Origin of the sequence: Niabella pedocola (assembly GCF_021044425.1) — a bacterium.
Lineage (GTDB): Bacteria > Bacteroidota > Bacteroidia > Chitinophagales > Chitinophagaceae > Niabella > Niabella pedocola.
On the sequence record NZ_JAJNEC010000008.1, the window covers coordinates 288,358 to 336,860 of the forward strand.

Below are 48,503 nucleotides of genomic sequence, written 5' to 3' on the forward strand. Positions count from 1 at the left end.
AAACATGAAGCCCCGAACCTCAAACATCAAACTTTATCTATCTTTGCGGCCTATGAGTAAAAAAGGAGAAATCGTTTTAAGTGGAGTACGGCCAACCGGGCAACTCCATTTGGGGAATTATTTTGGCGCATTGCGGAATTACGTAAAAATGCAGGACGAGTACAATTGTTATTTTTTTATAGCCGATCTGCATTCATTAACCACCCATCCCGATACCAGGGAATTAAGAGAGCATATACTTTCTGTTACCTCGTACTACCTGGCCAGCGGTCTGGACCCGGACAAATGCGTATTGTATTGCCAGAGCGACCTGCCGCAAACAACGGAACTGTATCTTTATTTAAATATGCTGGCCTATAAAGGAGAACTGGAAAAAACTACCACGTTTAAGGACAAGGTAAAACTGCAACCGGAAAATGTAAACGCAGGACTGCTCACCTATCCCGTGCTGATGGCTTCAGATATTCTCATTCATCGTGCCATGTATGTTCCTGTAGGCAAGGACCAGGAGCAACACCTGGAAATGACCCGTACGTTCGGCAATCGTTTTAACCATCGCTATGGCGAGGTATTTCCCGAGCCAAAGGCGTTCAACTATGGCGCGCAATTGCTGAAAGTACCCAGCCTGGATGGAGCGGGAAAAATGAGCAAGAGCGAAAACCAGTATGCTACGATCTATTTGTCGGACGACGACGACCTCATCCGCAAGAAAGTAATGAAAGCCAAAACAGATGCCGGTCCTACCGGGCCGAACTCTGAAAAACCGGACTATATCGTGAATATCTTTGACCTTATGAAACTGGTATGCGCTCCGGAGGTCATTGAAAAATATGATGCCGACTTTAATGCCTGCACCATCCGCTACGGCGACCTGAAAAAACAACTGGCCGAAGACATGGTACGCTTTATCAGCCCCATCCGGGAAAAAGCAAAAGCGATCCGGGAAGATGAACGGGCATTGAGCATTATTTTAAAAGTAGGCGCTCAAAAAGCAGCGGAGAATGCGGAAAAAACCATGGATATGGTACGCAAAGCAATGGGCTTAAAATACTTCTAAGAAAAATAAAACCATTTAAAAAAGAATGGTTACTTTTCACTACAAAACCATTCCTGTATCACATCCGTAATATGGCTAAATCAAAATCCAAACCCAAACACATTGCCATAGCCGGCAATATTGGCGCCGGTAAGACCACCTTAACAGAAATGTTGAGCAAACACTATAAGTGGATCCCCAATTTTGAGGATGTGGATCACAATCCCTACCTGATGGATTTCTATGATGATATGCCCCGTTGGAGCTTTAACCTGCAGATCTATTTCCTGAACAGCCGGTTAAAACAACTGATCGATATCCAGAATGGCACGGAAACCGTTATACAGGACCGTACCATTTATGAAGACGCTAATATTTTTGCGCCCAACCTGCACGAGATGGGGTTGATGAGTAAGCGGGATTTTGACAATTACTATCAGTTTTTTCAAACCCTTAAATCGATGGTACGCCCACCGGACCTGATGATTTACCTCAACGCTTCCGTACCTACACTGGTAGGGCAGATTCAGAAGCGCGGCCGCGAATACGAAGAGAATATCCGGCTTGATTATTTAAAGCGGTTGAATGAGTATTATAATAAGTGGATCGGTTCATATAAGGAAGGCAAATTGCTGATCATTGATGTAGATAAAAACAATTTTGCCGACAATGTGGAGGATTTCGGCAAGATCATTTCCAAGATCGATTCCCAGTTATACGGGTTATTTTAACAGCGGGGCGGCTGCCCTTTAACACCGCCGATATACTTTTTAAAATCATCAAATAAGGAAGCCGTATCAAAAGTTGATTCAGGAGTCTTGTGGTCCCGATGATCGGAACGGCCAGACAAATGAAGACTTTTGATACAGCTTCTTTTGGTTTATAATGCCCTGCATGCCGTCTGGCACGCAGGGCATTTATGTTGTCAGAAAAACATTACCACCCGGGTGTTTGCTTATATACACCACCACTCAGATTGATCTCGTCCGGCGCAATGGGCCAGGCCATTTTTGCCTGGGTATAATTGCGGGCCGGCCAAACCTGCTGAATCGTGTAGGGTGAAGCGGGGTTGGATTTATCTGCATGATTCCGTCCGTGTAACGGAGCATTGATCTTGGCTACATCGTTCCAGCGTTTCAGGTCCATCAACCGGTCTGTCCACTCACAGCCCAGTTCGCAACGGCGTTCGTGTTTTAAGTCATTGAGTGTAGGGTTCGCGATCGGCAGCAGGCCCACCCTCGCCCGTACTTCGTTCAGCGGTGCGGCGGCTTCCCCGTTCTTTCCCTGCTGAATGAGCGCCTCAGCCTTAAACAACAGGATCTCGGCATAACGCATCAACGGCAGGTTTAATGAAGTGGTGGGATAATCACCGTTCTGGTTGATCTTATCATTGGTCTTTGGATCGCTGTTAGAGCCATAGCTATAGGGCTCCATATATTTATTGATCTGGAAACCGGAGAGGCTATTGGTTGAAGAATAGCTCCGCTGCACCCCAAAAAACGTAAACTTATCGCCAAATTTCAAAATGGTTGCTTCCCTGCGGGGATCATTCAGCTCATATTCGTCGTATAATTCCTCGGTTGGCTGAAAGTAGCCCCAGCCATTGTATACACCCCAGCCTTTATTTTCCAGCACAACACCCATAAATTCAGACCCGCCCAGAGGTCCGGATGTTACAGACCATATATACTCACTGCTCCAGTTATTGGCAATGGTAAATACCGCTTTATAATTGTCTTTAGGCGTAGCCTTCCCGGTAATCAATGCCCGGCCGCATTCATTCTTGATGCGGTCACAAAGGGCGGGGATCAACGTCCATTTGCTGGGATCGAATTGTGCCCAGTAGGCATAGGTTTTTACCAGGTAGCCCAGCGCCGCCGCTTTATGAGCCCGTCCTTTATTGGCATCATCATAGGTACTGAACAACGGCAGGAGGTCGGCGGCCTTTTGCAGGTCGGCCGCAATGGCCGCATAATTATCCGTAACCGATTTTAGCTGCGGTAACATCCGCTTGCCAAATTCCGGATTCTCTACAGCATCATAGGGCACGCCCTGGTCCTTATGCCCCCAGAGATAGGCCAGCCAGAAGTGGGCAAAAGCGCGCATAAAATACGCTTCCCCAAGCACCCGGCTCTTTAATGCATCGGAAACATTGGTGGCGTTTGCAGCACCGCTGATCGCAAGATTGGCCTTATTCAGCATCCAGTAAAGATCGTTCCAGCCATCCTTCATATAGCCCTCGTTACCAGAGCAGATAAAGTTCTTAATGTTCTCCCCATCGGCCTTGGAGCGCCCTACGATCAGATCATCGCTGGCATTCTGCATCCAGAACAGGTTCCGGCCCCAGGTACCTTCATTGCGCATGGGTACATATAATGCTCCAATAGCCGAATTCACGTTATTTTCACCATCCCATTGATACGCGGTGGAAGCCCTGCCCTGTGGTTTGGAGTCTACCCAATTTTTGCTGCAGGAAGCCAGTGTTAATATGCCTACGAGCAATATGGAAGTCAATTTATAGTTCATATACTGATTTTTAATTTGCTGTTTAACCATTTTTAAAACGTCAGGCGTACACCCGCTGCATAGATTCTTGATACGGGGAACTGACCGCCGTCAAAACCATAACCACCCACTTCGGGGTCCATTCCGGAATATTTGGTAATGGTCAGCAGGTTATCCCCGCTGATATACACCCGCAGTTTCATATTCCGGTATAGCTTGTTGAAGTTATAGCCCAGTACCACGCTTTTCAATCGCAGGTAATCGCCGTTTTCCAGGTACCAGTCGGAGGGGGTCTGGAAGTTTTTATTCGGGTCATTAGCGGAAATGCGGGGGATATTCGATCCCGTGTTGGCGGGCGACCAGGCGTCCAGAATCTTGTCCCAGCGGTTGTATCCCTGCTCGGATGCATTAAGTGTAGACTCTTTAAATATATGGAACAGCTTTACGCCGCCAACACCCTGCCAGAACATACTGAAATCAAAATTTTTCCAGCTGGCATTTGCGGTAAAGCCATAGGTCACTTTTGGAAAGGCATTGCCCATAAATACGCGGTCGTTCAGATCATCTAATTTACCATCACCGTTCTGATCAATAAACTTCAGATCACCGGCCTTGGCATTCGGCTGTATCCGTTTGCCATCCGGACCTACATAAGCAGCCGCTTCTGCATCGGTTTGAAAAATGCCGCCGGTTTTGTACAGCCAGAATGAATTAAACGGCTGTCCTACCACCGAGCGATAGGGATTCATCGTACCCCGCCAGGTAATGCCGTCGTTGGTCCAGGCCGACTTGGGATTTTCATCAATATAAGCCACCCGGTTCTTCAGGGTTGCAAAGTTTCCGTTCAGGTCATAGTTCAGCTCATTGATCCGGCCCCGCCAGGTAGCGCTGAATTCAAAGCCGGTATTTTTGATCTTCCCCTGGTTGATGATGGGCGCGCCAAATCCCATGGCAACCGGCCAGTTGGTGGTTTGTTTAGCGATCAAATCAATGGTCATTTTATCAAAATAATCGGCAGTGATGGTCAGCCGGTCATTTAAAAGGCCGATGTCGATACCAATATCTTTTTGTTCCGAGCTTTCCCAGTTCAGTTTTGGATTGTTCAATTCATTCAGGTAATACACAAAGGTTTGCTGGCCTCCGTTACCCACCTGGAAAATATTATCTCTTGTAAGACTGGGATATCCGTAATAATAGCCGTCAGCGGAATTCCTGTAGTAACTCAGGATCGAATTAATATTTCCGATACGCCCCCAGCTGGCACGGATCTTCAGCAGATCTACGGCATCGGCCTTAAAGAAAGGTTCGGAGCTGATTTTCCAGGCGGCTGTTAGCCCCGGGAAATATTTGGAGCGGTTGTTTACCGGCAGCCGCTGGGCTATATCATTCCGCAGGCTGGCGGTCATGAAATAGCGGTCGGCCCAGCTATAGGAAAAACGTCCTACGTACGACAGGTTACGGTCTCTCCAATCCCAGTCGCTGGGCAGGATGTCAGTAAAATTACCGGCAAAGGCAAAGAACTGTGCCCAGGTGGCTTCATTGTCAAATGTTTTTGCGGAAGCACTGAATCCTTTTGCGCTATTCTGCTGCGCCGTGGTGGAAAGCATCAGTCCCAGGCTATGTTGGTTAAACACCCGCGCATAATTCAGCGTATTCTCCCAGATCCAGTTATTCGACTTATCCGTCCGGTAATCCAGCTGGTTGGCATTATTGGGTTTGCCGGGCTCCGTACGGCGGGGTATAAAACTTTTATACAGCGATTGCCCCTGGCGGTAGGAGAAACGGGTAATGAATGAAAGTCCGCGCGTGAACAGGTTGTTAATCGTCAGTTCCGAAACCGACTGAATATCTATATTCTTATTATCGGGTTTATTCCGCAACAGGGTGGCCACCGGGTTTACTACATCCCCATGAATACCCAGGTAGGCCGATTCCCGCGGACCTACGCCGCCAAAACTGCCGTCCGGGTAATACACCGTGGCCGAGCGCGGCATATAAATCGCCGACAGGATGGTACCATCGTAACCACTTTCGGTTAACGTACCGCGGCTATCGCTATTGTTATAAAACAGTTCCTGTCTGAATTTTACATTGGGTGCAATTTGATAGCCTGCGTTGAATCGCAGTGACATATTTTTTGCATAAGTATTGAGGAGGGTTCCCTGGTTTTCTTCGTAACGCCCCTGGAACAACGTGCTGAATTTTTCAGTACCGGCATTCAGGGTTACCGTATGGCGCTGAATCAACCCGGTACGGAAAATGGAACCAACCCAGTCTGTACGGGTTTCCTGCGCGTACGGATTTTTAGTCGCATTCCATCCATCCAACGGCTGGGAGCCGGCATTGGCTGCAGCCAAATTGGCCACCTCTGCTTCCTTCTCCGCGGTTAACGACTGCGGTAAGCGCCAGGCTTTTTTTGCACCCGCAAAGCCGGCGTATTCTACCGTAGGTTCTCCTTTTTTAGCCTGCCGGGTAGTTACCAGAATGACGCCGGCTGCACCGGAGAAAGCACCATAAATAGCCGCAGATGCAGCATCCTTTAATACAGTAATGGATTCTACATCCGCCGGGTTATAGGGCGCATTGGGCACCCCGTCTACCACATATAGCGGGCTTTCCCCGCTCCGGTTACCAATACCCCGGATCACCACTTTTGCACCCCGGTCCGGATGCCCTCCGTCGTTGGTTACGGTGATACCCGGTACCTTTCCCTGCATCATATTTTCTACGTTCAGCACCGGTCTGCTTTTGGCCTGCTCCAGGTCCGGAACCGTTGCCACGGCCGCCGAAAGATCCTTCTTGCGCATAGAGCCATAACCGATAACCACCACCTTATCCAAGGCACTTCCGCTGGGCTGCAGCTCCACACTGATGGAAATGCGGCTGCTTTCATTCACCTCATAACCCTCCAGGGTATCCGACTGATACCCTACATAACTCACAATAAAACGGTACCCGGTTCCCAGCGGGATATTGCTGAACTGAAAGATCCCGTTCTGATTGGTGGCCGTGCTTAGTGCCTTTGAGGCATTGCCTCCCTCGTTTGTTTTCTGAAGAAGTACGGAGGCACCGGCCATCGGCTCTCCCTTCTCATTTTTTACCACTCCCGTTGCGGAGTTGGTTCCGCCGCCCTGCCCAAATGCAATACAAGGGGCACAGACAAGCCATAGCAGTACGATGCGTAATTGCTTCATAACAGATTTTGATTTAGTTTTTCTTAAAAATCCGGATTCCTCCCGGGTGTGAACATGCTTATTTATCTGGATACAGGCATTCTGGTTTAATCGCTGGTACGGATCAGGAACCCTGTTGTTGTTTTCTCCATTTTAAGATGATTTAACAATACAAGTGTATTCAGAAACTGCTCGATGGTTTCTGAAGATGGCCGGTAGGTACCGGTAAAACGCATATCCTTTACTGCGGCTTCGTTGAACCCGATCTTTATATGATATGCCCGTTCTATTTTTTTAAACACCGTGTTCATGGGTTCATTATCAAATTCCAAAACCGTTGTAATGGGTTCTGAAAGTTGCTCTGGTACCGGCCTTTCCGGCAACGGCCGGTCGCCGAACCGCCGCACCTTGTTAGAGAAATCGAGGTTATTGAACAACAGTTCCTGCCCGGGTTTAAGGAACACCGCTTCCATCTTCTTGGTTACATGTGCTTCTTTCTTTACCACCACTTTTCCTTCCAGCAACCGGATACTGGTCATCAGCGCATCTTTATCCTCCACGCTAAAAACGGTTCCCAGGGCCGTTACATTAATGTTCCGGGTATGTACACAAAAGGGCTTTGAATGGTCTTTTGCAACGGAAAAGGAAGCATTCCCGGATAACTGCACATCCCTGCGCGCTCCAAATACGGAATCATATTCCAGCATACTGCCCGGCGCCAGTGCCACCTGCGAGCCGTCCGGAAGCTTTATATTCTTTACGATAAAAGAAGCATTGTTCACCTGCACACAAGCCATCGCCGCCGGTTCCTGCACAAATGCCGGCGCCTTTTGCTGCATTTGAAAATATGCCAGGCCCGCCAGCAGTACCAGTATTGCAGCAGCGGCACTCCATCGCAGGTAATAGGTACGCCTGCGCATGCTTCTAAGCAAATACCGCTGCATTCGCTCGGACGCACCCGGAGGTATGGTACCGGTGGCTTGAAATTGCTCCCAGCCCTGGTCGGTCATATAGGGTTCCAGTATTTCCGGATGCTTTGCCAGCCATGCCCTTATCCCGGCCTCCTGTTCTTTTGAACAGCGTCCTGCAAAAAAGCGTTGCAATAATTCCGGAGACATTTCCATATTGTATTGTTCGTACAAACAAAAAAAATCCCCTACACGGGTACACACTTTTTTTAAAAAAATACTGAAAGGGTTTTCTTCAGCCTGCGAACGGCTCTTGTAACGTGCGTTTCAACGGTTTTGGCAGAAATGGAAAGCAGGGCTGCGGTTTCTTTATGAGAAAGGTCGTTGATACGGGTTTGGGTAAGCACCTGTTGCTGCATCACCGGCAGGTTGTGAATGGTCTTCATTACCCGCTTCAGGTCATCCTTCATTTCAATGGCGGTTATCACCGAACCTTCTTCGGTAAGCACTTCGGGGTGCGGAAGCTGCACCACTTCCCGGATCTTATTTTTACGCAGCAGATCGATCAGGGTACTTTTGGCTACCCGGAATAACTGGGTAGACAGGCTGTATTCTGTAGATAATTTTTTCCGTTGCTCCCATATCTTTATAAAACTCAGCTGCACCGTTTCTTCGGCCAGCCATTCGGAACGGGTATACATATAAATGTACTGATACAGGCGTGCATGAAACAAGTTGTAAAACTCGTGAAATGACTCCTGATCTCCCTCCCTGATTTTTTGAAGCATTGCAAGCATATACCGGCTGGTAGTCAACTTTAAAGTTACATCAATATTTACACAAAACAATACACACCCGGCGGCCGCGAAATCAGATCGTTGCGCCTGTAACGAGGCGCTCCTTCGGGTCTCATGTTGCTCCGGAAGTTTTATGAAGATAGTACTTTTGGAAATACCCGGCCCTTTCCCGTAGCCTTCGGTTCCAAATATAACAATCTGGTAATCCACCTGCGGTTTCGGGTATTGGGCCCGCTGTATATTATTTTTATCCTTCCTTTCTGGAAATCAACAACAAAATCCTAACTTGGCACCCACACGATTGTAATTAAATACGATACGATTATGATGCGATACTTACTGGCGATGACGCTTATATGCGGAACCCTTTATCATGCTGCGGCGCAACAGCTCAAGGTGGCCACGTTCAATATCCGGATGGAAACCAATGCCGATCAGGGCAATCTTTGGAAAGACCGGGCCACGCCTGTAGCCAACCTGATCCGTTACCACGATTTTGATGTGTTTGGAACCCAGGAAGGTTTTAAAAACCAGCTGGATGATATCAGCGAGCGCCTGCCTGCTTATGCACGCTATGGTAAAGGGCGCGACGATGGAGCGGATAAAGGCGAGCATTCTGCCATTTTTTATAAAAAGGATCAATTCACGCTGTTACAATCCGGCGATTTCTGGTTGTCGGAAACGCCGGATAAACCGGGAAAAGGCTGGGATGCCCGTTGCTGCAACCGCATTTGTTCCTGGGTAGCCCTGAAAGATAAAAAGACCGGCAAAAAATTCTATTTTTTCAGCGTGCATTTTGATCATGAGGGAAAAGTAGCCCGTGTGGAAAGTGCCAAACTGATGCTTAAAAAAATCGCGGTCATCGCCGGCAAGAGCAATGCAGTGCTGGTGGGAGACCTGAACGGCGACCGGAATTCGGAGTGGTACCGTATCCTCGAAAATTCAACACTGCTGAGAGATAGTTACCAGGATGTAAAGGAACCCTACGCAAACAACGGATCCTTTAATGCCTTTGGCAAATCGGTAAACCGTACCGAAGTGATCGATCATATTTTCATCACCCGGAATGGCAATGCCCGGAGTTGGGGTATCTTAACGGATACCTACCAAGGCAAATATCCTTCAGACCACTTCCCCGTAGAAGCCGTTATCCGTTTTAAATAGCAGCTCCGGACCGGTATGCATCCAAAACGTTACCGGCATCCGGCAGGCAGGGTTGAAAAATTTTCCGGCGGCGCCCCGGTGGAGGTCCGGGTATACCAAACTGTACGCTTATTGACCAAGGTATCAAATGCGTTAAAAAATACCCCAAATAGGGTATTTTTAACGTATTAATAAAAAATACCTTTGATATACAAATCATAACCGCTTAAATATGAGTGATCCTGCCGAGGTTCATAACAGAAGACAGACTTCCGTATCCTACCGGGTTCAGGAGAAACAGAATGGTACTGCAAATTTATCAGAGGTTGTTAAAGCCGAAGCAGCGTTAACAGGCAATGATAATCTCCTTGGCATCACGATGGAAATCATCCGGCAAAACGCCACTCCCAAAAAAAAGAAGATCACATTATCTATAAAATTAGACCGGGATGAGGTTTTTGAATACGTTAAAACGATCGATTTCTACCTGAAAAACAAGCCCATGCTCTCTAAATACAAAAAGAGTATCGAACAGCTGAGCACCCGGGAAAAACAGATCTGCGGCCTGCTCTCAAAGGGGCATTCCAGCACTGAAATCGGTAGCCTGCTTTTTATTTCCACGGATACCGTAAGAACCCACCGGAAAAATATTTTCAGGAAGCTGGGATGCAACAGCGTAAAAGAACTCATTTTTTACTCGATGCTGCTGTAACTGCCCGTCATTCCTGATGGATCTTTATGGCGCTGCGGCTAGTGGTCAAAAATACCCCAATTGGGGTATTGCCGGGGATAACAAAGTAGGTGATATTTGTAGCCAGAATTACAACCAGATAGATTAACAGGATGCATGCAGCCTAAATCTGCTTATGACAGCTTCAGACCGATCATTGTCCGTCATATCAGTTTAGCCTACCAGATTGGTAGCGCCAAAATCGGCAGGTTTTTGTGTAAAACGCTTACCACGCATGTTTTGTTTTTTTATAGCGGAGCTTGATTTTTTCGAATTGGCAGGTATTGCCGTATTTGAAAATTCAGGCCATAAAGCGGGTGATGCCGGGTATCATTTAAGAGCGGCATTTCTGAAAAAAAAGTAGATGTCCTTACCCTCGTTTTTCAGTCCGGAAACGATCAGGTAACATAAATAAGATATTTTATGAATGTGCTTTATGCACTTAATAAAAAAGGATCGAGGTTTACATTGAAAGCAAAAAAACGTCCATCTTAACTTTGTATAAGTGGTGTTTATTTTGAAGGCTGTCCTATTCTTAGGGCAGCTCTTTTTTTTACGCATTGTTATTGCAGCAGCATCGTCAGGCCATATCCCCATCGATACTTCAACGGAGTTCTGCTATTTTGAAAACAACCTTGCCTTCGTCATCCGGACCATTTCAAGCTGAACTTATTCCAGCTTTTGCTCAGTATCTGCTTTATTCACATAGTTTCTGAAACAGGAATAGCCGCCGAAATAAATTGGCCGTGATAGGTTATTTATGTATTGGAAATCAATCAAGCTTCAGTCATGCCGTCCCGATGGCAATCGGGATTGCTCGCATCTATGTATGCTCCACGTGGATCCTCAAACGGAAAAGATCCCGGAAAAAGTCCGGATGACATTTTCAATAACGGTACGCATGTTTTGTCACCACCGCCCCTCTCCGCCCTGTACACAATGCTACCGGTTGATAGTTTTACGTATATTTGAAACCCATAAACAATTGGTTTTGCACGGCAAACGGTTGTTTCGATTAAATACAGACACATGAAATATTTACCACTGAATCCGCAGATCTTTATTAAAAACCGCAAACGGTTTACGGACAAAATGGAGCGGAACTCCATTGCTGTTTTTTTAGCCAATGATGAAATGCCGGAAAACGGCGATGCGCTTTACAAATACAAACCCAACAGCAGCCTGTTCTGGCTTTCTGGGATTCAGCAGGAAGACAGCATGGTAATCCTTTATCCCGATAATCCGGATCCCAAGTACCGCGAGGTGCTGGTACTGGTACGTCCGAACGAGCTGAAAGAAAAATGGGACGGCAAGCGTCTGCGGGCCGGTGAGGCGGCGGCCATCAGCGGCATTAAAACCATTGTATGGCTGGATACATTGCCGGCCCTGCTTACCTCCTGGATCCACGCATCTGAAACGATTTACCTGGACACCAATGAAAATGACCGCAAGAGCTCCTGGCTTGAAACCCGCCAATACCGTTATATAAAGGAACTGAAGGAAAAATTTCCGTTACACCAGTATAAACGGGCGGCACCCGTGTTAAAAGAACTACGCGCTATTAAAACGCCGGAGGAAGTGGAAGTGATCCAAAAAGCGATCGGCATTACCGAAAAAACATTCCGGCGCTTATTGCAATTTATCAAACCCGGTGTATGGGAATTTGAAATTGAGGCCGAGATCCTGCATTCCTTCCTCAGCAATCGCGCTACCCGGGAAGGATATGGCAGCATCATCGCCAGCGGCGACCGGGCCCGCACCCTGCACTATGTAAGCAATAACCAGCAATGCCTGAGCGGCGAACTGATCCTGATGGATTTTGGAGCAGAATATGGGGGCTATAATGCCGATCTTACCCGCACCATTCCTGTAAACGGGCGGTTTACCAAGCGCCAGAAGGACGTATACAATGCCTGCTTACAACTGCACCGCTACGCGGCTTCCATATTGAAACCCGGTATTACCATCGTTAATTATCATGAAAAAGTGGGCGACGAAGCCACGAAGCAGTTTATCAAACTGGGGTTACTCAGCAAGGCTGATATCAAAAACGAAGACCCGGAAAACAGGGCTTATCGCAAATACCTTTATCACGGCATCAGCCATCACCTGGGCATCGATGTGCACGACCTGGGCCCCTTCCGCGCACCGTTAAAGGCGGGTATGGTATTAACTATTGAGCCGGGTATTTATATTGAGGAGGAGCAACTCGGTGTGCGCATAGAAAATAATTTCCTGCTTACCCGCAGCGGCAATATCGACCTGATGAAGACCATGCCGATTGAAGCAGATGATATTGAAACATTGATGAACAGTTAAGCATTTAGCAACGGCAGCATATAAGAACAGCGGTCCGGTAACTCCGGCCGCTGTTTTTGTTTGCTATAAAGGCGATCCTTGGGACAACGGGGATCAATGAAACATGCTGTTCTAAACAGTCAACGATAAACAGCCTGAGAAACTCCAAGATCTGATGTATCCTTTCACAAAGCTTGATCACCCCTATACTCGATGTTGTTTAAAATGAATACTGGATTGTTAGTATACCGGACTTGCGTCAACCAATAGCTTCCAGCTGCTTTATAAAGTTCTGATTCCCGTTGCGCCGGTCAAACAATACTGCAATATCACGGGCAACCTGTTCAAAGTACGCCAGCAGTTCATCGCGGGTATAAACCGTTTTCCCGGCCTGCAGCAAAGCATGGTCTTCCTTCAGCAGCAGGTTAAAAAGAGTGGGCTCCGGAAACTGGCGCAGGCCTTCTATCAGATAAAGGGCCATCTGGAACACCTTGCGGCCCTGGTTACCGGCCACCCTGGGTATCAATTGCTCTAGCTGTTCCTTTGCAACCGCAGGGCTTGCGAACGCCTTAAATACCAGCAGCTTTATTTCTGATAACAAAGCAGAGGCATCATGTGTTAATGCTTCCAGTTCTACATCGGCTTTTTCACAAAATTCCCTTGCCAGCTCCGGCTGGTTATTTTTAAAGGCTTCATAGCTCAGATTTGCCAGGGTGCGCATCGGTACATGTACACAGGTATATTGCTTTTCCAGCAGTGGCAGTGCCTGTTCATGCCCCTGTTCAAACCCCTGCAATTCAAACGTGGCACTTACTTCGGCATCCATTTCACAGGCTTCACAATCGCTCATCTGGTCGCGGGTAACCGTTTTCAGTTTCGCGCCGTATTCCTGTATCAGCGCTGCATCCTTCTGTACCAGCGCATCACTGTACAATTCATTATAATAGGCCCGCAATCCATAGCCGTTCCGTTGCAATCGCAGTTTAAAATCTTCCAGGGCTGCATGTACCTGCTCCCGTGACACCTGGGGGTTATCATACAGATCCGCCATCATCCATTTATATTGCCATAAAAAATCCGTTTCTGAAAACAGGTCCGGGTGTTCATCACAAACGTTCAGTATCCACGCAAAAGCAGGAATGGATTCTTTGGTAAAAGCCACATCCCGTTCCGTTTCAATCAGCATCAGCCGCAGATCATACCCCCATTCGACATCCTCGTTCTCGTCCGCAATTTTTATTGCCTGCAACAGCAGCTTTATTTTCTCCTCCGGCAGGGAAAGTTCTTCGCCCTGGTTTAATAACTTCTGAATTTTTAAGGTGTATAACATATTACATGTTTTAAATCTGAATAAAGTTTTTCATTCCCATTACCAGCAGCGAATGCAGCGCGCTGTTAAAAAGCTGCATCTGCTTTTCACTAACCGGGTATTTGCCCATCAGCAATGCCTGCACATACAACACTTCCGTAATGGCCTGTAACATATAGTCATCATCCAGTGTAAGCATATTTTGTACCAGCTCGTTATGCATGTTCAGGCAAAACTGGTTCAGCAACGCGGGTTGCTGCTGCAAACTGCCCAGGGCATTGGCAAAAGGATTATTACTGGCCTTCAGTTTTTTTATAGTAGCCTCTGCAAAATCTTCATCTGCCCGTGTAAAAATGGCCGGTGTATCTTTCGGTTCAAAATACTTCAGGCTCACCGTGCAATGCAACGGCCGGGTAAAACCAGCCAGCTTATCCATAAAGGACCGGTAACGGGTAGCCTCCTCCGCGCTGATATTTACAAACGTGTCCAGCAGTTTGGCCGAAGACATTTCCTGGATGTTCAACTCTTTCCGGATGCCTTTTATTTTTTTCAACAGTTCTTCTTCAAATGTATAAGCCACGTTCAAAACCAGTACCCCCTGAAATTCGGCGATCCGTTGTACCTGTTTGAATTCTTCGTAGTCGGCGCAGTAATAGATCACCGGAAACTGTTCACGGATATTCTTAAAACTCCGCAGTCCCTTATTGGTTTCAAACGGAAGGTCATCCAGTATCAGCCGGAGAAATTCATCATCCTCTGCAGCCATAGCCTTTAAGTGCAGGAAATGGGTTTGTATGATCTTCAGATATACCTGCAGGTCTATATCCCGGATGCTTTTAAGATAGGACTTCAGCGTTTCACCGATCGCTTTGCGCGTGCCCCGCAGCAGGTCATTCTGCATCAGGGATTCGCGGGAAGCAGTAGCGCTGAGGGCATTACTGTTTACGATCATCTTTACAAAAAACGCCCAGGAGGGCAACAGCCCGTTATCTGTTTCCGACAAAAACATCCGCTTTAAATAAATCCGATGATGCTGTTTTACGGAAAACTGGGTTTTATAAGGTAATATATACAGTACACCCGCACATTCACCCGACTCCGTTTGAAAGGGTACCGCATCCAGGAACGTAAGTTGAAAAATGTCTCTGCCTGCCTGTAACAAAGCATCCCGGTCTGCTTCCGGATTCAGCCACACCGGGGGGTCGGGATTGATCCTTTTTTCCTCGCCATTGGCCACCACGGTGATGGATTCGGGCAATGCATCACCATAAAACCGGATCTGCGGAATAAAGTTTTCCGGGCGAAACAGGTGTACGTAATTTTTTTTGGGCGTAAGGTATACCTTGGTTCCAATGGGCAGCGCCTCTACAGGATCAATGTGGTAACGCCCGTCGTTAAATGCCGACCAGCGAAAACCCTTCTGATCGAAAGCCGAGCGTGTTTCGATGGTAATGGCCTCGCTGACCACAAAGCAGGACAATAACCCGATACCAAACTTCCCGATGAATAACCGCGCATCTTCCGCATTTTTCCGTTTGGAACTTTCGCCGATCACCGAAAGGAACTCGTGGATCTCATGTTCCCTTAAGCCGATACCATTATCCTGGAAACTGAAAACGGGATGTGCTTCAGCCGGATCCGGCAACGCAATGCGCACCTCTCCTTCAAGGCCCTCATCCAGCTGGCGCAACGCCGCGATAGCATCCACGGCATTTTGCAGCAGCTCTCTTATAAATGTATTCGGATTGCTGTACAGGTGCTCCGACAAAAGGCTGATCATCCCTTGCAGGTTTACCTGAAAGGAGTAGTATTCTTTGTTTGATGTTTCCATGTTATTTCCGTCTTCTTCCTGTTAATTTTTTTGCTCCTTCGTGCCCGTTCTCTGCAGCCTGTTCAAACCAGTAAAGGGCCTTTTGTTCATCTTCGTCTACCCCCTCTCCCATAAGGTAACAGTTAGCGAGTTCATATTGTGCGTTGGCCGAATCATTTTCCGCCGCTTCCGTAAAGAGTGTTACGGCCTTTTCCGGTTGACGCGGAATGCCCTCACCTTTTAAGTATTGCCGGCCCAGGTATACTTTTGCATGGTCGTTGCCTTCATGGGCACTTTCACCAAACCAGCGAAAAGCCGCTTCCAGGTTTTTATCGGTACCAAATCCCTCATAATAACAACGACCCAGGCGGTACTTGGCATTACTGTTGCCATATTCTGCGGCAAGTGTATATTCATTAAAAGCCGCTACAGGAGCAGTTTCCGTTCCGATACCATACTCATAACACAATCCCAATCCGTCCGAGTACACTTGCTGATCCTTGGCCCGAAGGTAATACCCCAGGGCCTTTTCATACTGCTCCACCCGGTCGTAGTCAAACATATAATAGTCGCCCAGCTCCAGCAACGCATAAGGATATTCACTTGCCGCCGCCTTTTCCAGCCATTCCAAACCCTTTGCACTGTCTGCTTGCACATAACCATGCAGGTAATACCGGCCGGTTGCATATTGCGCATATACATACTGCAGGGCTGCGGCGCGCTCCATATATTCCAGGGCTTTATCCCGGTCTTCCGTTACGCCTTCCGCACGTTCATAGCTCAGGGCCAGTTCCGTAAGCGCTTTGGGATTGTTGACCTCCGCCGCCTTTTTCAGGTATTCGATCGCTTTATCCGGATCCTGTGCGGTTCCTGTTCCAAATTTATAACAACGCCCCAGTTCATAGGTGGCATTCATTTCATTATAGCCGGCCGCATATTCATAACACTGCACCGCCGTGGCCGGATCCTGCGTACCGGACTGATGATAGTCATATTCCAGGTACAATCCTTTTATATAGTTGGCATACGGATACCCCAGTTCTGCAGCCTTATTAAAATGTTCAAATGCCCGGGCATAGTCGGGTTGTTCGGCCGCCTCTGCAATCAGCCCCAGCTCCGTGCAGGCCTGGGCATTATTGGCCTCCGCAGCTTTTGTAAAATAGGGAATAGATGCCGCCACATCCGGCGCCTGGCCGTCAAAACCATATTTAAGAAACCGGCCAACATTATATCCGGCGATGGGCAGGTGCTGCTCCGCCGCTTCTTTATAATAACGGAAGGCCTGGGTAAGATCGGCCGTAATGTTCAGATCCGGATCACCATACTCATAAAAGTTACCCAGGCGGTAAGTGGCGTAGGGTACCTGTTTGGCGTGCAGCGCTTCAAATGTTTCCAGCGTAACCTGTTTATCAATTTCGGTAAGCTTTCCCTCAATATGCACCTCAGCCCATTCAATAGCCGCATCTATATTTCCGGCGTCTTTCGCCTCTTTTAGCAACTGAAGCCCTGCCGGCACATCCGTTACCCATTCGTTATACAGGTACAGATACGCCAGCCGGTAGGCCGCATACGCATTATCATACTCCCAGCTTTTTTTTAACCAAAACAGCGCAGGTTCATAATCCTGTGCTGTTTGGGGCTGCTGCGGCAGCAGCTTCAAACCCAAACTGGTAGCGGCATCCATCGATCCGTCCTCATAGGCTTTTTCCAGTTCCTTAAGCAAGGCCGTTTTTTCTTCTGCTGTTTGCGCATCGGGCCAGGATATTTCGGCCAGTACATAGCGGGAATAGGCCGCATCAAATTTGCGGATCGTCTCTTTCAAAAGTTCGGTCTGTTTTTCCCGGTCGCCCTTTTTACTATAATACCCCTGCATTATGTCGTAATAATGCCGCTGCAATTTTTTATCCGGATGTTGGAGCAGCTGTTCCAGGGCCGGGCCGGGCTCAAACCCGGAGCCGTACCAAACCTGGTAATACGCTTCATATACCACGGCCCAGGGATTGCCCGCAGCAACCAATGCTTTCAATTGTTCCAATGCAGCCGTTTTATCTGCCCCCGGCAACAGCCCTACATATTGGTAATAATAATATACAGGTCCCGCGGCCGCTACCCCGGCAGCCATGGCCTGCTGAAAGGCCTGTGCCGCAGCTTCCTGGTTTTTATATCCCCTGCGTGCCAGTACCAGCGCCATGGCCTTTTCCAGCAACGCCTCGGGATACACCGCTCCCACACGCGTTAACACCCCGGTCATTTTTTCAAAAAACCAGGCATATACATCATCAGGGAAATATACACTGATGGTGTGATCGGCACTGGATTTAAACAGCAGGTCAAACAGCAGGTCTAACTCGGCCCCGGAAGCCCCGGCCGCAGCCCGCTGTTCCAGAAGCGCAAGTGCCCGGAACCAGGTATCTTTATTTCGGATGGTGGTGGTATTCAGGCCGCTTATAAAATCCGCCGGTACAGAAAGCGGATCTTCAAAGTACTTTTCATAAACCGCGATGTTGCTCATACATTATTTTGCGTTTGGTGAGGGTACTAAAATAGCGTTTTATTAAATAAATCCTTTACCCGTTCCCGGAAAGATTCCCATACGGCGGTGTCCCCCTCTGCCTTGTCATTTTTTTGTCACCAAATTAACCATGATGCGTTAACTTTGCCAGCAATTTATTCACCTTCTATAAGAAAATATGAACTGGTCTCAATTTTTCACTTCTTCTGTTGGCAAGAAAATTACCATGGCGCTGTCGGGCATTTTTTTAATTCTTTTCCTGATCATTCATGCCGGCTTAAATGCCTGTATCTGGGCAAATGACGGCGGAGTAATGTTTAATGTAGCAGCGCATTTCATGGGTTCAATGATCGTGCCCCGGGTATTGGAGATTGGCCTGTTTCTGTTTCTCCTGCTGCATATCATCCAGGGATTGGTGCTGGAGGTACAAAACCGCAGCAAACGCCGTACCGGTTATGCCGTAAAAATGGGCAACCGGGGCAGTACCTGGAATAGCCGGGCCATGGGTATCCTGGGCACATTGATCCTGATCTTTTTAGTGATCCATATCAGCGACTTCTGGGTTCCCAGCCGTTTTGGCGGCCTGCAGCCCATGTTTATTGATGTTGCTACCGGTCAGATTGTGCCCGAAGGCACTCCCGGAGCTAAAGAATACCATGACCTGTATGGCGAAATGAAACACCAGTTTACCACCTATCCCTGGATCATTATTATTTATGAGCTGGGGGTGATTGCGCTTTTCTGGCACCTGGTGCACGGGTTTCAGAGCTCGTTCCGCACACTGGGTCTTACCAATCATAAGTATATCGGCCTTATTAAAGGTACGGGTGTTGTTTATTCGATCATCATCTGCCTGGCATTTGTGTTGATGCCGTTAAGCTTTTACTTCGGGTGGATACAATAACAATTTAGTGCATCGTCAATACTGAATGGTGCTTACAACACCAGATCAGAAGACACAACTTCAAATAAGAAACTATAAACGAGAAACGTTTTACATATGCTTGATTCAAAAATACCCGCCGGAAAATTAGAAGATAAGTGGACCGATTACAAAGGCCATTGCAAGTTGGTGAACCCGGCCAATAAACGGAAACTGGAAGTGATCGTGATCGGCACCGGGCTTGCCGGAGCCTCTGCTGCTGCGGCTTTGGGCGAACAGGGCTACCAGGTAAAGGCATTCTGTTTCCAGGATTCTCCGCGCCGGGCGCACTCCATTGCCGCACAGGGTGGAATCAACGCTGCTAAGAACTATCAGAATGACGGAGACTCGGTCTTCCGTCTTTTTTATGATACCATCAAAGGAGGCGACTACCGTGCACGCGAAGCCAATGTGCACCGGCTGGCCGAGGTAAGTGTAAATATCATCGACCAATGTGTGGCCCAGGGTGTGCCTTTTGCGCGTGAATATGGCGGTTTGCTCAACAACCGTTCCTTTGGCGGGGTGCAGGTAAAACGTACGTTTTATGCTGCCGGACAAACCGGTCAGCAGTTGCTGATTGGTGCCTACCAGGCCCTGGAACGCCAGGTAGCCCTGGGTAATGTAAAAATGTACAACCGCCACGAAATGCAGGATGTGGTGATGATCGACGGCAAGGCCCGCGGTATCATTGCCCGAAACCTGATCAACGGTCAGCTGGAGCGCTTTTTTGGTCATGCCGTAATACTGGCATCCGGTGGCTACGGAAACGTATTTTATCTTTCCACCAATGCAATGGGCAGCAATGTTACCGCCGCCTGGAGGGCCCATAAAAAAGGTGCTCATTTTGCAAACCCCTGCTTTACGCAGATCCACCCTACCTGTATCCCGGTTTCCGGCGACCATCAGAGCAAGCTGACACTGATGTCGGAATCCCTGCGGAACGACGGGCGGATCTGGGTACCCAAAAAACAAAATGATTCCCGTAAGGCCAACGAAATACCGGAAGAGGAACGCGATTATTACCTGGAAAGAAGGTATCCCGCTTTCGGAAACCTGGTGCCCCGCGATGTGGCTTCGCGCGCTGCAAAAGAACGCTGCGATGCCGGTTATGGTGTAGGTACCACCAAACAGGCCGTATATCTTGATTTTAAATATAACCTCATTAATAAATACGGAAAGGCAGAAGCCAATAAACACGGCATTCAGAATCCGGACACAGAAACACTGATACGTTTGGGTAAAGAAGTAGTGAAAGAAGAGTATGGTAACCTGTTCGACATGTATGAGAAGATCACCGGGGAGAATCCCTACGAGGTTCCCATGCGGATCTACCCTGCCGTGCACTATACCATGGGCGGACTTTGGGTAGATTATGACCTGATGACCTCCGTAAAAGGATTGTTCTGTTTGGGTGAAGCCAACTTCAGCGATCACGGAGCCAACCGCCTGGGTGCTTCTGCACTGATGCAGGGCCTGGCAGACGGCTATTTTGTGATCCCTTATACGCTGGGTAACTACCTGGCAGATGAGATCTCTGTAAAACCCATTCCTACCACCGACCGCGCCTTTGTTGAAACCGAAGCCAAGGTAAACGAACGCATCAACCGGCTGATGAGCATCCAGGGCACACAAACCGTGGAAAGCTTTCACAAGCGTCTGGGTAAGATCATGTGGGATAAATGCGGCATGGCCCGTAATGAGCAGGGCTTAAAAGAAGCCATCCAGGAAATAAGAGACCTGCGTGCCGATTTCTGGAAAAATGTACGGATCCCCGGAGGTATTCATGAAATGAACCCCGAACTGGATAAGGCCAGCCGGGTAGCGGATTTCCTGGAGCTGGGCGAACTGATGTGTATGGATGCACTGGAGCGTAACGAAAGTTGTGGTGGTCACTTCAGGGAAGAGAGCCAGACCCCGGATGGAGAGGCCCTGCGTCATGATGACCAGTATATGTATGTATCTGCTTGGAAGCTCAATGGTGAACATTCCTGGGAACTGGAAAAAGAACCGCTGAACTACGAGGTAATCAAACCCACGCAGCGGAACTATAAATAATTGGGAAGTGGGAAAATTTGAAAATTTGAAAATGTCAATTATTTCAGTATCCCCGGATTGAATCGTACATAACCGGGAAATGGCGTATTTTAGAGGTGCAAACCTATTAAAAGCCCCGGTTATGAGAAATGATAAAGAGAATGTGATTGTTGACAAAACAATCAGTTTTTCACTTGCAATAATTAAATATTGCGAAGTTCTTGAACAAAACAGGAAGTATGTGATAGCAAAGCAGGTATTACGATCAGCGACCTCAATAGGTGCAAATGTATTTGAAGCACAGACCGCAGAAAGTAAGGCCGACTTCATTCACAAAATGAAAATTGCTGCAAAAGAAGCCAGCGAATCCATGTATTGGTTGATTTTATGCGAAAAAAGTGATGGTTATCATTTTGACGTGGCATTAAGATCAGCGATTGAAGAAATTATAAGAATTCTGTCAAAGATCATTTCTTCATCCAAAGGGAAAATACCTGGTTTTATCTGATCTCTGTTGTACGCATTTTCAAATCTTCAAATTATCAAATTGACTAATTAATACGCATATATGGAGCATTATAATATGAACCTGACGTTGAAGGTTTGGAAACAAAAGAACGCCGAAACCGGCGGGAAGTTTGAGACCTACAAAGTATCCAATATCTCATCGGAAATGTCCTTCCTGGAGATGTTTGATGTATTGAACGAGCAACTGATCCGTGAAGGAAAAGAGCCCATCGCTTTTGATCATGACTGTCGCGAAGGTATTTGCGGGATGTGCTCCATGTACATCAATGGCCGTCCCCACGGCCCCTGGCATGGTACCACCACCTGTCAGCTGCATATGCGTGCCTTTAAAGACGGCGATACCATTGTGGTGGAACCCTGGAGGGCAAATGCATTCCCCGTGGTAAAAGATCTGATTGTGGACCGGAGCGCTTTTGACCGCATCATCCAGGCCGGTGGTTATGTTTCCGTAAATACCGGTAATGCCCAGGATGGAAATTCCATCCCGATTCCAAAGGAAAATGCAGACAAGGCTTTTGCTGCGGCTGCCTGCATTGGTTGCGGAGCCTGTGTGGCCGCCTGCAAAAACTCTTCAGCGCTGCTATTCCTTTCTGCCAAAGTATCACACCTGGCATTGTTGCCGCAGGGTGAGGCCGAAAGAAAAGAGCGTGCGTTGAACATGATTGCCCAGATGGATAAAGAAGGCTTTGGTTCCTGTACCAACACCGGTGCCTGCGAAGCTGTTTGTCCGAAGGAGATCGAGATCACCAATATCGCCCGCCTGAACCGGGAGTATGTAGCAGCCGGATGGGCATCCGATACCAAGAAACATTAATGACCGTATATTCCAATATTTTCAAGCCCCGTTAATGCGGGGCTTTTTTTATGTTTCGTCTTAAGGCAAATGCTACGAGGCGTAAACCGGCAAAAGCAAATAACACATTATCTATTTTCAGGAGACGGGGTGACCAGGGATACCAACTAGAATGAAGTACAGGTCGCACCAGTCGCAGTGTCCCCTATTAATACACTAATACCGCATCCGGGGAAAAGAGAGTTGCTTTTGTACCACAATGATCCGGGTTGCAACAATAATGGCAATGACCATAAATTTACTGATATCCGTATTTACCTGAAAGCGCAGCAGCAGCAGGTAAACGGCGCCGCCGAAAATGCAAACCGTAGCATAGATCTCCCTTCTGAAGATCAGCGGGATCGTGTTTAAAAGGATATCGCGGATGATGCCGCCAAAACAGCCGGTAATGGTGCCCAGCGCAATGCAGATGCCAGGGTTCAATCCAACGTTGATCCCCTTCTGCAAGCCCACTACTGTAAACAACCCCAACCCCAGGCTATCGAATAAAAAAAGCGTAACCTTCAGTTTCCGGATATAAGTTTTAAAGATTATAGCGGCAACAGACGTAACCAGGATCACCAGGCATACCTGCACATCGCGCATCCAGGCTACGGGCGTATCCCCAATCAGCATGTCGCGGATCGTACCGCCACCCACCGAGGTTACAAAGGCAATGATCAATACGCCAAATACATCCAGCTTCCGCTGCATGGCAGAAAAGGTACCGGAGATGGCAAAGGCGATCGTTCCCAGTATTTCAATTATTTCAGAGGTATTGGAAAACATATTTTCTGAATCTCATTTCTAAACCCCATATCTGAAGTCTGATGTCTGGTATCTGATATCTCATATCTGGTATCTGGTATCTGATGCCTGATTGCTCACCAGTTATTCCCCTGTTCTTCATTCATACGCTCCGAAACATCATCCGGTTTGGTATGCCGCCAGTCGGGGTCGTATTTAACAAACCAGGACAGCCATAAACTGCGGGAAAAACGCATCAGCCAGGGTTGCAGGCAAATCAGTCCAACAGAATTAACAATCAGCCAGTAAATAAACCGGTTATCGTCGGTCGAAAATCCAATGATCAGCCACCAGAGCAGCGCGCTGACGACGGTAAGAAAAACGGCCAGGAAATAACTCACATAACCGGTTCCGTAATAAAACCCCACTTCAATTTCGGTGGGTTGCCCGCATACAGGACAATACGGGTTCATTTTCAGCACACCCTTTAACCGGAGGGCAAATGATTTTTCAAACAACTTTCCTTCGCGGCAACGCGGACAATAACAGCCCAACACGGTAGCCAGGTATCCCCTGCTGCTTTTTTCCGGTTCCATCATCAACGATTTAATATGTATACAAAGGTACCCTGCGAAATCAGAAATTCAAATACCTAAAATCAAATCACAACGCATCCAGAACCCGCTCCATCTGCGAGCTGCGGCTTCCCTTTACCAGCAGCAGGGTATTTTCCGGTCGATGCGCCCCGAGCCATTCGGCGGCCTGGCCGGAGTTTTCAAAATAACGGAACCGGTCCTTATAGGATTCAAAGGGTTTTCCTACCAGGATCACATCTTTCCAGGCATGTTGTTCAATCAGTTGAACGATCTGTTGATGCTCCGCCTCCGTTTCCGCGCCCATTTCTGCCATAGCGCCCAATATCAGTATTTTTCCTGCCCCCTCCATCTTTGCCAGGTTTTCGATCGCCAGTTTCATACTGCTGGGGTTGGCATTGTAAGCATCCAGGATGATCTTATTAGATCCTTTTTCCATCAGCTGGCTGCGGCTGTTCGAGGGGGTATACCCTTCTATAGCCGCAACGATCTGTTCCGGTGCCACCTTAAAATGCCGCCCCACGGCAACTGCGGCCAGTACATTCGGCAAATTGTAATCCCCTACCAGCTGGGTTTTGATAACAGCGGTAAAAGGCTGCTCCAGTTCAACGGTAAGAAAGCCGGTTTGCCCTGCAGCATCTCCGGTCACCTCCGCATCTGCGGTACCATACCGTACAATATGCGCAATACCCGCGCTCATATTCCGGAGATAATCATAATCCCACATAACGAAAGCCGTTCCGTCGCCGCGTTCTCTTAAAAAATCATACAACTCTCCTTTTCCCTTTTTTACGCCTTCAATACTGCCAAACCCCTCCAGGTGCGCCTTGCCCGCATTGGTAATAAGGCCATGTGTGGGCCGGGCAACGGCACAATACCCCTTAATTTCTTCCAGGTGATTGGCCCCCATTTCGATCACCGCCAGCTGGGCATCATCTTTTATCTTCAGCAGGGTAAGCGGTACGCCGATGTGATTGTTGAGGTTACCGGTAGTTGTATAGGTTTTATACGTCGTACTCAGCACTGCATGGATCAGTTCTTTTGTAGTGGTTTTTCCATTGCTGCCGGTGATGGCCATCACCGGAAAGGCAAACTGAGCACGGTGCCAGGCGGCCAGTTGCTGCAAGGCCTGTAATACATCCGGCACCAGTATGGTTTTACCGGCAATTTCATAGGCAGCTTCGTCGATGATGACCTTTGCGGCACCTGCATCCACTGCCTGCCGGGCAAACTGGTTGCCGTTAAAATTCGGTCCCTTCAATGCAAAAAACAATTCACCTTCCCGGATCTTTCGGGTATCGGTTTGCACATGGGGATGATTCAGATATACCTGGTATAAAGCTTCCGTATTCATCAAACAAAAATAGGCGTTGTGCCGGTTTAATATTTTAAACCCCGGCGGAATTTTAACGCCCGGCAGGATTATCATCATATTTTAGCTATCTTACCCGCGTTAACTATACGAATATGAGTTTCAGAATCGGATCGGGAATCGATTTTCATCAGTTTGCAGAAGGCCGCGATCTCTGGATCGGCGGTATCAGGGTCCCTCACCACAAGGGCGCGCTGGGGCACAGCGATGCTGATGTATTGCTGCACGCCATCTGTGATGCGTTGCTGGGTGCACTGAGCCTGGGAGATATCGGGGTACACTTTCCTAATAACGATCCCCGGTATAAGGATATCGACAGTAAGATCCTCTTAAAAGAAACCGTTGGGCTTATTGCCGAACGGGGATACAGCGTGGTGAATGTAGACAGTACCCTTTGCCTCCAGGAACCAAAGATCAAAAAATTTGTTCCAGCCATGCAGGAAACCATCGCCGCTATACTGGAAGTAACCAGTGCAGACGTTTCGATAAAAGCCACCACTACCGAAGAAATGGGAGCCATCGGCCGCGAAGAAGGATTGATGGCCATGGCAACCGTGCTGTTACAGAAAAAATAAGAACCGGAATATCGCGGTTCGCTTTGCCAGGATCAAGCGGCCGGAAGCGTTGCAAGACAGCGGCATCCCGGCAAAAAAAACGGTTTTTTTTTGCCACAGGGCTCCCGTTACAGGCAGCTGGCATTGTATATACCTTGGCCCGCAAACCTCTTCTTTATAAATGTTAAAGTAATATAATTTTCGTACGAAGCCTTTATCTTTGTTGCAATGGCAGTTGAAATAAAAATCATCAATCAATCATCCAATCCATTGCCGGGTTATGCTACAACAGGCGCCTCTGGTATGGATGTAAGAGCGCATCTGGAGGCGCCCGTTACTTTAAAATCCCTGGAACGTGCATTGATCCCTACCGGGATTTTTATGGAAATACCGGAAGGATATGAAGTACAGGTGCGGCCCCGGAGCGGTTTGGCCATCAAGCAGGGGTTAACCTGCCTCAACACTCCCGGTACCATTGATGCCGATTACCGCGGAGAAGTAAAAGTAATTTTGATCAATCTTTCCAATGAAGAACAGGTCATTCAGCATGGCGACCGCATTGCACAGCTTGTAGTACAAAAAGTAGAACAGGCCGAGTGGATCGAAACTGTATCGCTGAGCGAAACAGTACGGGCGGCGGGAGGATTTGGCCACACCGGCAAACAATAGCAGTACCGTATTCAAAATTATATCTGCCAGTCGGCTATTTTAACAAATAGTTGCCGGGCAGTTTTTCTTTTCAAAACACATAAGAAACCGTAACACATGAAATATATTACCTCCTTTGCTGCAGCGGTCCTCATCCTGGCCTCCTGCAACTCTGCAAAAAGGGCGCAGCGGACGCCGCCGCCGGTTCCCGCCGATTCATCCGTAAAAGTGGAAACGGCCTCTACAGACGATACCGGTAATAAAAAAGATACGGGCGCATTGGAAAGCATTTCCATAGTTCTGGGCAAACTCAACCATATTGATTATACAACCTTTTCGGGCAGGGCCGGTGTTACCTATAAAGCAAAAGGCGACACAAAAAACTTCGACATAAAACTTCAGATCCATAAAGACAGCCTGATCTGGGCATCGGTGATCGGCCCCCTGGGCATTGAAGTAGCAAGGGGCGTAATTACCCAGGACTCCGTGCGCATAATTAATAAGCTGAATAAACAATATATTTCCTCCAGTTACGTTTATCTACAGGAGCAACTGGGACTGCCGCTTGATTTGGGTACCCTTCAGGATCTTCTGGTAGGGAATCCGGTCTTTATCGACAAAACCAACAGCAGTTATACCAAACAGGACGATACCCTCCAGGTAACCAGCCGCACACGGTTTTTCAGTAACCTGCTCAGCGCTATGCTGCCTGACTATTTGCCGGCTGTAAGTAAGCTGGAAGATGTGGATGCAGGAAGAAACCGCTCAGCTGAGCTGACGTACGGCAGTTATGAGAAGGTGAACAATGCCCAGTTTCCAAAAGCAAGGACCATTCATGTAAAATATAAAACAGATATAGAAATTCAACTGGACTATAAGTCCTATACCTTTAATGAAGCGTTAAATACGCCATTCTCGGTACCGAAAGGTTACAAGACCAAAAAGTAACCTGTTAAAAAACTTTGAGTGCTTTATGTTTAGAGTAAAAAATTGGCTATGGGTTGGCTTTGTACTTTTGAGCGGAACCGGATTTGCCCAGGATGATGTGAAAACCACTTTAAGAAAAGAACGGGCACAGATCCTGAACGAGGTAAATGAGATACAACGGGCTTATAACAGTACAAAAACCGTTTCCCGCGAGGCGATGGTGCAGCTAACGACGCTGAACCGGAAGATTGAAGGACAGGAGCGTTTTGTGGTTAGCATGTCGCGCCAGCCCGGTTTCTTTAACCTTGAAGAAGTACAGGATAATAACCGCGAGATCGGCCGTATTAAAAAGTCTATCGAAACGCTCCGCGATCATTATTACCATCCCGAAACCAATACGCCCCCGGTTGCAAAAGCTCCGGAACAAGAACCGGCCCCGGAACCGGTTCCCCAGCGGCAGTACCCGGTATTGCCTCCCCAGCATCATACCATCTACCCGGCAAGCAACGCCGCTTTAACCGGTGATTTCGGGCTTTACCGTGGACAGATTCCTTATCCCCTGGATAAAGGTACCATCACACAGGGCTTTGGCCGGTTTAAAATTGAAGGCGCCGGTCCGGATATCGTAGGCGACAATCCGGGCTGTACCTTTTCAGCACCGGTGAATACGCCCGTTAAGGCCGTGTTCGAGGGCGATGTGATCAGTGTTTCCAAACTCAGCGGCCTATTTTACGTGGTGATCCGCCATGGAAGATATGTAACCGCCTACAGCAACCTGGCCAGCTCCTCCGTTGTAAAGGGCTCAAAAGTAAAAGCGGGACAGGTGATCGGCTCTGTTGGTCGTGATGAAGAAACCGGCTATGGCAAACTGGACTTTATCCTGATGCTCGATGATAAGAACCTCGATCCAAAGGCCTGGTTCCTTCCCATACCACAACAATAAACGATTCAACGATCCTTTATATATTATATATACGAAAAAAGCAGGTCGCGCGACCTGCTTTTTTATTGCTGTAATCCTGCCAAAACAGGAGTTAAATAATCAGTAATGCATCGCCATAGCTGAAGAACCGGTATTTATCTTTTATCGCTTTTTTATATGCTTCGATGGTCAGTTCATAACCTGCAAAAGCGCTGGTCATGATCATCAGGCTCGTCTTGGGCAGGTGAAAATTGGTCACCAATGCATTGGCTATATTAAAGTCATAAGGAGGGTGAATAAACATATTCGTCCATCCCTCAGAAGGCTTTAACAGCTTTTGCGCGGTAAAAGACGATTCCATCGCCCGCATGGTAGTGGTTCCGATGGAGCAGATACGGCGGTTTCCCTCCTTGGCCTTATTTACGATACGGCAGGCGGTATTATCAATATGATAATATTCAGCGTCCATTTTATGCTTGCTCAGATCTTCCACTTCAATGGGACGGAAGGTACCCAGCCCCGTATGCAGTGTTACTTCCGCAAAGCGGATTCCTTTTATTTCCAGCCGTTTGATCAGCTCGCGGCTGAAATGCAGCCCTGCAGTGGGCGCCGCAACGGCACCTTCGTGCTTGGCATATACGGTCTGGTAGCGCTCTTTATCTTCATCATCCGGCTTCCGTTTGATGTACTTAGGCAGCGGGGTTTCACCCAGGGCCTCCAGCTGTGCTTTAAACGCCTCTTCGGATCCTTCCCACAGGAAGCGGATGGTACGCCCACGGCTGGTGGTATTGTCGATCACTTCGGCAACTAATTCCTCATTTTCCCCAAAATACAGCTTATTGCCTACGCGGATCTTACGCGCCGGATCCACGATAACGTCCCAGAGCCGGTTCTGTTTGTTCAACTCCCTTAAAAGAAATACTTCAATTTTGGCACCGGTTTTTTCCTTGCGGCCATACATACGGGCCGGAAATACCTTGGTATTGTTTACCACAAAAACATCCTTATCATCAAAATAATCCAGGATATCGCGGAAATTTTTGTTCTCCATTTGCCCCGTCTGACGGTGCACCACCATCATGCGGGCATCTTCTCTTTTCTTTGTGGGATGTTGCGCAATAAGGTTAAGGGGTAGGTCAAATTGAAATTGTGAAAGCTTCATTCTACTGTTTAACGGTTTTAAATATCAATACCAAAAACAAGCGAAGCCGGGGGAGGAAGTTTTGAACAAACTGGGAACCAGTATGTTTTATCCTTTCGATCCCCGGTCTTACGGCACCGGTTTTCGATTTGTGCGTGCAAAGGTACTATATATCCGGGATATTAAAATATTTTTCTGAGAATCCCAAACTTACCTTTTTTTATTTCAAACGGCCGGTATACCTGCTTTTATTAAAAATATCCATCAAAAATCAGCCCATTTGCGGCCCGTGCAATTGACCTTTGTTAAGTACCAGAGGTTCTGCCGTCACTGGTTGAGTTTATTCTTCATATTTTACGATATTTGTTTCCTGCACGTTGTGCTCCTGGAATCGATCTATGGCTAAACAAATAAAAGCAATCAAATGTCCGCAATGCGGCAGTGTAAAAGCAACCGAACTAAAACCCGATTTTTACCGTTGCAACAGCTGTGGCACTGAATTTTTCCTGGATAACGATGATATCAACATCAATCATCATTATTACCGGAATACCACTCCCCAACCGGCGGTGAGCCCCGAACGGGTAAAAAAAACTGCGCTCACGGTTATTTTTGTCTTCACCGGGTTGATGTTGCTGCTCATGCTGCCCCGCATGTGCAGCCGGCATAAAAACGGTTATTCCGCACAAACCGCCTCCGGATCAAAGCAGCAATGGACGGATGCCGAGGTCTTTTATCTTGAAAAACCAGACGGGAAGCCCGTTTATGTGATCGCCGGCCTGAGGGAACGGAACTATAATGAAAAAGAACACTCCCTGTACATCGGCTTTTATGATGCGCTCACCAAAAAAGAAATCAAGCTTACCGAGTTGCCGTTAAAAGTAGACCGCTTCGATGGAAAGTTTAAGTATTTCAGTAATGGCACCCTGTACTTTATTATCAACAGCAAAAAGTTATTTACCATCGACCGGCAATTGCTTACGGCCGCCGAGGTTCAGCCAGATACCTATAAAGACCTGCCGGATCTGCAGCCGGGATTTGCCAAAATAGAGTATGGGTACCATTTAGAGGACGATTTTTTTAAAATCGTCAGCAATGCCGGGAAAGAGCTGTACTACTACCCCATTATTTCAAAAACCTATGAAGGGTACCACGAACATGTAGAAGCCGAGCGCGCTGAAAACCTGATGCCACCCAATTCCCCCGTGATTACCCGGTTTGCATTTTCTTCCCAGAATACCGATTTTAAAGAAGAAAAAATACAACTGGTAAAATACCAGCAGCAGATGACCCCGGGTTATCCGGTAGAGCGGGCGCTCTTTGGCTGGCAAAAAGATTACCAGGTGGGATCGGGTATTTATGTAGGCGACATCCCCTATAAAAAAACATTTATCGACCGGAGCTGGAAAAAATGGGCCCGCGTGCAGGATTACCAGGACTTTACGCCTGGGCGCCTGTATTTTAGCCCGGATGTACTGGGCTATAACACCCGTGCCGTACTCATCAGCTTTAAAGCCACACCTGCCGAGGATGAAAAAGAATCGCTGCAGGCAATGGACGCGCAAAACGGTAAGATCCTTTGGACCGTACAAACCACCGAATCCTACGCCCAGGACAATGCGCTGATTCTTAAGGACGGCTACTTTATTAAACTGGGCAGCAAGGCTGTGCTGTACGGCGCCGACGGCAAACAGGTATCGGAAATGAATTACCGCGATTAACATGAACGATGATCTATAAAACCTAAACAACATGAACACTAAAAAAATCGAATCAAAGGAAACCGCTCCCGGGGAATACGGAGATCTTTTTGAATTGCTGATGAAAGAACTAAAGCTTTTCAAACGGAAATTTATCCTGTCACTGCGTTCTGTTTCCACCAACGAGCCACAGCGCTATGGCCTCCGGTATTTTGAAAAACAATACCAGGCCGAAGTGTTGCGTCTCTTTAATGAGGAACGGTTTGAGGAAATACTCCGTATACCCGTTGGTGAAGTAGGGCGGTGTGCCACACAGCTCGAATGCCGGTATATCGACTCGGGTAAAATAGTGGGACTTCAGGTAAACGAAGCGCGGCCGCACGAGGGCGGAAGGTATGTAGGCCTTACCCCTGCAAAAGTATTCCTGGACGAAGAAGGCGAGAAACTGGTACGGATTGCAGCGCAGATCAGCCAAAAATCATAAATCCCATCCGAACCTCTTTCGTTAAGCACCGGCAACGTCTGTGATCCGTGCCCGTATCAATGGTAAAAAATCAACCGTATGAGTCTTTTCAACCTCTTTAACAATCAGCTTTCAAAAGTGATCCAGTGGGAAAACCAGTCCCCGCAATTGCTCTGGTACCGGTTCCCTTCCAAACAAAACGAAATCAAAAATGCCAGCAAGCTGATCGTGGCACCGGGCCAGGGCTGTATCCTGGTATATGAAGGCACCATTGCCGATATCATCGATACCGAAGGGATCTACAATCTGAAAACAGATAACCATCCCTTTATTACCACGCTGCTAAAGCTCCGTCAGAACTTTGAAAGCGAACACAAACTGTATATCTATTTTTTCCGGAAGGCCCAGGTAGTAAACCAGGCCTGGGGTACCGCCCTGCCGGTTAAGTATGTAGACGCTGTGTACCATATCCCCATTGAAATGGGTGCCAACGGCAGTTTTTCCTATGCCATAGCCAACCCGAAGTTCTTTTATACGGAGATCATCGGCAGTAAAGCGACCTATACCACGGATGAAATGCGCGCGGTAATCGCCGACCGTATTCCGCAGCTGATAGCCACCGCCCTTTCCGAACAGCGATACTCCTACCAGGAAATAGACGCCCAGCTCCATTACATTGCGCAACAGTTGCTGCGCGTCCTGAACGAATCCTTTACGGCACTGGGATTACAATTGACCGATTTCCGGATCACGGGTACACAGTTTGATGAAAAAACGCAGGAACGGATCGGCCGGGTAGCAGATATCACCACCGATGTAAAGGCCGCGGGGCAGGCGGGACTGGATTATGCCGACCTGGAAAAACTGCGCGCATTACGCGATGCGGCGCGCAATGAAGGCGGACTGGCCGGGGCCGGTATCCAATTTGGCGCCGGTATGGAGCTCGGGAAAAAATTCAATCAGCAAACCGATGAACTGCTGAACAAGAGCAATACCGATGCCCTGGAAAAACTACGGAAGCTGAAATTGCTTTTAGACGAAAACATTATCACTCCCGCAGAGTTTGAAGAAAAGAAAAAAGCATTGCTGGGGCAGCTGTAACAGGTTATCATGGCTATAAAGCGATGAAATGCTATCCGGCTATTAAAAATGACTAAAAAAAACAAACAGATGAGATACATTACCGGCATCCTTGCAACGGCTGTTATATTATGCATCACCGCCTATTTAACCCTCAGCGTTTGGGGCATCAACCCGGTAGATCCGGCCCATCTGCGCAAAGCATTGATCACATTGGGGATCCTGTTGGCGGCTGCTTTTTTACTGATAATACTCGTACCGTTCTTTTTCAAAAATCATTCAAAAGGGTACCAGCAAAATGGAGGTAATGTAGCCCAACCCAGGCAACGCTGAAAAGCCCGAGCAATCCCTGCCTGCATCTTAGCATTGCTCATCATCCGGCGCTAACACGCCATAGCTGCAGACCCACGGATAACGCCTTCAGCTTCAATAAAACTTCAAACCAAGTGTGGCGATTTTTCTACGTTTGGAAACCAAAAAATTTGTGTATTTGTGGTTATATCATTTTAACGCCAAAAACAAAACGCCTTTCCCTTAAATCATTCGCTCTAAACATAAGCAGCGAACCCCGGTACCGGCTTATAAAATTCCCCGGGGAATGGAATCGATCAGTTTTTTTGTATACGCGCTTTGCGGGTTTTCATATACGGTTTCTGCAGGTCCGCTTTCTTCGATCTGTCCCTTATTCATTACAATAATACGGTCGCTGAAATAACGCACTACCGAAAGATCATGACTGATGAAGACGATCGTAAAACCGAATTCCTTTTTCAGATCATTCAGCAGGTTCAATACCTGGGCCTGTACGCTTACATCCAGGGCGGAGACCGATTCATCACAAATAATAAAAGAAGGTTGCAGCGCCAGTGCCCGGGCAATCACAATCCGTTGCCGTTGTCCGCCGCTGAACTCGTGCGGGTACCGGTGATAATGTTCCGGAAGCAATCCTACCTTCTGCAGGAGGGTTTCCACCCTTTTTTTTCTTGCTGTTGCGTCCGGCTCTATCCGGTGTACTTTCAGCGGTTCTTCAATGGCCAGTCCGATCTTTTTCCTGGGGTTTAATGACGAATATGGATCCTGGAAAATAATCTGCAATTGTTTCCGCAATCCGCGCAGTTCCGCTTTTCCAAACAGCACCATATCTTTTCCCCGGTAAATGATTTTGCCGGAGGTGGAAGGTACCAACTGCAGCAGCGTGCGGCCCAATGTTGTTTTTCCGCAGCCACTCTCTCCTACCAGTCCCAGTGTTTCATTCTCAAAGATCTCAAAACTCACCTCATTTACCGCTTTTGTATAGCGGAGGGGCTTCCCCAGCCAGTTGCGTTCACGGGGAAACCACACAGAGAGCTGTTCTACTTTTATCAGACAGTTTACCGCGGATGCAACCTCCGGGTTTGAGATGGGAGCAGGCACCTGTGTGGAAGATTCCTTTGCCGGCGTTCCCATAAAATCGCTGACCACGGGAAGCCGGGTGCCCCGCTGATGATTGACCGGCCTGCAGGCCAGCAGTGCCCGGGTATACGGATGCTGCGGGTTCCGGAAAAGCCGTTCCACCGTGCCCTCCTCCATGATCTCTCCTTTATACAATACAATGGCCCGGTCAGCAATTTCAGCCACCACACCCAGGTCATGTGTAATAAAGATCACCCCCATACCGGTTTCCTGCTGCAATTCCTTAATCAGGTGCAACACCGTTTTCTGTACCGTTACGTCCAGGGCCGTTGTGGGCTCATCGCAAATCAACAGCCGGGGTTTACAGCACATCGCCATGGCGATCATTACCCGTTGCTTTTGCCCGCCACTGAGCTGATGCGGATAGCGGTTATAAATAGCCGCCGGCTCCGGCAACTGCACCCGTTGAAACCATTGTATCGCCCGTAACCGGGCTTCCTCCTTTGTTACCCGGGTATGGATGCGGATGGCCTCGGCTACCTGATCACCGCAGGTGTAAACCGGATTCAGGGAGGTCATCGGTTCCTGGAAGATCATGGAAATGGCATTGCCCCTTATCGCCTGCAGCGACTCCCTGCTTTGCTGCAGCAGGTTCACGGCGCTACCGTCCGCTGCATAATACAGGATGGAGCCCTCCACATATTTAACCGGCGGAGCAGGAATCAGTTGCAACACGGAAAGCGAAGTAACCGATTTCCCGGATCCCGATTCACCCACCAGTGCCACAATCTCATTTGAATGTACCGTTACCGAAACCTTTTTCAGCGCATGATTTACGGCCTCGCCCGAAACAAAATCCACACTCAGATCCCGGATCTCCAATAAAGGCTGCTGCATTACTGGATCACTTTAATATTCAGCTTCTTGCCGGGAGTTGGATAAAAAGCCATGCATACGGCACACTTAGAATCTTTTTCTGCAGGAACAATCTCAAAATAAAAGGTGTCTCCTTCTTTTATATTCGAAGGAAAATTACAGGGATTGCTGATGCCAAAGGCTTTCCAGTAGGTTTTGTTGGTTTGAGGATTGGTCCAGGTAGCCTCTACCAGCCCCGGGTTTACCCTTCCTTCAATAACGGAGAAGGTATAATTGGAACACATGCCGGCTACTTCAAACCGCGCTTTCAGCTTGGCACTTCCCCCTTTTGAAGCTTTGGAAGAACAGGCCGTAAATGCCTGGAGCACCACTACCAGCATCATCAATCCGGATAACGTTTTTTTCATATATTTTTTTTTAATTAAAACCGCAGATGCCGTACCGTTTGACCGTTATTGATCAGCTGTTTCAGCGAATCGATGCCGATCCGGAGATGGTTCTCCACATATTTTGCCGTTACTTTTTTGTCGCTTTCTGCCGTCTTTACGCCATCCGGGATCATGGGCTGATCACTAACCAGCAAGAGCGCCCCCGTCGGAATCTTATTGTAAAAACCGACAGTAAAAATAGTGGCCGTTTCCATATCCACTGCATAGGCCCGGATCCGCTGCAGGTAGGTTTTAAATTCCTCGTCGTGCTCCCAAACGCGGCGGTTGGTGGTATAAACGGTACCGGTCCAGTAATCGGTTTTGGCCTCACGGATGGTGGTACTTACGGCTTTCTGTAACGCAAACGCCGGCAGTGCCGGTACTTCCCGGGGAAAATAATCATCTGAAGTACCCTCTCCCCGGATGGCGGCAATCGGCAATATAAGATCTCCAACATTATTCCGTTTTTTCAAACCGCCACATTTACCCAGGAACAATACAGCCTTGGGGGATATGGCCGTCAGCAGATCCATCACAGTGGCTGCTGTAGGACTGCCCATCCCAAAATTAATGATGGTAATATCTCCGGCAGTAGCACACTGCATGGGCTTATCGAGCCCCACCACTTCCACATTGTTCCATTCCGCAAACAGCTTTACATAGTTGCCGAAATTCGTCAACAAAATATATTCTCCAAAATTCTTCAAACTCTCTCCCGTATACCGGGGCAGCCAGTTTTTTACGATTTCAGCTTTTGTTTTCATCCGCTTTCTTTTATTTGAAGGAGCTATTTATTGCAGCTGCTCCTGCGCAACATAATCTAAATTTACATTTGCATAGCTAATTTAACCATTATTTTTGGATCCATGATACGCATTCAATACCCGCAGCCTGAGTTCAGGATCGAAACCCGCAACGGCCAGCCGCATATTTTTGATGCCTTGCGAAAGAAATGGCTCGTGCTCCAGGATGAGGAGTGGATCCGTCAAAACTTCATCCATTACTTATTGCAGGGGATGCGTTATCCTAAAACATTGATCGCACAGGAAAAGGAGATCCGGCTGGGCGAACTGAAAAAGCGGTTCGATATCCTTGTTTATGATCCGGAACACCGCCCCTGGATGCTGATCGAGTGTAAGGCGGGGCAGGTACTGTTAAACGATGCGGTGCTCAACCAGGTATTGCGGTATCATATTGCATTACCGGCACAATACCTGGTTATTACCAATGGGAATATTACCTACGGCTGGAAAAAAGAAGCCGGTGGCTTAACGTCCATCGACAGACTACCGGAATTTTTCGCTCACCACTAGGTCCTTGGCTCCCGGGCTATAGGTATAGAATCCCTCACCGGTTTTAACGCCTAACCGGCCGGAAGCAACCATATTTACAAGCAAGGGACAGGGTGCATATTTAGGATTTCCAAATCCTTTATACAATACATTTAAAATAGACAGGCACACATCTAACCCGATAAAATCTGCCAGCTGCAGCGGCCCCATCGGATGTGCCATGCCCAGCTTCATAATGGTATCGATGGCTTCCACACCGGCAACCCCTTCATACAAACTATACACCGCTTCATTGATCATCGGCATCAGGATGCGATTGGCAACAAAACCGGGATAATCATTGGCCAGGGCCGGCACTTTGCCCAGCTCCTTACTAAGCGCTACGATAAGTGCTGTTACCACTGCACTGGTTGCATATCCGTTAATGACTTCAACCAGCTTCATAACCGGAACGGGGTTCATAAAATGCATCCCGATCACCTGTGCCGGCCGGCTGGTAACGGATGCGATCTTTGTAACCGAAATGGAAGACGTATTGGTAGCCAGGATACAGTCCTGCGGGGCGGCCGCATCGATCTTTTTGAATAGCTCCAGCTTTATTGTTTCATTTTCGGTGGCTGCCTCCACTACCAGGTGGGCTTCTGCCACGCCTTTTTGCAGATCAGTTTCCAGGGCGATCCGCTGTAATGTTTCCTGTTTTTGCTGTGCTGTAATGACCCCTTTTGCCAACTGCCGGTCCAGGTTCTTTTCAATGGTCTGCCATGCTTTATTCAACGGCTCCATGGCAACATCAATCAATACCACCTTATACCCGGTTTGCGCAAATACATGTGCAATTCCATTCCCCATGGTGCCGGCGCCGATAACAGAAACATTTTTGATCATATACAGCAAGATAATCAAAAATGGGGAACGGAACCATACACGGTATCTTATTATAATTACCCGCAGACCGGGCACGGCCCGCACGCCTTCATTACCAGGTGCGCCACATATTTTTCGCACCGATTTTACAAACGTGTGCAAACATAAAAATGCTCCATGCAAATGCGCGTAATCCGTAAGAAAAGTGGCACCCGGATTTTACGTTATAAATACAAACTAAAAAATGTTATGCACCTCCATTACCTGCTCCCATTGCGCATCGCAATTTTTACTGTAGGTTTGCCCTGCAGATCAAAGCAATAAACATGCAAAAACAAAACAGGTGGCTGGTGCTGCTTTTGGCGGGTATAGTGGTACTGGGTTATTTCTGGTGCCAGCACCGCAGTACACCAACCTCCACATCGCCTCCGGTGGTATCACCTGCCCCTGCTGCAACCCGGGCTCAACCGCAGGCCTCCATCGAAACGCTGACCAGCGAAGCGGTTGTTGTACCCTATATAAAAAGAACAGGACAGCTTCCTGATTATTATATTACCAAACAGGAAGCCCGGAAAAAAGGATGGGTTGCCGCAGAAGGCAATCTTTGCGAAGTGCTTCCGGAACATGCCATTGGTGGGGATATTTTTACCAACCGGCAAAAAGCGCTGCCCTCAAAAAGCGGCAGAACCTGGTACGAGGCCGATTTAAACTATACCTGTGGCCGGCGCAATGCAGACCGGGTGTTGTTTTCGAACGACCGCCTGGTTTTTATAACAACAGATCATTACCAAACATTTGAGGAAAAATAAATGCTATGAAAGAAATCATTTTTGATTTTGACCGGATCGGAACAGAAGAAGACTTTTACAAAACGGCGGTAAAGCAACTGGCACTTCCGGAATTTTTTGGTAATAACCTGGATGCCCTTTATGATATGCTCACAGGTAATATTGAGCTCCCGGTTACCATCCGGTTTGTAAACTTATCGCTGGGTCAGCTGGAAAAATTTGATGCCATCATTGCGGTATTTGAAGACGCAGCTGCTTCGTTGGAGGATGAACTCATCTTTGAGTACTATCTTCAAAAACCTTAAACCGTTTATTTATTCTTAAAATCGCCCCGCTTCCAGGATTTAATAAATTCGGACCAGGCGGCAGGATTAAAGATATTCATCGGTGGTATTTGTCCCTGGTAACGGGCTTTCTGAGAAATCATATTCAGCTGCATATTGGTTACCTCCCGCCCGTCATAAGGGGTTTTCTTTAACATAGCGCGCTGCATTTCCTTCGTATTATTTTTCCGGATAATCTCCATTTCGTCATCCGCTACCCGCACATTTACAAAATCACGGGCAAACTGTTCCGGCGTAGGCCGGGGCCGGATAATAGCTGCAGGCAGGTACACCGTGTCCTCTGTCATTAATACGACCATATTATACTGATTGCCCTCCAGGTCGCGCGGAATGGGCTTTATGATGGGCTTGTAAGTGACGTGTGAAAATTCAATCTGATCGCCTTTCAGTACTGCAATCGAAAACACCCCATCGCTGTTGGTAATGGTACCACGCGCAGAACCCTTCACCGTAACGCTAACAGAAGGAATCCCGTACAGGCTGTCGGAAGACATTACGATACCAAAAAGCTGGATCACCGAATCACGCGCCTTCTCAAACTGGGCATTCGCAGTTGATGGGATGATAAATAATAAAACAATAACCGGTATGATTATTTTCTTCACAGCCTCAAATTTAAGTAACGATTTGTAAATAAGACAACAAAATGCCCATTAGGATGTTTAACTTTGCGGATTGTAGTGAATTTAACATAAGCTTTAGTAAAAAAATGACAAACGAACTTGTTTTACAGGCATTGAGTACGGTTCATATTCCGGGGTCTCATAAAGATATCGTGGCGCTTGAAATGGTAAAGGACCTCGTGATCGAAAAATATTATATTTCCTTCAATATCGACCTGCCCAGCCAGGATGCACAGTTAAAAGAAAAAGTAAAAACAGATTGCATACAGGCCATTAAAGCACAGGTGAATGAAAAAGCCGTGGTAAAGGTCGGATTTGGCAGCGCTGCGCCCAAAGCACAGGCCGCAGCCCAGGCACCGGCCAGGGTATTGCCCGGCGTAAAAAACATTATTGCAGTAGTAAGCGGAAAAGGTGGCGTGGGAAAAAGTACGGTTGCCGCCAACCTCGCCCTTGCCCTCGCTCAATCCGGAGCCGCAGTGGGACTGATGGATGCCGATATCTACGGGCCAAGCGTTCCCATTATGTTTGGTGTGCGGGGCGAGCGTCCGATGATGAAAGATGTAAACGGGAAGGGGATGATTGTGCCCCTGGAACGATTTGGCATCAAACTTTTAAGCATCGGCTTATTGGTAGATGAAAGCAAGGCCGTGGTATGGCGGGGCCCCATGGCCAGCAGTGCCATCAAACAGTTTATTACCGATGTGGATTGGGGTGAACTGGATTACCTGATCGTAGACATGCCGCCCGGCACCGGGGATATTCACCTTACACTGATGCAGATCGCAAATGTAAGCGGTGTGGTTATTGTAAGCACACCCCAGGATGTAGCCCTGGCTGACGCCAAAAAAGGGATTGCCATGTTTGGACAGGCGCAATTGAATGCACCGATCATCGGGTTAGTAGAGAATATGAGTTATTTTACCCCCGCAGAATTGCCGGATAACAAGTACTACATTTTTGGTCAGGAAGGCGGAAAGCGCCTGGCCAGTGAATATGATCTCCCGTTCCTGGGCGAAATACCATTGGTACAGGGTATCCGGGAAGGAGGTGATATCGGTATCCCGGTAATGATGAGCGATGATGAAATAACCAAGGCGGCCTTTAAATCCTTTGCAAGGGAAGTGACCCGCTTTGCAGAAAAAACATCGAGACAATAAGCAGGATCAATCACACCTTAACCAACGTTTAGACCGGCTTCAATAATGAACCCTGCTTAACCGGGCACTGGTTTCTTTTTCCCGCTACTCAAAATGACCTGAACAGATACGGGGTGGAATACGGCTTATCCATCTGATTAAAAAAATACAGGCAGTTATTTATGCATTTTTATATACTCCGAATTAATCCGCAACACCTGTAAAGGCGCGTTGGCCGATGGTTTATGCAACACGACAGAATTGGTATAATAGGCGTTTTCTTCCGTTCCCTTTGCAATCAGCACACCCAGGCCGGCATATGCTTCATCCACCCGTTCAAGCGCAACAGCTTTTCCGTTTGCATAAAAAACCATCCGGTAATTTTCAATAGGGAGCATACGGCCTTTGTGATTTGAGTAAAACGTTTTACAATTGGATTGATGCTCCGCAATTTTCTCTTTGGAATAATAATTGGAACTAAACAGCTCCTGCTCGGCCTGTTTTATTTCATCCTGGAATGCGCCTGTATCTCCTTTGTCCAATTCGGTATACAAGCGCTGGTAGGCAGTAAGCACCTCCTGCGTTAACAGGTTTTCATCGATCTTCTTAAGGTCTGTGGAATTTTTCCATCCCTGGATCCTGTAATCAACACCGGCATCAAAAGTCCATTCATATTCAAAAAAAGGCACCGGTTCTTTTACTTCCGGAAAATGCAGCGGCGCAACCGGGGTTACTTTATAATCCTGATGTACATCCACCAACTGCACCTGGATATTTTCTGTGAGCTTCTTCAGTTGCGTGCCGGTAAACAGGCCGCCCTCTTTTAAAAAGGGATGCATTACTTTGATCCTGACGCGCTGCTTACCGGCGTCCAGTATATACTGGTTAATAAATTCAGGACCAACCGTACCCGACACAAAATTCTTACTCACCGGCATATCGTTCACCAAAACCTCCGACGGCACCGGCAGATTAAATTCAATTCCATACAATTTGTGTTGTTCCATTTTGTTTGTTTTTTGATTCGGTTCCCTGCAACTAAAAATCATGGGATATAATACGCCACACAGCAGTAATACCAACAGATTATTATTTGTATTCAGCAGCATTTTTAAAGATATTTATTGTTTTGTCCAGCTTGGGAATTAATGGCAGGTCCTTTTCTTCTTTATTAAATCCACCGGCTTTGATCTTTATACTCAAGGTAAATCCTGAAAAATAAAAATCGGTATCCCAGTTTCCGCCATTACCAAATTCCTTTCCAACGGTATAGGCCACCATCGCCTTCCCTTCAATTTCTATTCCCAGTTCAAACGCTTTTTTCTTTTTTTCACCATCGTCCATCAATGACACCTGACGCCCCTTTTCATAATTTAATTTATACTGTAGGCTGGCACTAAAAACAATGGCGCCCTCCAATACCCCCTGCAAGGCAACGGTGCCCGAATATTTCTTACTGAGAAAATTATATTTCACCCTGGCCTCGGTTGTAGCGCCATCTTTTGAATCGCTTCCCACCAAACGGATTTTAGCCGTTAAAGAAACATATAATTCATAGTTGATTTCCAAACTTCCCCCGCTAAACAGGTTTGCCAGCCAGCTTGCCAGGTCCAGTGCATCAATAATTGCGCCCCAGGGTTTGAATTTACTTCCCAAAGCTAACACATCCAGCTTTACCTTGGCTTCAATAATGGGATCGGCAATCAGGTGCCCGTCGAGTTCATAGGTCACCTTGCCGTTTTCAGATAGTGTTTGAATGCCCACACCTACACCAACCTTTGGAAGGTCAAGGGTAAAACTCATCGGCAGCCGGTTTAACCGGGCAAGAAGGCCCCGGTTCGTAGCCCGTAACCGCACTTCTTCCCCCCTTGCGGCACTGATTCCCATGTCACCGTCCAGCTTGTCTGCAATCCATATAAGCGGCGCCAGCATTGTTCTGAATTTGGCACCAAACTCATCCCCCAGCTTTATCACGTTTCCAGCGCCCACTTCACATTCCACATAAAGCCCAAATGTGGTGTTGCGGCCTACATAGCGCTGCAAACCGTTGGAGATGAGTTTATCTGCAATATCCTTCCGGGTATTGTTGTTACTGGTGTTGATCTTTCCTTCGTTAAACCGGCTATAGTGCTCGGTGAGCTCTGTGGTTGCCGCGTAAAACAGCGGGGTTTTGATCCCATAGTTAAAATTCACCACCCATTTCATCGACGGGTATACTTTGATCAATGCGATCTGATTGGGATAACGGCAGGTGGTAACCGGAACAAAATAGGTTTGGGTTAATGTTTCTTTTTTAATAAGCTTTAAGAGGTACCGGACAATCCAGATATTTTTAAAATTGCTGGACAGGATGCCGCCCTCGAAATATTCCTGCGTGGCCAGATAGTCCAGCACCTCGTTGTCGTATGTTTTATAAAAATTATACGCCAGCTTTAAAGTGATCGAATCGCCGCTGATGGAATAGTCACTGTCCAATAAGCCCTGCACGCCGGCAACCGTCACTGCCTGGTATTTTTCCTGTTCGGCCGTTGATACCGGTACGCCTTTGGCCTCCTGGTCGTCCTTATATGTTTTTTCAGGCTTTACCGGATTTAAAATGCTGGCTTTTGAGCCATTGGATGGGGCCAGCAGGTTGGGCCGGTAATAGTTCAGAAAGTTTTCGATATAAACACCCGTTTTTTTTGACGGCTTCATTTGTCCCACGATCCATTTCATCTTAAACACTTCCTCACTGCTGCTATGCTCCCTGCCATCGTTTAAGATGCGCTCACATTTATACTTGCCGCCTATATGAATGGATTGCTCCGGTTCCCCGGCACTCTTTTTATACTTTGCGGTAACGGTTACGGTCTTCTTTTCTTTTTCACCGGCCACAATATAGAAAGCGGTTTGCTCCGTTTTGTCTTCAACACCCGCTTTCAATTTAAATTCATCAAAGATCACCACCGGCGCGCCCGTACCTTCCTTTACCTGGATCACCGAATACGCACAGGGGTTGTATTCTTTACGGGTATACTGGATATCCCCGATATACTGGATCATTTCCCCTTTTTCCCGCTCTACCCGGGTAAGTATTTCATCGGTTGTTTCATATTCCACCAGGATCTCACTATTGGGCTGATCCTGGTAGGTTTTAACGGCTTCCACACCGATCAGTTTCTGATCATACTGCAGCAGCCCCGATGTAGGCACTTCCGCAAAATTCCGGTAATCGACCAATGTATCCGAATCAAAGATCACGCCTTCTTCCACCTTAAAAATCTCCACTACCGGCACAAAGTACCGTTGCTTCTTGCCCGGATTCCGGTCGCGCCATTCTAAACTCAGTGGAAAATTCAATATGCTGTATGTATTGATATTATTGCTGCTCGCGCTGGCCTTCAATGTTATTTTCTTATGCTTCCCCTCAAACAAATCTGCTTTCGTAAGCGCGCTGGTTTGACTTTCCAGTGCTCCGGAAGCATTTTTCTGGGTGGTGAATGCCGCCGCATCATCTTTATCCAGCAGGTACACATTTGCAAAATAGCGGTCCTTGCCTGCAACATAATCGGGGTACTGGTGAAAGCAAATGGTAAGGCTCACAATATCGCCAAACCGGAACGGCCGGATGTTTTTATCAAAATACGCGTAAGTAATATTGGCATCGGTATAGGGTATGATAAAAAAGTAAAATTCCTGTTCCGGATTATCCGTAAATACCACCACCCGTTGTTTAAACCCGTAGTAATAATTAGCACCCGCCGGCGAAATAGAGAACTCCGTTCCTGTTTTATATTGCGTACCGATCCCCATTGCTGCAACGGGTGCATTGGGGTCCTTCTTTGCCATGAGCTCGCCAACATCCGGTGCTTTATCCGCAGCCGCCTGATGCTGCGTGTTGCCTTCACCGCCTATATCGGCCCAGAGCGCATTGAAGGTTTTTGCATTGCCGCTGTTATAATATTGCTCATAAATAAATGCCCATTTTGTTTCCTTCGACACAACCGCATTATCAAAACAGCTCTCATCCACATAAAACTTCATCCGGGATCCTTCTTTTACCGACAGGGTTTGCCCTTTCGATATATAGCCCTTATTCAGCTGATCCATGAAGGTATTGCCGCCAAACAGGGCGTTGTCAAACCTGCATCTTATTACCTTGCCCATGAGGTTACTTTATATTTAAAAATTCATACGGGTCCTTCCGGTCCATTTCCTTCATGTTAACCAACGGATTTACCTGCGCCTGCAACGCCTCATCTGCATTTTCCATGTTCTTCTTTGTTGGTTGCCCCGTTTGTCCGCTTTTGATCATTTCAATACAGGCCGTTCCGGCTACCGCACAGGTAGCTTTACAGTCTTCTGTGAGCACATAGCCTCCCGGAGGATCATATTTTTCTTTCTCATAATATCCCTCCCATTTGGTTATGGCCGGAACACAGGCATTATTGTTCATCTTTTTACAGGAGCCAAAGGTCTTGTTCTGAAAAGGAATGCCGATATCCTTATGGGTGGCCAGTAATTTTTCCTTTCCCGCGCTGTCATTGGCATACCATTTTTTATGGGTAAGCACCGCAAGTTTATCGGGTGTGGTACCAAACTGGCATTTACACAGTGCTCCGTGTACCACTTTTTCTTTTTGGGCCATAATCGGTTTTTTTATTGTTTAGCATTGCACATACCGCTGTTAAAGCTGGTACATGGTAAATTCGATTTTCTGTAGCGGCACCGTTGTATATCGTCCTGCTTTTTCATAAATCTCCAGCAAGGCCCGGGTATGCATCGCAAAATGATGTTCCTTGTCCAGATCAAAATCGGCAGTCAACTGCATATAACAGGGCGTTTCCTTCTGATGCCCCGGAAGCAATTCCTGCGGGGCCTCCAACGCTTCCGAAACAAATTGCACCATGATCGAACCATAATCGGTTATCTGTGGTATGATCTTTTGGGTTCCGGGAAACCGTACAGGGGCTTTGTAGGGAATTACGGATAAATAAAGAGCTACGGGCTGTATATACGTTTCCGTATAGGCCATGTACTTGGGATGAAAAAACAAATTCCAGAACAGGTCATAACTCATGGATCGTTGTATAACCGCACTGCTTTTTATTCTTTGGTCTACCACTGTTATAAAATCATCTGCAACCGGGCCACTGTATTTATCTAAAAGCTCCTGCCGGTTTTCATGCCATCGTTTGATGATCGCTTCATGGTTTACGATTCCCGTTACCTGAGTACCCCAGCCGTCGATCACGGTTTCTACCGGGTACAAGGACCGGGAAACAAGATCCGCGAACCGCTCGCTGACCGTATCCGGTTCATGCCGGTTAAAGAACAGGTCTTTTTTTTCGAGGCGCATCAGCCAGCCCTGTTGATGTTCCGCCAGCCGTATGGTAGCTTCATAATCGATCCGCTTAAAGGGATCTGCAGCTGTACCCTTATAGTATTTTACCGAAACACCATAGCTGCGATCGCTTAAACCGGTAAGGTTTGAAATAAATAACTTTCTCTTATAAACCGAATTCACTCCTGAAAAACTATTGATCTGTTTTATCATTTAAAAGAACGCGCGCTAAAGACGACGGGGTGGCCCTTCCTTCTTTTCGCTGAGCACTTTTCCCGTAGTACCGTCTAACACAAAAACCTGCTGATAGGGTGCTGCCCCCCGCTCATCTACTGCCCAGCGCAGCTCCCATACATTTGTTTTATAAACCGGATCGTATCCTCTTTTGATACGTCCTGTTTTTGCAAAATCCACCCGGTGCTTTTTTCCAAATCCGATCACTTCCGGTAATCCAAAAGCGTATTCTTTGTCTTTATCTATTTCACTCACAACGGCTCCGGCATCATCAAATTGCTGCCAGGTACCGGTTTCAAGCGATGTGGAATAATAATATGAAACAGCGGTCAGGTTGCCTTTATTATTAAACTGATAAGCCGCCTGGTACCCGTCCGGCTGTTTTTCAATCCGGGTGTACGCCAGTACCTTGCTCCTGTCGAATGCATCCAGGTCCGGCGCTTCGGGTGGCAGGCGGTAATATTCCGTAATCTCCGTTCCGTCGGGGGTCGTATATCCCTCGTACTCCGGGTTATCTTTTATTTTTTTCTCAAATTCATCGATATCAAATTTCTTCATAACAGTATTTTTTGACCTGCTTTTTGTGTGTTGTACCGGCGGTCTGCTTTCTCCCGATGGCTTTGCCTGGCCGTTACAACTTATACATAAGCCGCAGATCACTATAAAAAGAAATCGCTTCACTGTCAGGGTAAGCTTCTGTGTAGTTGATCCCATTGCCATTTGTATAATTGTTTTGCAATTATTTTTGTCTTGGAAGAATAATAGTCCATTACATTATCGGTGGTGTATTCATCAAACGTATACTTGCTCTGGTTCAAAAAAGTATGCATAAATCCAATACAGTGCATTATTTCATGGGCCACCGTACTTTCATCCACTTTTGTTGACGATTTGGTTTCAGCGGCTGTTTTCTTTTTATCAAATACCAGGATACTGAACCGGGATCCGCCTTTTTTCAATTTCTCATTCGGAATGTCTTCCGAATGTCCCAACACCCAGCCTTTACCGCCGCAGCTTTCAACCATACATGTATCCGGAAGAAAAAACACTTTAAAGAATGAATCAAACATATGGCCGAACGGTTTACCCGTTTTGCCTTTCTTTGCTCTCAGCAGCCTGTTCAGTTCGTGCATCAGGTCCTCCGACCCTCCTTTCCGGTAGTCGTTATACCATTCGCCGAAATTATAGTCAGCCGGCATATCCAGAACGGAATTTTGCAGGTTCACGTTTACGTATGCCTGCCGCATAAATTTCTTCAGCACTTCCGCTTCCCCGGCCGTTGATCCCTTTTTTGTAGGGCACTGTACCTTTACGAACAGAACACTAATATTTTTATGAAATTTCCGGTCATTCTTTTTTACAAGGATCCTGCCCGCCAGTTCTTTATAATCTTCCTTTACCGCGTACACATTGATCTTCTGATCGGTTTCAAAATATGCGTTACATTTTATTTCCATTGCGTCCGGGAGATCATGTTTCCCTTTCTGAACAGGCAACTCTTTGAGCAGTGAAACATCAAAATAGCTGCTTTCATATTCCAGCTCATATTTTTCAGGTTCCTCTTCCACTTCTACTTTCAGGTTCAGTTTTGCCGTATAGGTTGGCAACAGCGATAAAAAGGGGATGGTGTATATAAAGGGATATTTACCATTCTTTTTCCAGGGGACCGTAAACCGGTCAAATTCCATTACAAACCGGTCGTAGTCTTTTGTATTTTGTACGAATTTGGCAGAGCAAAAATCCCAATACCCATCGGCATCCTTTTTATACGTCATTTCACCCAAAATATCGCGGTACCAGGTATCGCCCTTTGCACCGGTGTCGCCCAGCCGCACCCAGTCAAAACCAAATTCGCCGTCGTATTTATTGTGCGGACGAAATTGCACAATACATTTTGCTTTCAGTTCCTGTGCCGGCGGATCTTCCGGATCCCCGTAGCTCACGCCCTCATCTTCTCCCTTTTCCTTAATCACGCTCCCCGCAAAGGAATTGATGTTTTCCCGGGAGTACATATTGTGATTGCCATGCGTGATCTTGGTATAGACCCCTTTTATAATTCTGGTTCTGCTCATGCTAGTTGGCTTTTCCGTTTTCGCCGCTGTTGTTCTGCACCACTTTCTGCGCATGTTTGAGCAAACTTTGCTTTGAGCTGAGGTTAAAATCACCGTGGCTGGCTTCAACGCGTTCCTGTTTTGCTTCGGAGTGTACATCACCCTCGATCATTTCCGTAAGCTTTCCGCTGATGTTTAATGTGCTGTCACCTCCCACGGATACGGCGTTCAACCGCCCGGTTGAATGGACGTGATCCTTACCTACAGAAACGGTTTGATTCGCCCCAACGTTCACCGATTTATCTTTGCCGATGGTGCTGGTCATATTCTCTCCCACATTAAAATGCATATTCTTTGCATTAAAGGTCATGGTTTCCGGAGCGGTGATGGTGATGTTCTTGCCCGAAGTATCCAGGTAGATCTCATTGCCCCCGGGATCCCGGATGATGATATGTGTACCCGAGCCCG

At 47.4% G+C, this 48,503-nt stretch carries 44 protein-coding genes; 21 read left to right on the forward strand and 23 right to left on the reverse strand.

Annotated elements, in window-relative coordinates; genetic code table 11:
- The first annotated feature begins 52 nt into the window (after positions 1–52).
- Positions 53–1,057 (forward strand): tryptophan--tRNA ligase, encoded by a 1,005-nt coding sequence (gene trpS / locus LQ567_RS25690; protein WP_231008792.1) that lies wholly within the window; start codon positions 53–55, stop codon positions 1,055–1,057.
- A gap of 71 nt (positions 1,058–1,128) precedes the next feature.
- Complete coding sequence (locus LQ567_RS25695; protein WP_231008793.1) at positions 1,129–1,767, forward strand: deoxynucleoside kinase; 639 nt, start codon at positions 1,129–1,131, stop codon at positions 1,765–1,767.
- 205 nt (positions 1,768–1,972) lie between these two features.
- On the opposite strand, the gene LQ567_RS25700 is transcribed toward LQ567_RS25695, so the two are convergent.
- From LQ567_RS25700 to LQ567_RS25715, 4 genes are all read right to left on the reverse strand, one after another.
- Positions 1,973–3,562: a RagB/SusD family nutrient uptake outer membrane protein gene (locus LQ567_RS25700; protein ID WP_231008794.1), complete on the reverse strand. Its 1,590-nt coding sequence runs from the start codon at positions 3,560–3,562 to the stop codon at positions 1,973–1,975.
- Between the two features lie 32 nt (positions 3,563–3,594).
- Positions 3,595–6,735 carry a SusC/RagA family TonB-linked outer membrane protein gene (locus LQ567_RS25705; RefSeq protein WP_231008795.1) on the reverse strand — a complete coding sequence of 1,047 codons (3,141 nt, stop codon included), beginning with the start codon at positions 6,733–6,735 and terminating at the stop codon, positions 3,595–3,597.
- An 86-nt stretch (positions 6,736–6,821) separates the two neighbouring features.
- Positions 6,822–7,838 (reverse strand): FecR family protein, encoded by a 1,017-nt coding sequence (locus LQ567_RS25710; protein ID WP_231008796.1) that lies wholly within the window; start codon positions 7,836–7,838, stop codon positions 6,822–6,824.
- 53 nt (positions 7,839–7,891) lie between these two features.
- On the reverse strand, positions 7,892–8,410 hold the full coding sequence (locus LQ567_RS25715; protein ID WP_231008797.1) for an RNA polymerase sigma factor: 519 nt from the start codon (positions 8,408–8,410) through the stop codon (positions 7,892–7,894).
- Between the two features lie 333 nt (positions 8,411–8,743).
- Between LQ567_RS25715 and LQ567_RS25720 the strand changes: the two genes are divergently transcribed.
- The 3 genes from LQ567_RS25720 (at position 8,744) to LQ567_RS25730 (ending at position 12,611) form a co-directional block, all read left to right on the forward strand.
- On the forward strand, positions 8,744–9,583 hold the full coding sequence (locus LQ567_RS25720; protein ID WP_231008798.1) for an endonuclease/exonuclease/phosphatase family protein: 840 nt from the start codon (positions 8,744–8,746) through the stop codon (positions 9,581–9,583).
- Between the two features lie 211 nt (positions 9,584–9,794).
- Positions 9,795–10,274, forward strand: coding sequence for a helix-turn-helix transcriptional regulator (locus LQ567_RS25725; protein WP_231008799.1), 480 nt, complete (start codon positions 9,795–9,797; stop codon positions 10,272–10,274).
- Positions 10,275–11,321: 1,047 nt separating this feature from the next.
- Positions 11,322–12,611 (forward strand): aminopeptidase P family protein, encoded by a 1,290-nt coding sequence (locus tag LQ567_RS25730; protein WP_231008800.1) that lies wholly within the window; start codon positions 11,322–11,324, stop codon positions 12,609–12,611.
- Positions 12,612–12,849: 238 nt separating this feature from the next.
- Here the strand turns inward: LQ567_RS25730 and LQ567_RS25735 are convergent, their stop codons facing one another.
- From LQ567_RS25735 to LQ567_RS25745, 3 genes are read right to left on the reverse strand one after another with little or no spacing between them, the layout of a single operon-like run.
- Positions 12,850–13,920: a hypothetical protein gene (locus LQ567_RS25735; protein ID WP_231008801.1), complete on the reverse strand. Its 1,071-nt coding sequence runs from the start codon at positions 13,918–13,920 to the stop codon at positions 12,850–12,852.
- 10 nt (positions 13,921–13,930) lie between these two features.
- On the reverse strand, positions 13,931–15,730 hold the full coding sequence (locus LQ567_RS25740; RefSeq protein ID WP_231008802.1) for an HSP90 family protein: 1,800 nt from the start codon (positions 15,728–15,730) through the stop codon (positions 13,931–13,933).
- Position 15,731: 1 nt separating this feature from the next.
- Positions 15,732–18,221, reverse strand: coding sequence for a tetratricopeptide repeat protein (locus tag LQ567_RS25745; RefSeq protein WP_231008803.1), 2,490 nt, complete (start codon positions 18,219–18,221; stop codon positions 15,732–15,734).
- Positions 18,222–18,399: 178 nt separating this feature from the next.
- Between LQ567_RS25745 and LQ567_RS25750 the strand changes: the two genes are divergently transcribed.
- From LQ567_RS25750 to LQ567_RS25765, 4 genes are all read left to right on the forward strand, one after another.
- The gene (locus LQ567_RS25750; RefSeq protein ID WP_231008804.1) at positions 18,400–19,125 is read left to right on the forward strand and encodes a succinate dehydrogenase cytochrome b subunit; all 726 of its coding nucleotides are present in this window, start codon (positions 18,400–18,402) and stop codon (positions 19,123–19,125) included.
- Positions 19,126–19,221: 96 nt separating this feature from the next.
- Entirely contained in the window at positions 19,222–21,198 is a 1,977-nt protein-coding gene (locus LQ567_RS25755; protein WP_231008805.1) for a fumarate reductase/succinate dehydrogenase flavoprotein subunit, read from the forward strand.
- A gap of 121 nt (positions 21,199–21,319) precedes the next feature.
- The gene (locus LQ567_RS25760) at positions 21,320–21,685 is read left to right on the forward strand and encodes a four helix bundle protein (protein ID WP_231008806.1); all 366 of its coding nucleotides are present in this window, start codon (positions 21,320–21,322) and stop codon (positions 21,683–21,685) included.
- Positions 21,686–21,745: 60 nt separating this feature from the next.
- On the forward strand, positions 21,746–22,519 hold the full coding sequence (locus LQ567_RS25765; protein WP_231008807.1) for a succinate dehydrogenase/fumarate reductase iron-sulfur subunit: 774 nt from the start codon (positions 21,746–21,748) through the stop codon (positions 22,517–22,519).
- A gap of 195 nt (positions 22,520–22,714) precedes the next feature.
- On the opposite strand, the gene LQ567_RS25770 is transcribed toward LQ567_RS25765, so the two are convergent.
- From LQ567_RS25770 to LQ567_RS25780, 3 genes are all read right to left on the reverse strand, one after another.
- The gene (locus tag LQ567_RS25770; RefSeq protein ID WP_231008808.1) at positions 22,715–23,326 is read right to left on the reverse strand and encodes a trimeric intracellular cation channel family protein; all 612 of its coding nucleotides are present in this window, start codon (positions 23,324–23,326) and stop codon (positions 22,715–22,717) included.
- A gap of 95 nt (positions 23,327–23,421) precedes the next feature.
- Positions 23,422–23,880, reverse strand: coding sequence for a DUF983 domain-containing protein (locus LQ567_RS25775; RefSeq protein WP_231008809.1), 459 nt, complete (start codon positions 23,878–23,880; stop codon positions 23,422–23,424).
- 67 nt (positions 23,881–23,947) lie between these two features.
- The gene (locus LQ567_RS25780) at positions 23,948–25,309 is read right to left on the reverse strand and encodes a UDP-N-acetylmuramoyl-tripeptide--D-alanyl-D-alanine ligase (protein WP_231008810.1); all 1,362 of its coding nucleotides are present in this window, start codon (positions 25,307–25,309) and stop codon (positions 23,948–23,950) included.
- A gap of 35 nt (positions 25,310–25,344) precedes the next feature.
- On the opposite strand from LQ567_RS25780, the gene ispF reads away from it, so the two are divergent.
- From ispF to LQ567_RS25800, 4 genes are all read left to right on the forward strand, one after another.
- Positions 25,345–25,824 (forward strand): 2-C-methyl-D-erythritol 2,4-cyclodiphosphate synthase, encoded by a 480-nt coding sequence (gene ispF / locus LQ567_RS25785; protein ID WP_231008811.1) that lies wholly within the window; start codon positions 25,345–25,347, stop codon positions 25,822–25,824.
- 207 nt (positions 25,825–26,031) lie between these two features.
- The gene (gene dut / locus LQ567_RS25790) at positions 26,032–26,472 is read left to right on the forward strand and encodes a dUTP diphosphatase (RefSeq protein ID WP_231008812.1); all 441 of its coding nucleotides are present in this window, start codon (positions 26,032–26,034) and stop codon (positions 26,470–26,472) included.
- 96 nt (positions 26,473–26,568) lie between these two features.
- Entirely contained in the window at positions 26,569–27,399 is an 831-nt protein-coding gene (locus LQ567_RS25795) for a lipoprotein insertase outer membrane protein LolB (RefSeq protein ID WP_231008813.1), read from the forward strand.
- A gap of 25 nt (positions 27,400–27,424) precedes the next feature.
- The gene (locus LQ567_RS25800; protein WP_231008814.1) at positions 27,425–28,321 is read left to right on the forward strand and encodes a murein hydrolase activator EnvC family protein; all 897 of its coding nucleotides are present in this window, start codon (positions 27,425–27,427) and stop codon (positions 28,319–28,321) included.
- Positions 28,322–28,412: 91 nt separating this feature from the next.
- Here LQ567_RS25800 and queA read toward each other — a convergent pair whose 3' ends face one another.
- A complete protein-coding gene (queA, locus tag LQ567_RS25805) occupies positions 28,413–29,462 on the reverse strand; it encodes a tRNA preQ1(34) S-adenosylmethionine ribosyltransferase-isomerase QueA (RefSeq protein ID WP_231008815.1) in 1,050 nt (349 codons plus the stop codon).
- 377 nt (positions 29,463–29,839) lie between these two features.
- Here queA and LQ567_RS25810 point away from each other — a divergent pair, with 377 nt between their 5' ends.
- From LQ567_RS25810 to LQ567_RS25825, 4 genes are all read left to right on the forward strand, one after another.
- The gene (locus LQ567_RS25810) at positions 29,840–31,162 is read left to right on the forward strand and encodes a hypothetical protein (RefSeq protein WP_231008816.1); all 1,323 of its coding nucleotides are present in this window, start codon (positions 29,840–29,842) and stop codon (positions 31,160–31,162) included.
- Positions 31,163–31,193: 31 nt separating this feature from the next.
- Positions 31,194–31,625 (forward strand): hypothetical protein, encoded by a 432-nt coding sequence (locus tag LQ567_RS25815; protein ID WP_231008817.1) that lies wholly within the window; start codon positions 31,194–31,196, stop codon positions 31,623–31,625.
- Positions 31,626–31,703: 78 nt separating this feature from the next.
- The gene (locus LQ567_RS25820) at positions 31,704–32,705 is read left to right on the forward strand and encodes an SPFH domain-containing protein (RefSeq protein ID WP_231008818.1); all 1,002 of its coding nucleotides are present in this window, start codon (positions 31,704–31,706) and stop codon (positions 32,703–32,705) included.
- A 69-nt stretch (positions 32,706–32,774) separates the two neighbouring features.
- A complete protein-coding gene (locus tag LQ567_RS25825; protein ID WP_231008819.1) occupies positions 32,775–33,017 on the forward strand; it encodes a hypothetical protein in 243 nt (80 codons plus the stop codon).
- A gap of 246 nt (positions 33,018–33,263) precedes the next feature.
- On the opposite strand, the gene LQ567_RS25830 is transcribed toward LQ567_RS25825, so the two are convergent.
- The 3 genes from LQ567_RS25830 to LQ567_RS25840 are packed head-to-tail and all read right to left on the reverse strand — an operon-like array spanning position 33,264 to position 36,144.
- On the reverse strand, positions 33,264–34,973 hold the full coding sequence (locus LQ567_RS25830) for an ABC transporter ATP-binding protein (RefSeq protein WP_231008820.1): 1,710 nt from the start codon (positions 34,971–34,973) through the stop codon (positions 33,264–33,266).
- Positions 34,973–35,359 (reverse strand): hypothetical protein, encoded by a 387-nt coding sequence (locus LQ567_RS25835; protein ID WP_231008821.1) that lies wholly within the window; start codon positions 35,357–35,359, stop codon positions 34,973–34,975. Before LQ567_RS25835 ends, LQ567_RS25830 begins: the two co-directional genes overlap by 1 nt.
- A gap of 14 nt (positions 35,360–35,373) precedes the next feature.
- Positions 35,374–36,144, reverse strand: a complete 771-nt coding sequence (locus LQ567_RS25840) for an AMP nucleosidase (RefSeq protein WP_231008822.1) — start codon at positions 36,142–36,144, stop codon at positions 35,374–35,376.
- A gap of 102 nt (positions 36,145–36,246) precedes the next feature.
- Between LQ567_RS25840 and LQ567_RS25845 the strand changes: the two genes are divergently transcribed.
- Positions 36,247–36,693 (forward strand): type I restriction enzyme HsdR N-terminal domain-containing protein, encoded by a 447-nt coding sequence (locus LQ567_RS25845; RefSeq protein WP_231008823.1) that lies wholly within the window; start codon positions 36,247–36,249, stop codon positions 36,691–36,693.
- Here the strand turns inward: LQ567_RS25845 and LQ567_RS25850 are convergent.
- Entirely contained in the window at positions 36,667–37,557 is an 891-nt protein-coding gene (locus tag LQ567_RS25850; RefSeq protein ID WP_231008824.1) for a 3-hydroxyacyl-CoA dehydrogenase family protein, read from the reverse strand. The two genes, LQ567_RS25845 and LQ567_RS25850, sit on opposite strands and share 27 nt — an antisense overlap.
- 305 nt (positions 37,558–37,862) lie before the next feature.
- Here LQ567_RS25850 and LQ567_RS25855 point away from each other — a divergent pair, with 305 nt between their 5' ends.
- Together LQ567_RS25855 and LQ567_RS25860 are read left to right on the forward strand one after the other, a co-directional pair.
- Entirely contained in the window at positions 37,863–38,345 is a 483-nt protein-coding gene (locus LQ567_RS25855; RefSeq protein WP_231008825.1) for a ribonuclease domain-containing protein, read from the forward strand.
- A 5-nt stretch (positions 38,346–38,350) separates the two neighbouring features.
- Positions 38,351–38,629 carry a barstar family protein gene (locus tag LQ567_RS25860; protein ID WP_231008826.1) on the forward strand — a complete coding sequence of 93 codons (279 nt, stop codon included), beginning with the start codon at positions 38,351–38,353 and terminating at the stop codon, positions 38,627–38,629.
- A 5-nt stretch (positions 38,630–38,634) separates the two neighbouring features.
- Here LQ567_RS25860 and LQ567_RS25865 read toward each other — a convergent pair whose 3' ends face one another.
- On the reverse strand, positions 38,635–39,273 hold the full coding sequence (locus tag LQ567_RS25865; protein ID WP_231008827.1) for a carboxypeptidase-like regulatory domain-containing protein: 639 nt from the start codon (positions 39,271–39,273) through the stop codon (positions 38,635–38,637).
- A gap of 104 nt (positions 39,274–39,377) precedes the next feature.
- On the opposite strand from LQ567_RS25865, the gene LQ567_RS25870 reads away from it, so the two are divergent.
- Positions 39,378–40,448 (forward strand): Mrp/NBP35 family ATP-binding protein, encoded by a 1,071-nt coding sequence (locus LQ567_RS25870; RefSeq protein WP_231008828.1) that lies wholly within the window; start codon positions 39,378–39,380, stop codon positions 40,446–40,448.
- A gap of 155 nt (positions 40,449–40,603) precedes the next feature.
- Here LQ567_RS25870 and LQ567_RS25875 read toward each other — a convergent pair whose 3' ends face one another.
- From LQ567_RS25875 to LQ567_RS25905, 7 genes are all read right to left on the reverse strand, one after another.
- Entirely contained in the window at positions 40,604–41,434 is an 831-nt protein-coding gene (locus LQ567_RS25875) for a hypothetical protein (RefSeq protein ID WP_231008829.1), read from the reverse strand.
- Positions 41,435–41,516: 82 nt separating this feature from the next.
- A complete protein-coding gene (locus tag LQ567_RS25880) occupies positions 41,517–44,573 on the reverse strand; it encodes a hypothetical protein (protein ID WP_231008830.1) in 3,057 nt (1,018 codons plus the stop codon).
- A 4-nt stretch (positions 44,574–44,577) separates the two neighbouring features.
- Positions 44,578–45,054 carry a DUF4280 domain-containing protein gene (locus LQ567_RS25885; RefSeq protein ID WP_231008831.1) on the reverse strand — a complete coding sequence of 159 codons (477 nt, stop codon included), beginning with the start codon at positions 45,052–45,054 and terminating at the stop codon, positions 44,578–44,580.
- A gap of 39 nt (positions 45,055–45,093) precedes the next feature.
- Complete coding sequence (locus LQ567_RS25890) at positions 45,094–45,963, reverse strand: hypothetical protein (protein WP_231008832.1); 870 nt, start codon at positions 45,961–45,963, stop codon at positions 45,094–45,096.
- Between the two features lie 15 nt (positions 45,964–45,978).
- Entirely contained in the window at positions 45,979–46,542 is a 564-nt protein-coding gene (locus tag LQ567_RS25895) for a hypothetical protein (RefSeq protein WP_231008833.1), read from the reverse strand.
- A 125-nt stretch (positions 46,543–46,667) separates the two neighbouring features.
- Positions 46,668–48,056, reverse strand: a complete 1,389-nt coding sequence (locus LQ567_RS25900; RefSeq protein WP_231008834.1) for a hypothetical protein — start codon at positions 48,054–48,056, stop codon at positions 46,668–46,670.
- 1 nt (position 48,057) lies between these two features.
- A partial coding sequence (locus LQ567_RS25905) for a bacteriophage T4 gp5 trimerisation domain-containing protein (RefSeq protein WP_449586261.1) occupies positions 48,058–48,503 on the reverse strand: 446 nt, incomplete at its 5' end.

Bases quoted from the DNA above. Each gene is read 5' to 3' on its own strand.
- LQ567_RS25885 (WP_231008831.1), bottom strand. From the start codon at position 45,054: ATGGCCCAAAAAGAAAAAGTGGTACACGGAGCACTGTGTAAATGCCAG.
- LQ567_RS25810 (WP_231008816.1), top strand. From the start codon at position 29,840: ATGGCTAAACAAATAAAAGCAATCAAATGTCCGCAATGCGGCAGTGTA.
- LQ567_RS25820 (WP_231008818.1), top strand. From the start codon at position 31,704: ATGAGTCTTTTCAACCTCTTTAACAATCAGCTTTCAAAAGTGATCCAG.
- LQ567_RS25715 (WP_231008797.1), bottom strand. From the start codon at position 8,410: ATGCTTCAAAAAATCAGGGAGGGAGATCAGGAGTCATTTCACGAGTTT.
- LQ567_RS25880 (WP_231008830.1), bottom strand. From the start codon at position 44,573: ATGGGCAAGGTAATAAGATGCAGGTTTGACAACGCCCTGTTTGGCGGC.
- LQ567_RS25830 (WP_231008820.1), bottom strand. From the start codon at position 34,973: ATGCAGCAGCCTTTATTGGAGATCCGGGATCTGAGTGTGGATTTTGTT.
- LQ567_RS25780 (WP_231008810.1), bottom strand. From the start codon at position 25,309: ATGATGATAATCCTGCCGGGCGTTAAAATTCCGCCGGGGTTTAAAATA.
- LQ567_RS25710 (WP_231008796.1), bottom strand. From the start codon at position 7,838: ATGGAAATGTCTCCGGAATTATTGCAACGCTTTTTTGCAGGACGCTGT.
- LQ567_RS25695 (WP_231008793.1), top strand. From the start codon at position 1,129: ATGGCTAAATCAAAATCCAAACCCAAACACATTGCCATAGCCGGCAAT.
- LQ567_RS25890 (WP_231008832.1), bottom strand. From the start codon at position 45,963: ATGATAAAACAGATCAATAGTTTTTCAGGAGTGAATTCGGTTTATAAG.
- trpS (WP_231008792.1), top strand. From the start codon at position 53: ATGAGTAAAAAAGGAGAAATCGTTTTAAGTGGAGTACGGCCAACCGGG.
- LQ567_RS25725 (WP_231008799.1), top strand. From the start codon at position 9,795: ATGAGTGATCCTGCCGAGGTTCATAACAGAAGACAGACTTCCGTATCC.
- LQ567_RS25700 (WP_231008794.1), bottom strand. From the start codon at position 3,562: ATGAACTATAAATTGACTTCCATATTGCTCGTAGGCATATTAACACTG.
- LQ567_RS25800 (WP_231008814.1), top strand. From the start codon at position 27,425: ATGTTTAGAGTAAAAAATTGGCTATGGGTTGGCTTTGTACTTTTGAGC.
- LQ567_RS25875 (WP_231008829.1), bottom strand. From the start codon at position 41,434: ATGGAACAACACAAATTGTATGGAATTGAATTTAATCTGCCGGTGCCG.
- LQ567_RS25750 (WP_231008804.1), top strand. From the start codon at position 18,400: ATGAACTGGTCTCAATTTTTCACTTCTTCTGTTGGCAAGAAAATTACC.
- LQ567_RS25855 (WP_231008825.1), top strand. From the start codon at position 37,863: ATGCAAAAACAAAACAGGTGGCTGGTGCTGCTTTTGGCGGGTATAGTG.
- LQ567_RS25745 (WP_231008803.1), bottom strand. From the start codon at position 18,221: ATGAGCAACATCGCGGTTTATGAAAAGTACTTTGAAGATCCGCTTTCT.
- queA (WP_231008815.1), bottom strand. From the start codon at position 29,462: ATGAAGCTTTCACAATTTCAATTTGACCTACCCCTTAACCTTATTGCG.
- LQ567_RS25900 (WP_231008834.1), bottom strand. From the start codon at position 48,056: ATGAGCAGAACCAGAATTATAAAAGGGGTCTATACCAAGATCACGCAT.
- LQ567_RS25705 (WP_231008795.1), bottom strand. From the start codon at position 6,735: ATGAAGCAATTACGCATCGTACTGCTATGGCTTGTCTGTGCCCCTTGT.
- LQ567_RS25735 (WP_231008801.1), bottom strand. From the start codon at position 13,920: ATGTTATACACCTTAAAAATTCAGAAGTTATTAAACCAGGGCGAAGAA.
- LQ567_RS25815 (WP_231008817.1), top strand. From the start codon at position 31,194: ATGAACACTAAAAAAATCGAATCAAAGGAAACCGCTCCCGGGGAATAC.
- LQ567_RS25720 (WP_231008798.1), top strand. From the start codon at position 8,744: ATGATGCGATACTTACTGGCGATGACGCTTATATGCGGAACCCTTTAT.
- dut (WP_231008812.1), top strand. From the start codon at position 26,032: ATGGCAGTTGAAATAAAAATCATCAATCAATCATCCAATCCATTGCCG.
- LQ567_RS25795 (WP_231008813.1), top strand. From the start codon at position 26,569: ATGAAATATATTACCTCCTTTGCTGCAGCGGTCCTCATCCTGGCCTCC.
- LQ567_RS25770 (WP_231008808.1), bottom strand. From the start codon at position 23,326: ATGTTTTCCAATACCTCTGAAATAATTGAAATACTGGGAACGATCGCC.
- LQ567_RS25845 (WP_231008823.1), top strand. From the start codon at position 36,247: ATGATACGCATTCAATACCCGCAGCCTGAGTTCAGGATCGAAACCCGC.
- LQ567_RS25765 (WP_231008807.1), top strand. From the start codon at position 21,746: ATGGAGCATTATAATATGAACCTGACGTTGAAGGTTTGGAAACAAAAG.
- LQ567_RS25870 (WP_231008828.1), top strand. From the start codon at position 39,378: ATGACAAACGAACTTGTTTTACAGGCATTGAGTACGGTTCATATTCCG.
- ispF (WP_231008811.1), top strand. From the start codon at position 25,345: ATGAGTTTCAGAATCGGATCGGGAATCGATTTTCATCAGTTTGCAGAA.
- LQ567_RS25760 (WP_231008806.1), top strand. From the start codon at position 21,320: ATGAGAAATGATAAAGAGAATGTGATTGTTGACAAAACAATCAGTTTT.
- LQ567_RS25730 (WP_231008800.1), top strand. From the start codon at position 11,322: ATGAAATATTTACCACTGAATCCGCAGATCTTTATTAAAAACCGCAAA.
- LQ567_RS25775 (WP_231008809.1), bottom strand. From the start codon at position 23,880: ATGGAACCGGAAAAAAGCAGCAGGGGATACCTGGCTACCGTGTTGGGC.
- LQ567_RS25860 (WP_231008826.1), top strand. From the start codon at position 38,351: ATGAAAGAAATCATTTTTGATTTTGACCGGATCGGAACAGAAGAAGAC.
- LQ567_RS25825 (WP_231008819.1), top strand. From the start codon at position 32,775: ATGAGATACATTACCGGCATCCTTGCAACGGCTGTTATATTATGCATC.
- LQ567_RS25755 (WP_231008805.1), top strand. From the start codon at position 19,222: ATGCTTGATTCAAAAATACCCGCCGGAAAATTAGAAGATAAGTGGACC.
- LQ567_RS25895 (WP_231008833.1), bottom strand. From the start codon at position 46,542: ATGAAGAAATTTGATATCGATGAATTTGAGAAAAAAATAAAAGATAAC.
- LQ567_RS25850 (WP_231008824.1), bottom strand. From the start codon at position 37,557: ATGATCAAAAATGTTTCTGTTATCGGCGCCGGCACCATGGGGAATGGA.
- LQ567_RS25840 (WP_231008822.1), bottom strand. From the start codon at position 36,144: ATGAAAACAAAAGCTGAAATCGTAAAAAACTGGCTGCCCCGGTATACG.
- LQ567_RS25835 (WP_231008821.1), bottom strand. From the start codon at position 35,359: ATGAAAAAAACGTTATCCGGATTGATGATGCTGGTAGTGGTGCTCCAG.
- LQ567_RS25740 (WP_231008802.1), bottom strand. From the start codon at position 15,730: ATGGAAACATCAAACAAAGAATACTACTCCTTTCAGGTAAACCTGCAA.